This window comes from Catenovulum agarivorans DS-2 (assembly GCF_000568405.1).
Taxonomy (GTDB): domain Bacteria; phylum Pseudomonadota; class Gammaproteobacteria; order Enterobacterales; family Alteromonadaceae; genus Catenovulum; species Catenovulum agarivorans_A.
The window spans coordinates 115,343-157,600 of the sequence record NZ_ARZY01000006.1 but is presented as its reverse complement, the minus strand read 5'-3'; the positions used below and the strand labels follow the sequence as shown (position 1 = coordinate 157,600).

43 protein-coding genes and 1 pseudogene (1 of these 44 running past the window's edge) are annotated in these 42,258 nt (G+C 41.0%); 10 read left to right on the top strand and 34 right to left on the bottom strand.

Going from position 1 to position 42,258, the window contains the following annotated elements; genetic code table 11:
• From DS2_RS05355 to DS2_RS05345, 3 genes and pseudogenes are all read right to left on the bottom strand, one after another.
• Positions 1 to 602: pseudogene (locus tag DS2_RS05355) on the bottom strand (signal peptide prediction); the annotation flags it as partial.
• A gap of 143 nt (positions 603 to 745) precedes the next feature.
• Entirely contained in the window at positions 746 to 2,962 is a 2,217-nt protein-coding gene (locus DS2_RS05350) for a hypothetical protein (RefSeq protein WP_035013621.1), read from the bottom strand.
• A 19-nt stretch (positions 2,963 to 2,981) separates the two neighbouring features.
• Positions 2,982 to 3,458 carry an FxsA family protein gene (locus DS2_RS05345; protein WP_035013620.1) on the bottom strand — a complete coding sequence of 159 codons (477 nt, stop codon included), beginning with the start codon at positions 3,456 to 3,458 and terminating at the stop codon, positions 2,982 to 2,984.
• Positions 3,459 to 3,925: 467 nt separating this feature from the next.
• On the opposite strand from DS2_RS05345, the gene aroQ reads away from it, so the two are divergent.
• From aroQ to prmA, 4 genes are all read left to right on the top strand, one after another.
• Positions 3,926 to 4,387 (top strand): type II 3-dehydroquinate dehydratase, encoded by a 462-nt coding sequence (aroQ, locus tag DS2_RS05340; RefSeq protein WP_035013619.1) that lies wholly within the window; start codon positions 3,926 to 3,928, stop codon positions 4,385 to 4,387.
• Positions 4,388 to 4,411: 24 nt separating this feature from the next.
• On the top strand, positions 4,412 to 4,873 hold the full coding sequence (accB, locus tag DS2_RS05335; protein WP_035013618.1) for an acetyl-CoA carboxylase biotin carboxyl carrier protein: 462 nt from the start codon (positions 4,412 to 4,414) through the stop codon (positions 4,871 to 4,873).
• A 14-nt stretch (positions 4,874 to 4,887) separates the two neighbouring features.
• Positions 4,888 to 6,234, top strand: a complete 1,347-nt coding sequence (gene accC, locus DS2_RS05330; RefSeq protein WP_035013617.1) for an acetyl-CoA carboxylase biotin carboxylase subunit — start codon at positions 4,888 to 4,890, stop codon at positions 6,232 to 6,234.
• A gap of 401 nt (positions 6,235 to 6,635) precedes the next feature.
• The gene (prmA, locus tag DS2_RS05325) at positions 6,636 to 7,520 is read left to right on the top strand and encodes a 50S ribosomal protein L11 methyltransferase (protein WP_035013616.1); all 885 of its coding nucleotides are present in this window, start codon (positions 6,636 to 6,638) and stop codon (positions 7,518 to 7,520) included.
• Here the strand turns inward: prmA and DS2_RS05320 are convergent.
• The 7 genes from DS2_RS05320 to DS2_RS19675 form a co-directional block, all read right to left on the bottom strand.
• Entirely contained in the window at positions 7,512 to 7,847 is a 336-nt protein-coding gene (locus DS2_RS05320; protein WP_035013615.1) for a hypothetical protein, read from the bottom strand. The two genes, prmA and DS2_RS05320, sit on opposite strands and share 9 nt — an antisense overlap.
• Before the next feature lie 63 nt (positions 7,848 to 7,910).
• Positions 7,911 to 8,234, bottom strand: a complete 324-nt coding sequence (locus tag DS2_RS05315) for a hypothetical protein (RefSeq protein WP_035013614.1) — start codon at positions 8,232 to 8,234, stop codon at positions 7,911 to 7,913.
• A gap of 19 nt (positions 8,235 to 8,253) precedes the next feature.
• A complete protein-coding gene (locus tag DS2_RS05310; RefSeq protein ID WP_035013613.1) occupies positions 8,254 to 8,958 on the bottom strand; it encodes a pseudouridine synthase in 705 nt (234 codons plus the stop codon).
• A 53-nt stretch (positions 8,959 to 9,011) separates the two neighbouring features.
• Positions 9,012 to 10,292 (bottom strand): diguanylate cyclase, encoded by a 1,281-nt coding sequence (locus DS2_RS05305; RefSeq protein WP_035013612.1) that lies wholly within the window; start codon positions 10,290 to 10,292, stop codon positions 9,012 to 9,014.
• The gene (locus DS2_RS05300; RefSeq protein WP_160168540.1) at positions 10,285 to 10,701 is read right to left on the bottom strand and encodes a response regulator; all 417 of its coding nucleotides are present in this window, start codon (positions 10,699 to 10,701) and stop codon (positions 10,285 to 10,287) included. The genes DS2_RS05305 and DS2_RS05300 overlap by 8 nt, the downstream gene beginning before the upstream one ends.
• Before the next feature lie 10 nt (positions 10,702 to 10,711).
• Entirely contained in the window at positions 10,712 to 12,208 is a 1,497-nt protein-coding gene (locus DS2_RS19680) for a PAS domain-containing sensor histidine kinase (protein WP_051479640.1), read from the bottom strand.
• Between the two features lie 52 nt (positions 12,209 to 12,260).
• Positions 12,261 to 13,421 carry a PAS domain S-box protein gene (locus tag DS2_RS19675; protein ID WP_051479639.1) on the bottom strand — a complete coding sequence of 387 codons (1,161 nt, stop codon included), beginning with the start codon at positions 13,419 to 13,421 and terminating at the stop codon, positions 12,261 to 12,263.
• A gap of 163 nt (positions 13,422 to 13,584) precedes the next feature.
• On the opposite strand from DS2_RS19675, the gene DS2_RS05285 reads away from it, so the two are divergent.
• Positions 13,585 to 14,424, top strand: coding sequence for a mechanosensitive ion channel family protein (locus DS2_RS05285; RefSeq protein ID WP_035013610.1), 840 nt, complete (start codon positions 13,585 to 13,587; stop codon positions 14,422 to 14,424).
• Here the strand turns inward: DS2_RS05285 and mrcB are convergent.
• From mrcB to gspC, 16 genes are all read right to left on the bottom strand, one after another.
• Positions 14,401 to 16,695: a penicillin-binding protein 1B gene (mrcB, locus tag DS2_RS05280; RefSeq protein ID WP_035013609.1), complete on the bottom strand. Its 2,295-nt coding sequence runs from the start codon at positions 16,693 to 16,695 to the stop codon at positions 14,401 to 14,403. The two genes, DS2_RS05285 and mrcB, sit on opposite strands and share 24 nt — an antisense overlap.
• 25 nt (positions 16,696 to 16,720) lie before the next feature.
• On the bottom strand, positions 16,721 to 16,972 hold the full coding sequence (locus tag DS2_RS05275; RefSeq protein WP_035013608.1) for a VF530 family DNA-binding protein: 252 nt from the start codon (positions 16,970 to 16,972) through the stop codon (positions 16,721 to 16,723).
• A gap of 80 nt (positions 16,973 to 17,052) precedes the next feature.
• The gene (hrpB, locus tag DS2_RS05270) at positions 17,053 to 19,572 is read right to left on the bottom strand and encodes an ATP-dependent helicase HrpB (RefSeq protein WP_035013607.1); all 2,520 of its coding nucleotides are present in this window, start codon (positions 19,570 to 19,572) and stop codon (positions 17,053 to 17,055) included.
• Positions 19,573 to 20,022: 450 nt separating this feature from the next.
• Positions 20,023 to 20,253 (bottom strand): hypothetical protein, encoded by a 231-nt coding sequence (locus DS2_RS05265; protein ID WP_035013606.1) that lies wholly within the window; start codon positions 20,251 to 20,253, stop codon positions 20,023 to 20,025.
• Between the two features lie 100 nt (positions 20,254 to 20,353).
• Positions 20,354 to 21,109, bottom strand: a complete 756-nt coding sequence (locus DS2_RS05260; RefSeq protein ID WP_035013605.1) for a type II secretion system protein N — start codon at positions 21,107 to 21,109, stop codon at positions 20,354 to 20,356.
• Positions 21,109 to 21,573, bottom strand: coding sequence for a type II secretion system protein GspM (gene gspM, locus DS2_RS05255; RefSeq protein ID WP_035013604.1), 465 nt, complete (start codon positions 21,571 to 21,573; stop codon positions 21,109 to 21,111). The genes DS2_RS05260 and gspM overlap by 1 nt, the downstream gene beginning before the upstream one ends.
• Complete coding sequence (gene gspL, locus DS2_RS05250) at positions 21,570 to 22,820, bottom strand: type II secretion system protein GspL (RefSeq protein ID WP_035013603.1); 1,251 nt, start codon at positions 22,818 to 22,820, stop codon at positions 21,570 to 21,572. Before gspL ends, gspM begins: the two co-directional genes overlap by 4 nt.
• 2 nt (positions 22,821 to 22,822) lie before the next feature.
• Positions 22,823 to 23,908, bottom strand: coding sequence for a type II secretion system minor pseudopilin GspK (gene gspK, locus DS2_RS05245; protein WP_035013602.1), 1,086 nt, complete (start codon positions 23,906 to 23,908; stop codon positions 22,823 to 22,825).
• Positions 23,908 to 24,522 (bottom strand): type II secretion system minor pseudopilin GspJ, encoded by a 615-nt coding sequence (gspJ, locus tag DS2_RS05240; protein WP_035013601.1) that lies wholly within the window; start codon positions 24,520 to 24,522, stop codon positions 23,908 to 23,910. The genes gspK and gspJ overlap by 1 nt, the downstream gene beginning before the upstream one ends.
• Positions 24,522 to 24,893, bottom strand: coding sequence for a type II secretion system minor pseudopilin GspI (gspI, locus tag DS2_RS05235; protein ID WP_035013600.1), 372 nt, complete (start codon positions 24,891 to 24,893; stop codon positions 24,522 to 24,524). Before gspI ends, gspJ begins: the two co-directional genes overlap by 1 nt.
• Positions 24,893 to 25,498, bottom strand: a complete 606-nt coding sequence (gspH, locus tag DS2_RS05230; RefSeq protein WP_051479638.1) for a type II secretion system minor pseudopilin GspH — start codon at positions 25,496 to 25,498, stop codon at positions 24,893 to 24,895. Before gspH ends, gspI begins: the two co-directional genes overlap by 1 nt.
• Positions 25,499 to 25,510: 12 nt before the next feature.
• Positions 25,511 to 25,945, bottom strand: coding sequence for a type II secretion system major pseudopilin GspG (gene gspG / locus DS2_RS05225; protein ID WP_035013599.1), 435 nt, complete (start codon positions 25,943 to 25,945; stop codon positions 25,511 to 25,513).
• Between the two features lie 4 nt (positions 25,946 to 25,949).
• Positions 25,950 to 27,176 (bottom strand): type II secretion system inner membrane protein GspF, encoded by a 1,227-nt coding sequence (gene gspF / locus DS2_RS05220; RefSeq protein WP_035013598.1) that lies wholly within the window; start codon positions 27,174 to 27,176, stop codon positions 25,950 to 25,952.
• 5 nt (positions 27,177 to 27,181) lie between these two features.
• Positions 27,182 to 28,774 carry a type II secretion system ATPase GspE gene (gene gspE / locus DS2_RS05215; protein WP_035013597.1) on the bottom strand — a complete coding sequence of 531 codons (1,593 nt, stop codon included), beginning with the start codon at positions 28,772 to 28,774 and terminating at the stop codon, positions 27,182 to 27,184.
• Between the two features lie 5 nt (positions 28,775 to 28,779).
• Positions 28,780 to 30,900, bottom strand: a complete 2,121-nt coding sequence (gspD, locus tag DS2_RS05210; RefSeq protein WP_035013645.1) for a type II secretion system secretin GspD — start codon at positions 30,898 to 30,900, stop codon at positions 28,780 to 28,782.
• 34 nt (positions 30,901 to 30,934) lie between these two features.
• A complete protein-coding gene (gene gspC, locus DS2_RS05205; RefSeq protein WP_035013596.1) occupies positions 30,935 to 31,849 on the bottom strand; it encodes a type II secretion system protein GspC in 915 nt (304 codons plus the stop codon).
• 265 nt (positions 31,850 to 32,114) lie between these two features.
• Here gspC and hslR point away from each other — a divergent pair, with 265 nt between their 5' ends.
• Both hslR and hslO read left to right on the top strand, forming a co-directional pair.
• Complete coding sequence (gene hslR / locus DS2_RS05200; protein WP_035013595.1) at positions 32,115 to 32,537, top strand: ribosome-associated heat shock protein Hsp15; 423 nt, start codon at positions 32,115 to 32,117, stop codon at positions 32,535 to 32,537.
• Between the two features lie 2 nt (positions 32,538 to 32,539).
• Entirely contained in the window at positions 32,540 to 33,400 is an 861-nt protein-coding gene (hslO, locus tag DS2_RS05195; RefSeq protein WP_035013593.1) for an Hsp33 family molecular chaperone HslO, read from the top strand.
• Between the two features lie 73 nt (positions 33,401 to 33,473).
• Here hslO and DS2_RS05190 read toward each other — a convergent pair whose 3' ends face one another.
• The 8 genes from DS2_RS05190 to ectA form a co-directional block, all read right to left on the bottom strand.
• On the bottom strand, positions 33,474 to 33,677 hold the full coding sequence (locus tag DS2_RS05190) for a hypothetical protein (protein ID WP_035013592.1): 204 nt from the start codon (positions 33,675 to 33,677) through the stop codon (positions 33,474 to 33,476).
• Positions 33,678 to 33,778: 101 nt separating this feature from the next.
• Positions 33,779 to 34,672, bottom strand: a complete 894-nt coding sequence (locus DS2_RS05185; RefSeq protein ID WP_035013590.1) for a TPR end-of-group domain-containing protein — start codon at positions 34,670 to 34,672, stop codon at positions 33,779 to 33,781.
• The gene (locus DS2_RS05180) at positions 34,665 to 36,080 is read right to left on the bottom strand and encodes a sodium/proline symporter (protein WP_035013589.1); all 1,416 of its coding nucleotides are present in this window, start codon (positions 36,078 to 36,080) and stop codon (positions 34,665 to 34,667) included. Before DS2_RS05180 ends, DS2_RS05185 begins: the two co-directional genes overlap by 8 nt.
• The gene (locus tag DS2_RS05175; protein ID WP_035013587.1) at positions 36,074 to 36,751 is read right to left on the bottom strand and encodes a class I SAM-dependent methyltransferase; all 678 of its coding nucleotides are present in this window, start codon (positions 36,749 to 36,751) and stop codon (positions 36,074 to 36,076) included. The genes DS2_RS05180 and DS2_RS05175 overlap by 7 nt, the downstream gene beginning before the upstream one ends.
• Positions 36,729 to 38,156, bottom strand: a complete 1,428-nt coding sequence (locus tag DS2_RS05170; protein ID WP_035013585.1) for an aspartate kinase — start codon at positions 38,154 to 38,156, stop codon at positions 36,729 to 36,731. Before DS2_RS05170 ends, DS2_RS05175 begins: the two co-directional genes overlap by 23 nt.
• Before the next feature lie 86 nt (positions 38,157 to 38,242).
• Entirely contained in the window at positions 38,243 to 38,641 is a 399-nt protein-coding gene (locus DS2_RS05165; protein ID WP_035013584.1) for an ectoine synthase, read from the bottom strand.
• A 21-nt stretch (positions 38,642 to 38,662) separates the two neighbouring features.
• Positions 38,663 to 39,934, bottom strand: coding sequence for a diaminobutyrate--2-oxoglutarate transaminase (gene ectB / locus DS2_RS05160; protein WP_035013583.1), 1,272 nt, complete (start codon positions 39,932 to 39,934; stop codon positions 38,663 to 38,665).
• A complete protein-coding gene (gene ectA, locus DS2_RS05155; protein WP_235188546.1) occupies positions 39,931 to 40,350 on the bottom strand; it encodes a diaminobutyrate acetyltransferase in 420 nt (139 codons plus the stop codon). Before ectA ends, ectB begins: the two co-directional genes overlap by 4 nt.
• A gap of 262 nt (positions 40,351 to 40,612) precedes the next feature.
• Between ectA and DS2_RS05150 the strand changes: the two genes are divergently transcribed.
• From DS2_RS05150 to mdh, 3 genes are all read left to right on the top strand, one after another.
• A complete protein-coding gene (locus DS2_RS05150) occupies positions 40,613 to 41,041 on the top strand; it encodes a chemotaxis protein CheW (protein ID WP_035013581.1) in 429 nt (142 codons plus the stop codon).
• A gap of 19 nt (positions 41,042 to 41,060) precedes the next feature.
• Positions 41,061 to 41,597, top strand: coding sequence for a MarR family transcriptional regulator (locus tag DS2_RS05145; RefSeq protein ID WP_051479641.1), 537 nt, complete (start codon positions 41,061 to 41,063; stop codon positions 41,595 to 41,597).
• Positions 41,598 to 41,737: 140 nt separating this feature from the next.
• Positions 41,738 to 42,258: the 5' portion of a malate dehydrogenase gene (mdh, locus tag DS2_RS05140; RefSeq protein ID WP_035013579.1), read on the top strand. 418 nt of this gene lie beyond the right edge of the window; the window shows 521 of its 939 coding nt (coding positions 1–521); its start codon is at positions 41,738 to 41,740; the stop codon falls past the right edge of the window.

Below are 42,258 nucleotides of genomic sequence, written 5' to 3'. Positions count from 1 at the left end.
GCTTGCGCAGCCAAAGCCATATCAAAAAGCCCTATGGTTGGAGTATTAACAATACCAACTTTACCACGATATTTTTGCTCAAACAGCCAGCCCCAGCTTTCAGTTTGGTATGGAATACCCTTAGGTATTTCTGCTGTATTGTAGCCAAATGAATCGACGTTGTGCACATAAGGTAAGAAACTAATCTGCTCAGAAGTTTTAGACGAAAGTTCGCCATTGCGCTGGGCGTACAGCAGTTTATAGGGCGCATCTCCAGCGCCCGTTTTTGCATCTGCAACTAAACGTCCGGTTTTAGTCAGATCGTTTATCTCACCCCAATATTTGAGTCGCTGAATATCGATTGGCTGAATGGCTTTTGCGGACCATAATAGGTTGATACTGTCAGACCACTGCTCGTATAGGTCAAAACTAGCAGGTTGGGTCGAGGCTTTTTGCAACACTGTCGCACTGCCGCCTGGTTCAAAGCTCACCTCGATTCCAAGGTCTTGCATTGCTTGTTGCCTTATTGCCTCTTGTAAAGTGACATGAGTTCCTAAAACTCTTAAGCGCAAGCGCTTTTTACTCCACACATGAGGTGCAACACTGGCAACAACACCGCCCAACGATGCAGTGAGCACAGTTTTTATATAGCGACGCCGAGTTTCATCAAATTGGCTGTGCAAGGTGTTATTGACTCCAAGGTAAAATCATCTATTACAGTGTAGAACACCTCAAGTAAAACGTGGGTAAAATATTCATTTTATTACTATTGATAAAATGATTTACAGCCTCCCGCTGCTACATCTTTCGCTTTTCGCCACACATTCGACAGCGGGCTTGTTACAGCACCACTTGTCGTGCTAAACAACACCTTCTTAACTTCGGTAAACTTACCGTCCAATGTTTGCTGAACTTTGGGGCAATCCTGCTCATTCAATATGGCAAACCTAAACTTTTCGAAAGCTTGTTCATTCAAGTTAATATTGCCAACAAATCCCAACCGATTGTCGGTGGTTTTAACCTTAGCACTTTCTACTTCGATAAGATTATTCTCAACACTAGCTTTAGCTTGAATAAACTCGATATTACTAGAACCTTTAAATTGAGCCGCTCCGGCACTTAACTCAGCGAATTGCATTGCCATCATACCCACAGGGCCGGCAACCAAAAATGACCCGACATCCAGCAGTGAAGTTTCTTGGCTTGCTTTAAAACCATTAATTAACTTGTCTAATGCAATGCCATCAATGCCAAACGTACCAGTTTTCAAGTTAAAGTCGCCTTTAGACATAGTCCATTTATTGTTAGGCTCAAGCTGCAACTGCAGATCGAGATTCGCATCTAACACCCCTGTTGGCTTAAACGGTACACTTTGTAAAAAAGGTTCTAGTGCAGGCAAATCAAATTTATATATATCAGTTTGCAACAATGCTTGTGCTTGCGATTCGCCAACTCGTCGTCCATCTATCACTTTGCCTTCGATACGAACCCGACCATCTTTGTGTGTTAACCCTGTATCAGCCAATAACAACGCGTCTTCTGTTTGTGTCACATTCAAATTGATCTGGCTAAACTCACTGGAAATATATTTCAGCCTTTTTAATGAGGTCAGTAGATGAGCGCCTGCATTTAAACTGACTGTATCAACCAATTGATGCTGCTTGATAACATCTGTATCTTTTAGCTTTAAGTTAAACTCTTCAGCTTCTAACCAATTTTCTTGCTCAAACAGACGAATGTTAATGTGTTCAAGTTCAATGCTTTCAAGATATAAATTAGCAATTTGCTCGATCTTTTGATTATCTGTTGGCTTCGGAGCATCTTGTTGTGAACTATCCCCATCATCTGCTGGTTGGACGCTTTCATCTGACGCTTGAGGTTTGGCTAGATGATAGCCAATGTCCATCCCTGCAACATCTAAGTGATTTAAACGAATGTCCAGCGGTAGTTGTACATTTGATGACCCTGCCAAACTTACTTGGCCGCCGAAAGTATCAAAAGCAAGATTTTCAATATCAACATTTTGCTCAGCGAGTCGACTAGCAAAACTAAATGACTCCATTTTATAGTGCTGATTCTGCGCTTGTTGTGGAAAATAGACTTCAGCACTGTTTAGATTAATTTCCAATTCAGCAGCAGACTCAACTAATGCCTGAGCGGTCAAAGTATCAGCCGTGTCGCTAAAGCTAAATTGTCCCACAATGTCTAGACGATTCATCTCAGCAAACAAATCGTTAGATTCAACCGAAGCAGATTTCGTCGCCAAAACAAAATCTGTTATCTGTAAGTTGGGTTGCAAAACAAAATGTACATCGAGCTGGTTTATCGCTGCCGTTTGAGCTTGCTCTGGTGCATTAACACTCAGGCGCTGCACCGCCATAGTAAAATCGCCAGCAAGCTTCATAGGGCTGACGGCCTGCAACGCTTGCAAGCGCAAATCTTGAGTTGAAAAGTCAAGTCCAGCAACTTTATAAGTTTGCTGAGCCTGAGAGAATTCAAGGTCGACTTGTTGCAATGAGATCTCAGAAACTTCAAGGCGAGTTGGGATATATGCAGAGAAATCGTTATCCGCAGCACCTTGAGTATCGGAATTTTCAGGAGCTGGTTCAGCTGTTTTGGCTAGCGCTGATTGTAACGCTTCAACGCCTTGCTGATGCCCATTAATAGTTAAGCCCGTCAATTTAACATATTCAATGTCGATAACCTGAACAAGCAAAGCTTGCCAATTTAACTTTAGCTGCAACTGTTTTAGCTCGGCTGAGTTGCCAAATTGGTCATGCCATTTAATATCACTCAGTTGAAGTTGACCCAACTGAGTAAACCTATGGTTAACCTTGCCAATGGAAAGCTCCATTGGCAAATCATGGGTCGCATCTGCAATTAAGTCATTAACCAAAGATGTTCGGTCATACAAATAGTCTGCGGTCACCAATAAACAAAACAACGCCAGCAAACCAATTAGCGTAGTACGTAGCCATTTCATAAATTATCCTTAATCTGTGTTAGCGGTTATCGTCTTTACGCTGCCATTCACCTTCAATAACCGTCCCGGAAGGTTTGTCTTGCGGATATTGCTGTTGATGGGATTGATGGGTGCCATACACTTTGCTTCTAGCAACCACCTGTTGGCCAAATTCTCGGATGATCAATTTTGCTAGAGGTTTTCGAGTGAGCGGGATGGTCAAACATAAACCGATTGCGTCGGTAATAAAACCGGGCGTCACCAACAATACCCCTGCGACTAAGATCATTAGCCCTTCAGTGATAGACTCAGCAGGCAACACCCCTTGCTGAGTTTTATGTTGAATTTCCGACAGTGCAGCTAACCCCTGGGCTCTAACCAAATGCGCGCCCGCAATGGCTGTAACGATAACAATTAAAAATGTGGTCCACCCGCCAATTAATTCGCCGACATGCAGCAACAAGGCTATTTCAACGATGGGCATAACAACAAACAAAAACAATAACTTAAAAAACATGCTAAAAACTCTCTATGCACTAGTGAATTAATGAGGTGGCATCGGTTAATAAAAAAACAAGCTTGTTGACGAAATACCACCTGTGTATTCTACAATGTTGTGACCTATTAATCAGTTTATACGTTCAAAATTAATGAAATGTTCAAAGCCGCTACCAATATCAATTGCATGCAAAGGTAAAGCAACACAACACATAGCACAGCGACTGCCAAGGTCTGTTGAACTTTCGTCGACCAACTTTGTTCTAACTAAATGCTACTTAATCTAGCCGCAGCATTAAAGGCTTAATAGATTAAGTGAAAAATCGCAGCAACTTCGGCGAAAATTCGGCAAACAGGGTTGTTTTAGCATTTTTTTGAAAATTACCGTTTTCAATTGCTCAATAATCTTCTATAGTTAGGCCAATTGTAAAGTTTACTAACTTTTCACCGAACTTAGTTACTAAATTACCAACAAAGACCGCATTTATGCCAAAATCAAATTATAAAGTACTCTTGTTGAATGGACCCAACCTGAATATGTTAGGGAAACGCGAGCCTGAAATTTATGGTAGTACGACTTTGGCACAAATTGTTCAGCAGTTAACCGAAGAAGCCAGCAAGTTATCTATCGAATTAACCCATTTACAGTCCAATGCTGAATTTGAGTTGATCGATAAAATCCATAGTGGCTTTGAAAAAATCGATTTTATTATCATCAACCCTGCAGCATTCACCCATACAAGTGTTGCTTTAAGAGACGCTATTTTATCGGTTAACATCCCCTTTATTGAAGTGCATTTGTCCAATGTACATAAGCGTGAAAAGTTTAGACATCATTCTTATTTCTCTGATATTGCTCAAGCCGTCATTTGCGGTTTAGGCAGTCAGGGCTATTTTTATGCATTAGATGCGGCACACCGCATATTAACCTCAGAATCAACCAAATAAACAAAGAGAGTATCAGCCATGGCTATGGACATTCGTAAAGTTAAAAAACTGATTGAATTAGTTGAAGAATCTGGCATTTCAGAATTAGAAATCACAGAAGGTGAAGAGTCAGTTCGAATCAGCCGTGGAGCGCCAGCAGTCAACTTTGCAGCTCCTCAACCAATGTACGCTCAACCAGCAGCTCCTGCCGCTCCGGCACCAGCTGCTCCAGCAGCAGAAAGCGCTGCGCCTGCACCAGCAGCTGAACCTGCAGGTCATCAAGTTAAATCACCTATGGTTGGCACCTATTATTCTTCTCCAAAACCTGGTGCACCGACATTCGTTTCTGAAGGTGACACTGTTAATGTTGGTGATACCTTGTGTATCATTGAAGCAATGAAGATGATGAACGAAATTACCGCCGACAAAGCGGGCACTGTGAAATCAATCTTAGTTGAAAATGGTGATGCAGTTGAGTTTGAACAACCGTTATTCATCATAGGTTAAGGAGTTAATCACTTATGATTGATAAGGTTCTCATTGCTAACCGAGGCGAAATTGCACTGCGTATATTAAGAGCGTGTAAAGAACTCGGTATTAAAACTGTCGCGGTTCACTCCACGGCAGATAGAGAGTTAAAGCACGTATTGTTAGCTGACGAAACAATTTGTATTGGTAAAGCACCCGCAACCGAAAGCTACTTAAATGTTCCTCGTATTATTGCAGCAGCTGAGGTTTCAGGCGCTGTCGCCATTCATCCAGGATACGGCTTTTTGTCAGAAAATGCTGATTTTGCTGAACGTGTAGAACAAAGTGGCTTTATTTTTATTGGTCCAACCGCTGATTCTATTCGCATTATGGGTGACAAAGTTGCCGCAATTAATGCAATGAAAAAAGCAGGTGTACCTTGTGTACCAGGCTCAGATGGTCCACTAGGTGATGACGATCAAAAGAATTTACAAATCGCAAAACGTATTGGTTACCCGGTAATCATTAAAGCTGCCGGTGGTGGTGGTGGTCGTGGTATGCGTGTTGTTCGTAGCGAGAAAGAGTTAATTAAATCAATTGAATTAACTAAATCTGAAGCAGGCGCTGCATTTAACAACGACGTTGTTTACATGGAAAAATTCCTTGAAAACCCTCGTCACGTTGAAGTTCAAGTTTTATCCGATGGCCAAGGCAATGCAATTCACTTAGGTGAACGTGACTGCTCTATGCAACGTCGCCACCAAAAAGTTGTTGAAGAAGCACCTGCGCCGGGTATTACCGAAGAAATGCGTAAGTTTATTGGTGATCGTTGTCGTCGTGCTTGTATTGAAATTGGTTACCGTGGTGCCGGTACTTTCGAATTTTTATTCGAAAATGGCGAATTCTACTTTATCGAAATGAACACCCGTATTCAGGTAGAACATCCGGTAACAGAGATGATTACTGGTGTTGACTTAATTAAAGAGCAGCTAAAAATTGCTGCGGGTCAACCTTTGTCTATCACTCAAGATGAAATTAAAATTCGCGGCCATGCGGTTGAGTGCCGGATTAATGCGGAAGATCCAGATACCTTTATGCCTTGTCCGGGTAAAATAAATCGATTCCACTCACCAGGTGGTTTAGGTGTTCGTTGGGATTCGCATATTTACGCAGGCTATGCTGTACCACCTAACTATGACTCAATGATAGGTAAGTTAATTACTTATGGTGAGAATCGTGGTATTGCGATTGCACGTATGCAAAATGCATTAAGCGAACTTGTGGTTGAAGGTATTAAAACCAATGTAAGTTTGCAAAAAGCTATTATGGAAGATGAAAACTTCCAAAATGGTGGTACCAATATCCATTATTTAGAGAAAAAGTTGGGTATTGCTAAGTAATATAGATTTTGCTCTAAATTATTGCTTTGTCACCCTCAATCAAGCTCCGTGAAGCCGAATTTCGATTCGGCTTTTTTATTTCTACCAATAGTTAAGTAACCTGAACTCGGGATAACAAATTGCTTTGTTGCGGCATTTTGACTTAGCCCACTAGGCCTACAATGCCACGCCGCGATCAAATAGCTTTGGATTTGAACAAAATTTATACCACAAAGATCAACACGCTCTAGTAATAGCGAGCTATTACGTACGCAAATTCGCCTTGTCCTAAGAAAAAATATCACACTAGAACTGGAATAATTCTATTGTTTAATAAAACCAATGCATTAGCTAACTTGTTATCCCGAGTTCAGGTTAGGTAGAATACCCCAAACTAATCCGAATTATTTATTGAGACCTTTATGCCTTGGTTGCAGCTTAGATATACCACTGATAAACAAAGTGCCGATTTAATTTCTGATGAAATGATGGAATGCGGTGCATTTTCCGTTACTTTTTTGGATGCGCAAGATACCCCTATATATGAGCCTAAACCAGGTGATTTTTTATTGTGGGAACAAACTATAGCAATTGGTTTATATGATGCTGAAGCCGATATGGATGCGATTGTTGCACATCTACAACAATTCCCATTTGGGCAAAAAGGTTCGTATAAAATTGAACAGTTAGAAGATAAAGATTGGATCCGTGAGTGGATGGATAGCTTTAAGCCCATTCAATTTGGCGATAGATTATGGGTGTGCCCGAGTTGGTGTGAAATACCTGATCCTGCAGCTGTGAACATTATTCTCGATCCAGGTTTAGCTTTTGGCACTGGTACACACCCAACGACTTCATTGTGCCTACAATGGTTAGAAACGCATATTCAACCACAAGATACCTTAGTCGATTTTGGTTGTGGTTCAGGTATATTAGCGGTTGCGGCGTTAAAACTCGGCGCCCAAAAAGCCATAGGTATTGATATTGATCCACAAGCTATTGAAGCTTCAACTGCCAATGCAGAGCGCAACCAAGTATTAAACAAGCTTGAGCTCTACCTACCGGATGCACAGCCAGAGTTACAAGCAGATGTTGTAGTGGCAAATATACTTGCAGGGCCATTAAGAGAGCTTGCACAAGTTATCAGTAACTACGTTAAACCAGGCGGAAAACTTGCACTTTCGGGCATTTTAGACAGTCAAGCCGAAGAAATTTGTCAAATATATAGCCAGTGGTTTGATTTAGAGCCTGTTGCCCAGCAGGAAGATTGGTGCCGAGTGTCTGGAACCAAGAAGCAATTAAATTAAGTCTTTAATTGCTTCGTATAGCTTTATCGCTTCTTGCTCAGTTAGCCCAACTGAGCTTGCAGCTTTCCCCAAGCTGCTACTTACGCGAACTGAGTCTTGCGCTGTCTCTTGTGAAGCTTGCACTGGTCTGGAGTTTTGCTGGCTTGTTGATAACTCGCCAGTTTTTTGAATAAGCTGAGCTTGTGTAGAGATAGAAACTGTCGAGCTGCCGTTTTCACTGCGAGTATCACTCGCATTGTTATTGGCCGCAGGATTAGGCTGCACCAACTGACCATTTTGATGTAACTGGTTTTGCAGCCCAGAATTTATAAATCCAACCTCAGCCATAATCTACCCCCTACGTTGCCCTAGGTTAATTATAGCTCATTTGTTTATTTTTTAAACAAACTATTATTCTGCTTCACTTACTGATTGCTGAAATTTGGCTTGAGTGGAAAATACCTTTTCGAGTTTGACGACAATCGCAGCTAATACCTGCGGCTCGATTTGTTGCTGTTGCGCTTCAGACAATTGAGTGTAAGGATAAAAGTCTTGAGCAATCTCCTCAACATATGGCTTAAACCGAGTTGCCTGAGTGACAAAACCATCGGTAAAAATTGCACTAAACTTTCCTTGGCCATTTTGCTGTAACTGGTCAAGTATTTGATCACACTCTTGCGCTTTTTCATACGCCAACGCCAAATTTTGGCGAATATTTTCTAATATATTCAACATAACGGACTACTTCTAATATTTAAAACAATGCAACTTCTTCGTCGGTCAAATAGCGCCATTCTCCTGGCTCTAACGACTCATCAAGCTCAAGATCTCCAATCTGGCACCTATGTAAAAAAGTAACTTTATTGCCAATGGCCGCAAACATGCGTTTAACTTGATGATAGCGGCCCTCGGTTATGGCTAACTCTGCATAATCATTGGCTAGAAAGTTCAGTTTTGCCGCTTGAGTAGGTTTTTCTTCGCCATTAAGCATTATCCCATCAGCAAACTGGCTAATAGCTTGCTGCTGTTGTTGCTCTGACATTTCGTTAACAAGCTCAGCTAGGTATACTTTTTCGCAAACGTGTTTTGGGCTGGCAATTCTATGCGACCATTGGCCGTCATCTGTGATTAAAATTAAACCTGTTGTGTCTGCATCTAGCCTACCTGCAATATGCAGACGTTCAACTTTTTCAACATCCAGAAACGACAACACTGAAGGATACAACTCATTGCTGGCATTACTACAAATTGTATCTTCGGGTTTATTCATCATAATGTAACGTGTACCAATTAACGACAGTGTCTGCTCTTTGTATTGTACAACAGCTGTATCAGGTACATGCATCGCGGGATTCTTGCATGGCGTTCCATCAATTAACACATCACCACTTTTAACAACTTTTTTTGCCCACGCACGTGTGATGTCTAATGCTTCACATAAATATTTATCTAGTCTCATTCACGACTCTAATCACAATTAAAATTACTCAGATCTATTGTACTAGGGATAGATTAAGAAACATATTCCTCATAAGTTATTCGTGCTTGGTTTTTGCCATGTTCCTTTGCGTAATAGAGGTTGTTGTCGGCAATCTTAAATTGCTGCTCATAAGCCAATTTAACTGATTTAGCATATATACAGACCCCACCAACACTAGCTGTTGTCTGATACGCCAAGTTTTCGGGGCACACCTTAATCACTTTATCAATTAACTGTTGAATGCTCTTCGCACTTTCATCTGACAATATTACGACAAACTCTTCACCACCAGCCCTGGCAATGTAATCTAACGGCCGCTGAAAGTTTGCTTTTAGCAACTCGGCAAACTGAACCAACACAGTGTCTCCAACATCGTGTCCGTGGCTATCATTTATTTGCTTAAAGTTATCTAAATCAAATATCGCAATACACAAATACTGACTATTTCTGCGTGCAGTTTTATAGAGTCGCGCATATTCTTCAGATAAACCACGTCGATTGCGTAACTGAGTTAATGGATCTTTGGTCGCCAGTTCAATCAACTCTTGCTGGACATTTTTTAGCCTTGAAATATCCATACCACTAAACAGCAGATAGTGTTTTTCACCAACTTGGGCATAACAACAGTCAAATTCAAACGGTATAGCTTGCCCATCTGCGTTAACTAACTCTGTTTCAAACTTTAAATGTCCTGCCGCTTTAACCTGTTCAACAAATTGAAACCAATCGTCTGTCGTGTCAAATTGATTCGAAATATGGAAATACGATTTGCTTTTTATATGCTCTGTTGGCAATTTTAAAAAACGGTTTAACGCAAGGTTAAAGGTTATAAATAAACTGGTTTCTGGATCGCAAACCATGTTTAAGTTAGGTGTATTGTCCATCACAGACCTAAGCAAAGTAAGCTCAGCATTCGCATTGTGGTGCTCTTTTTCAATGCGTTTTTTTGCAATCACATTGCTAACCACTGCCGATAAACGACTTTGGCTAATATCATTTTTTGATAAATAGTCATCAACACCTGACTTAAATGCTGTCGCTGCAATCTTTTCATCACCAACACCAGTTATCATGATAATACCTGTGTAGGGAGATATTTTGTGTATGGTGGCTATATGTTGAATGCTGGTTTCACCAGCCAAATTAAAGTCAAGAATAACACAGTCAACCTGCACCATTTTTAAAATGCTGGTTAAGGTAGCGGGATCTGCATACGAGATCACTTCATAATTTTGATGCGCTTGGGTTAAATAACGCTCAAATATCAACCTATCTGTTTCGGAATCATCTACGACCAGCACAGTACTACGCATAAAGGGCGACCTCCATCCAAAACTTTGTTGTGGTTAACAAAGCTTCTGCAAACTCATCATACTTCTCATGTTTAACAATATAAGCATTGGCTCCAGCTTGGTAAGACTTCTCGATGTCAGTATTGTGAGTTGATGAAGATAAAGCAACCAAAATGGTCGATGCATTACCAATCTTGCGAAGACGTTCAATTAATTTATGCCCCGACATGCTGGGCAAATTAAGGTCGATAAAAAATAACTCTTTACCAATAGGCGTGTTTACCGACAGATTCTCCATATACTCTATGCATTCTTCGGCAGAGGTAAAGCGATAAATATTATACTTTTTCGCCATCCCTGATTTATTGTAAATCCGCTCGACAGACCAAAAATCAATATCGTTATCTTCAACAAAAATTATCTTGTTCACAACAACTCCGTTATTCTTGAACATTCAAAGTAAAATAGACCTGAGTGCCTAGACCTTCTTCAGACTCAATCCACACACGTCCTTCATGCAGCTCCACTAAGCGCTTGACTATGTTGAGTCCTATACCTTCTCCTTCACCAACTTTGTTTAACCTTTTGAATATCACAAAAGCTAAATCACAACTTTCTTTCGACATGCCAATGCCATTGTCTTTAACCCACAAAGTGCCGCCGCTTTGGCCAATTTCGACTTCGACAGTTTCAGTACGGCTATACTTCATTGCATTTGAAAGCAAGTTTTGCAGTATTTCGAACACTGACAGTCTATCAGCAAAAACGGTTGCGCTGTCAAAGTTACGCTTAATTTGCAATTTTTTATGGCTGCTAGTTTGTTGTAACAACTCATCTACCAACGAATTCAGCTCAATATGTTCGCGATTAATTTCTCGCCGACCTGTTCTAGAAAATTTCAATAAACTTTCAATAAGCCCAAACATACGCTCTGCCGCCGAACGAATATGTACAATATATTTTTGTCCACCTTCGTCCAATTTGGTCGCATAATCTTCATATAAAAACTGCGCAATATGCATAATACCTCTGCTTGGCTCTTTCAAATCATGTGAGGCAGCGTATACAAATTGGTCTAGTTCTTCATTTTTCCGTTTTAGCTCAGCTAGTGCATCGTGAATTGTCTGTTCAGCTTGTTTTCGTGCCGAGATATCTCGAATCAAACACATAATGCCTGATACTTCTCCTGCATTATCTTTGACCGCCCAAGCACAAACAGAAACGGGTACCTTTTGCCCTTGGTTAGTTAAAAAGCTTTTTTCATACTCTTGGCAAAAGCCTTCAGGCAAAATTTGTTCAGCTAAGATTTTTTTATCAAATCCATGCTGATTAACAGGGGTCAATTCAAACAAGCTCTTCGTTAATAGCTGTGCCGTATCTTCGTAACCCAACATGTTAGAAAAGGTCTTGTTTGCTTCAAGTATAGTCAAATCGACATCTGTGTAGACCAATGCATCCACAGCCGACGCTTGTAGCGCACTTAACTTCTGCCCAACTAACCACAGTTCTTCTTCTATTTGTTTGCGGTTGGTGATATCTGTCTCTATCCCAACTAGGCGAATAGGTTTGCCAAAATCATCCCATTCCACCACTCGCCCTCTCGTCAACATCCAACGTTTTTTCCCAACAACATCAATTGGATACTCTGCATAAAAGAATGCTACCTCGCCATTCAAATGCTGCTGTAATGCTTGTTCAATTTTGGCCAAGTGCTCAGGCTCAACTCTTTGCGCCCAGCTTTGATAATCCCATTGTTGCTGATCAGGTAAACCATGCATTTGTTTCATTTTGCCACTAACGCTAATTTCGTCAGAGGTGAGATCCCAGTCGTATACCCCATCATTTATCGCATTTATTGCCAATTCATATTTCTTCTGAACTTCTTCTAACTCAACCGAATCTGTGACATCAACAGCCATACCTACAACAAATGCCAAGTCGCCAACTTCATTATGTACTGGCTTGCCTTGCTCTCGAATATAATAAATTTCACCTGACGGCTTGCGCAGCCGGCCCCCCCAGCCGGTAACGAATATCCCAACCTTGTTTTTGTGATGCTCGTTGTTTCAGCTTAGCTCTATCTTCAGGATGGACTCGAGAAATATACGAGGTCGGATTTTCATATAAACTTTCGCAACTAGTTTGCCATAGTTTTTCGTATGCTGGATTTACATATAAGATTTTGTTTAATTTAGGCGTAGCTAACCATAAAACAGCGTCGACTGAGTCTGCTATAGTTTTAAATTTCAATTCTGATTGATTGAGCTTGGTTAATAAATCATTGGTCACAGTGACATCCATGATTGTAGCCAAACAATAATTTTTACCACTATGCGTATAGGGCTGCAGCTCTATATTTAACGTTTTAGCAATGCGAGTTGGCGTGCGGTAGCGAACCATTCGGCCACTTGCCATAGCTTTTACATTGGGTGACTCAAAAAATGTTTTAACCCAATTGTGGTGATGGGCTTTAACTTCACCTTCAACAAAGTCAGAGACATTTTTGCCAAGTAACTCATCTTTGAGTTCAAATATCCCGACGGCTTTTTCGTTGTTACGGACGATTTTTCCGCTTTCATCGACCAATAACAAGCCATATGCAGCCGAGTCTAAAATACGATTAAGGTTTTGTTCTGCTTCTTCTCTGCGGGCAATTTCATTATTCAGTTCCTGCGTGCGCTCATTGATTTTTTCTTCTAAATATTCGCGAATTTCTAGCAGTTCATAATCACTGAATTGGAAGCCATCAGCCTCAACTCGGCGTTTCAATGTATTCAGCTCTAATAAGCTCGGCGCATTTAACCACTCAGGAAGCAAACGCCATATCATCACCGCTGTGGTAAAAGACACGATGGCCGTCATTACTTTGATCACGCCGTGTAAATAATAATAACCATTCCAAACATTGACCACCGCCATAATATGCGTAATACCACAGGCAAAAATAAACATTGAGAATAAAATCAAAGTATTGCGGTAAGGCATCGGCTTTTTACGGCCGTATACTACTAATGCAGCTGGAATAGCAAAGTAAGACAAAGCAATCAGCAAATCAGAAGCAACATTCATGATTAACAAGTCAGGCTTCCAAAGTAAACAGTGACCATGAGGCATATAGTCACCATTCATTAATTGGCGGAAAAATTCCATAGTCCCTCACACAAAAGGTTATAATTGAGCAATCAATTGCTGGGAAGCAACATCTTAGTATAATGTTTAGCTATACCATAGAGCCTAGCACAATCCCGACAGGTTGATCTGTCTGTTGATAACAAAATATCAACTGCAAAACCACAAGGTAAAATAAATTAATATGCTTGAATACCTTAGCCAGCTTAGCCAATCCAAATTGATTCTGTCTGCCGGCGTATTATTGCTGCTATTGATAGTTCGTCGTTCATTAACAGCCAGCGCCCACAGACGATTTAAGAACGATAATGAACGTAAACGTCGTTGGAGCAGTGGTATTAAAAATATCTCGAGTTTACTAATGATGGTTGGCTTAGCTTCGGTATGGTTTGATGAAATCCAAAATTTTGCAATTTCAATTGCGGCATTTGTTGTTGCCATTGTGCTGGCCACTCGTGAATATATTCAATGTTTATTGGCTTCTTTGTACCAAGCCACAGCACGCCAGTATCGAGTAGGTGACTGGGTTGAAGTGGATGGGGTGGCAGGTGAAGTCGCCAATACCGATTGGATCACCACATCGCTGTACGAGCTGAGCATCAACTGTGGCAAATATCAGTTTACTGGCCGAACGCTAATTATCCCCAATAACTTATTTATAACTCGTTCATTTACCAACCTTAATTATATGCGCAGATACGTAAACCATAGTTTTTACCTTGTCAGTGACAAAAACGAAGATGCGCTGTCAATGCAAGCTCATTTACAGAATAAGTTGGACGAAAGCTGTGCTGATTTTCGTGAAACAGCTGATCGCTATCGCAGCATGATTGAACGAAAATTAGAAATAACCATTCCTGGTGAAAAAAACAAGGTGCAAATCACCACTACAGATTTAGGCCACATTAAGTATAGCTTTAGCTTTTTCTGCCCAACCGAACAGGCAAAAGAAATCGAGCAATTGGTCACACTGGCATTTTTTACCTACAGAGCCAATTTGTTACCAGTCGAACAATCGTTCTAGCCAAGTTGATTTAGGTTTAACCCACTCTTTTGAGCCATCACATGCTTTAGCTGGCGGTAAATGCTCGACAATTGCTGGCAGCAACAATAAATTTTCACAGCCAGGTAAACTATGCAAACCTGTTTGTTTATCGAAGTATTTAAGTTCAACCCCTGCTGGTAAATTCAAAATTAAGTTTTCACCATTATGTGATTGTTGATATTGAATAAAGGTTTTTAATGCACCTGCAGAGCCAGTCAGCGAGATAGCTTGATTATCATCTCGGCCTAACCACACCAGTGCAAGTTCGTTATGATCATAGCCAACAAACCAACTGTCACGTCCATCGTTGGTTGTACCTGTTTTTCCAGCAAATTTTCGATTAGGCAGAGATTTAGCTATGGCTTTAGCTGTGCCTTCTCGGGTGACTTTGTGCAAAGCATAGTTAATCAAATAGCTATAACTTGCATCGACAACTTGATAGCTCTTTTCAGCAGGCTGCCAAACCTGTTGATTGTCATTCGAATAAATAGAACGAATCGCATGTAATTGTATATATGTGCCTTTGTTCGCCAACACTTGGTAAATTTGCGCGACTTCAAAAGGCGACAAAGTCACAGAGCCTAACAAGAGTGATGGGTAAACAGGGATCTCTCGCTGAATGCCAAAGTCTTGTATTCTATCCGCAATCTCTCTTAGGCCAGTTTGCATGCCCAAGTTTACAGCAGGAACATTTCGTGAACGCACAAGCGCATCCAATAAGCGAATGTCACCTTCATATTTTTTATCATAATTTTTTGGTGACCACTGATTACCCAGTGAACTGGTTAGCGTAATGGCTTGGTCTTTCACAATGCTCGCCAAGTTTAATGCTGGGTCTTGTTCAAATGCACTGATGTAGACAAATGGTTTGACTAAAGAGCCAATATTCCGCTGCGCATTTAAAGCTCGATTAAAACCCGCATAGTGTGGTTTTTTATCACCCACTAATGCTTTAATACCACCTTGCTGGCTATCAACCACAACGATGGCGCCTTGCAAATCATCGATATTTCGACGATTTTCGATTAATTCAACACTAGTCGATAAGCTAGTTTGTGCTCTATGCTGAGCTAATGGATCAAAATGTGTGTAAATTTTTAGCCCACTAAATAGTTGGCTATCATGAGTTACCACATTTTTTAGCTCTTCTCGCACCTGATCAACATATGCAGGAAATTTGCGACGCGCTATGGCATTTAAGTCCTGGACGGTCAGTTTACGACTTACCTCCACTTGATAGTCGTCGGGCGTTAACAAGCCATGTGCTGTCATTAAGCGTAAAATAAGATCACGTCTTTCTTTGGCTCTTTGCGGGTATTTACGTGGATTGTAATACGATGGTCCTTTAATCATGCCAACTAGTAGGGCAATTTCATTAGCAGACAATTCATTCAGCGGTTTGGCAAAATAAAATTGACTGGCTAACCCTAACCCATGCACTGCACGTTGATGATTCTGCCCAACATAAACTTCGTTGATATAAGCTTGGAGTATTTCATGTTTGTCGTATCTTGCATCCAACAATAAGGCTAGATACGCTTCTTTAAGTTTACGTACCAAACTTCGTTCGTTAGTTAAAAACATATTTTTGACTAACTGCTGAGTTAAGGTACTGCCTCCTTGCACTGTGCGCCCTGCTTGAATATTCACCCACAGCGCTCTTAATATCGCTAGTGGCGAAACACCATGATGCTCGTAAAAGCTGCGGTCTTCAACCAATAATAAAGTTTGAATGACGATATCTGGGACATTTTCCAGCGATACCAGTATACGGTCTTCTAAATTATTGGCTTGCAACCTTGCGAGTAAATAAGGTTCTAAGGTGAATGCGGATACGCTTTGTTGTGCGCCAAAATCCCAAATACTTTTAATTCGTCGACCCTGAAAAGAAATTTTTAACCGTTTTGCTCGATAGTGGTTTTCTGCCAAGCTATATTCACGCCGCACCAGTTCCACCGCATTGGCATGCACTTTATACTCGCCAGGCAAACTGACCGCACGAACTTTACGGTAATCAAGCAAATTTAAATGGCGAATTAAATCATCTTTGTACAAAGCATCGGTTTGAAAATACTCGTGCTCCATTCCATACACTAGCGCCGGAAGTTGCCATTTATTGCCACTAAATTTTTGTTTAATTTGCGCATCTAAATAAACACCATATGCAACAAATAAAACCACAGCCACCAGAATCAGCTTAACTGCTAGCTTAATACCTCGCGCCAACCAAGATGCTTTTTTTTCTGCCATTTAGCTACAACCTATATCAACTAAACTAAGTTAAAGAATTTGCATATGGGCTATTTTTCTTGCGCTGAAGCATTTCTATATATAGGGCTTCAACTTTGTCACGCGCCCATTGTGTTTTGCGCAGAAACTTTAAACTCGATTTAACCGAAGGATCTTTAGTAAAACAATTGATACGAACCATTTCGCCTAATGTCTGCCAACCATAATAATCAACAAGTTCAGTGACGATAGTTTCAAGTTTTACCCCGTGTAACGGGTTGTTGGGTTGATGCTGCATGTATTAATTTGTCTATTAGCGCAAATGTTGTTAAAGGATACCGAGAAATAGAGGGAATGGCTAGATTTGGCAATGGATAGTTAGTGACTACGAAGTTTGATTGACCTTCCCGGTTTTTCTTCCAAGGGTTTCTCTGGCCATCTATGCTTTGGATACCGACCTCGCATTTCTTTAGCGACATCAAAATATGAGCTGCGCCAAAAATTAGCCAGATCACTGGTGGTCTGAATTGGTCTGCGCGCGGGCGACAATAACTCAAAACGCAGTGGCACTTGTTCGTTGGCAAGTTTAGGCGATGCCAGCTGACCAAACATTTCTTGCAAAATAACAGATACGGTTGGTCCCTGCGCTTCATCGTAATTGATAACAACACTTTTGCCACTCGGAGTTTGATAATTTTCTGGGGCATATTGCTGCAACAACTGCTGTTGTTCCCAAGTTAAATTTGCTACCAGCAAATCGTAAATATCCAGCTGCTTGAGCTGTTTAATACTGGTTATTGAATTTATATAAGGTAACAACCAAGTATCTATTTGCGCGAGCAAATATTCAGCAGATATTTTTGGAAAATCGTCAAGGTAATTTGCTAGCCATTGCGCACGTTGTAACCAAGCCTGACAGCGCTTTGTCCAATTTAGAAAAGACAGTCCTTGTGATTTGACTATGTCTTTTACGCAGGCGCTAAACTCTGCAGTTGGTATCTGGCTTAAATTTTCTTCCGATAAAACAATTGCTCCATAACAGCGCCGGCGGCGACCAATAATAGATTGGTTTTTATCATCCAAACGATAGTGGGTTTGTTCAATTAATTTACCTGCTAGTGCGGTTTCTACTTGCGCTTGAGCTATTTGTCCGGCTATAAAAATGACACCATCTTTGTTTCTACCGTCACAATCGCACACAACCAACCAAGTTTGCCCCAACATAGCGTCGCTATCACGCAAGCTGACCCCACGGCCATTTGCCAATAAATAATTATTTGATGCTGCAGCATTCGGACCACGTGCTTTTGCCAACCGATCTGGGTAAGCATGCAACAATAAAACACCTGTATACTGTTGGATATCTGCCAATGTCAGCACGGAAAAATCAATTGTAAATGACAATTTCTGCGCAAATGAGCGTGCCAATATTAAAACTTGCTTGACCGTATATTGCTTAAACTTAACCGCAGCACGAGTCGATTGTTTATTTTGCACATAGTCAATTAGCAACAGTAATCTTTGACTAATATCTACAGTATCTGCATTGACTAGAATATCACGCTCAGATAGCAATGCAGCCAATAAACACCCAAGCGCTTTCTCAACGGGCGATTGGCAGTGTAAAAGCATGCTTGCAAGCCTTGGTGAGACCGCAAACCCCAAAGCCTGCTGGCCGTGAGCGGTAATTTTATTGTTTGTATCCAGCAGGTTTAATTGCTGGTTTAGTTGACAAGCTAGTTGATAGTGTAATAGCGGAGGCGGCGTTAACCAATTGGCATCAGCATAATCGGTAATGCCCCACGCGGCTAACTCCAATACTAGACTAGACAAATCTGTGCAGCTAATTTGTTCAGTTTGAAAATCTGCCAACGCTTGTTGCTCAGTCTGATTCCATAATCGAACACACTTACCAGCTTGCATGCGTCCTGCTCGCCCAGCCCTTTGCGTGGCTGAAGCCTTGGAAATATAATTTGTATCTAACCGCGACAAGCCACTTTTAACATCATAAGTTAATACTTTTTCTAAGCCAGAATCGATAACACATGTTATGCCATCTATGGTTAAGCTGGTTTCGGCGATATTTGTTGCAAAAATTACCCGTCTAGCCTGTTCTTTAACACGCTTGTGTAATACCAATTCTTGTTGCGCCAGCGGCAATGCGCCGTACAAAGGCAACAACTTAACTGTATTTTCTAACCTTTGTTCAGCCAGAGCTATACAACGATTAATATCGGCTTGGCCGGGTAAAAAAACCAGCACATCACCACTATCATCTGCTAACACAAGCTGCAGTTGTTTAATCACAGACTCGGCTAAATACCCACTAGGTTTCCCCGCATAACGCACTTCAACCGGAAAAGTACGACCAGCCACCTGCATTACTGGCGCATCATTTAAATAACTGGATACTTGGTTAGTATCAATGGTTGCCGACATAACCAGCATCTTTAAATCATCTCGATACGCCTCTTGAACTTCTAGCGCCAACATCAAAGCCAAATCAGCATGGATAGATCGTTCATGGAATTCATCAAAAATAATTAGACCGACATCCGATAGCTCGGGATCATTCTGCAACCTGCGGGTTAACACCCCTTCCGTCACTATTTCTAAACGAGTTTGCTTGGAGATTTTGTGTTCATTTCTAACTTGGTAACCAACCGTTTGCCCAACTTGTTCACCTAACTGATTTGCCAAAAAATGTGCAATTGATTTAGCAGCAACTCGCCGTGGCTCTAGCATCACAATTTTTTTTCCGCGCAACCAAGGCGCTTGCAACAAAAAAAGCGGCACAGCTGTTGATTTACCCGCGCCAGGCTCTGCTTGCAGCACCACATTCTGCTGACGAGTTAATAACCTTTGTAGTTCAGCTAAGTGCTGTTGAATAGGTAACAAGTTAAAGCTTTCTCAAAATTGGCTAATTTGTCGAGCGAGTCTACCGAATACACTAAAAAAGTCTAAATAAACTTGTAAGAGATCGCCCAATTTTCCGTAAGAAAAACGTCAAAATAAGTCTACTAATTTTTACACCAAATATGAAATAATCTATAGATAACATATAGATAAAGCCTATTTAATGCAAAATAAAAACACCCAATAAACTAACGATAAGTTTAATAATTTATACAAACCACTGGCATTAGAATTAAAGTGAACTAGACTGAAAGGCATCAACAACAGCAAAGTGTGAGGCTGTTATTGGTAAATCCTATGTATGTTTGTAGTGCAAAATGTGTGTTAGTGCGCCTACCTCGAATGAAGCTATACGGACTTGGCCTGTATACATTCTAAAAGGACGATCCCAAAAGCAGCGTTAATGTGTGTGATAACGCTGCTTTTCTTTTTTTACTGCTCTCTCTGCATGACCGCTTGGCGTTGTTTTTTGTAGGTTTTATAATCTTTATCAAATTGTTTTTCACATTTAGCGCGTTCAGCTTCATCAATAATATCGCGACAATTCTGCTGCTTACCAGCTTGTTGCATTCCTTGATATGCCTGCTGATAACTGCATGCCGTCGCCGACAGGCTCAACAAAACAGGCCATAACCATTTGCACTTAAATTTCATTTTCAGCATCGCAATACTCCGTATCTAATCGTTATTACAAAGTGAACTGGCCACTCTTTTAGCTGATTAACCTCTGCATTTAAGGCTACGACCTGGCTTTAAAGTTCAACTACTGACTAAACTTTATTTGGTAACGTCCATCTGCATCAGGATTGCCTAAAAAGCGAATCGCACCTTGCAAAGCTTTGTCTGCTTTGGGCCCTAACGCGATATAACCACCGAGCGCATAGTTTTTCATTGTGTTTAAGCGGCCTTTTAAGTCTATTTCAAGAATGTCTTGATTGCCAGATACTAATGCTTGTGCGGCTCCTTTATCACAACTTAACTTGGCTGAAATATCGCCATAGTTAAAACGATTATTCATGGCTTCTACCGATGCCATACGCCAGTTTATTGTGCCATCTAATTGGGCACATACCGGTTTACCCGCTTCAACAACGGGTAAGTTTGCTTCCACTAAGCCACTTGCAACAACAGGAAAAGGAATATTCACTTGCTGTGCAATTAAATCAGCTGGTAATTTAATCTTAATATCTTTAACAACAGTACTAGAAAGACCAGCTTGAACAACTAAACTACCCTGAGGTTCCAGGAGTTTTCGAGGGTGACCAAATTCAATATCTGCCGCAACCTTACCGGTAAATAGCGACATAAAGTTAACTTGCCATTTAACGTCTTTAAGTAAAACTTTATCGTATTGCAGCATATCCATCTGACCTTGCCAGATAGTCCCCGATACATTGCCTAACTGTAATTTATTAATTTTTGGCAGCTGGGCTGTCACTAAGTGCGCTGGAATGGTTGCTATTAAAAATACTAAGTAAGCTAACAATGCCCATGTAATTCGCCCTATCCATTGTTTCATTATTTAGTCACCTGCAATCTTCTTACCCTTACAGCACCCGTTCTGTCTGTTTCTGTAATATCTAAGCTTTCTATTGTTAGGCCTTTATTTTGTACTAATGTCGCTAACCAACGAACAAAGGCGTTAAATTCAACTTGATCGATTTGCACTTGCAGCGAATCTCCTTGAGGTTGCATACGTGCAATCGATATTCCTGCTTGTCGTGCTGCGCTGTTAACGATTTGATTTAATGAGCCTGAAGCGCTTGCTTTACTATTACCTTTTAATTGTTGGTACTCGGCAGTTTTTTCGCTAACCCATAGAAGCAATGCTTGCTTATTTTTAACGTTTTGTTCTGCCTTTTCTAACGCATTGTTTAAAGGTCCCCAAATCAATTGGAAAAATAAACCGATTACAAAAACAACCGCGGCGCCAATCACTAAACGTTTTTCACGTTCAGCTAAACTTTCAAACCACTGTTTCATGACACCCCCTTTATACTTATTGTGCCAACCACTTGATTACCTTGGTTATTTAATGAGCCTTGTTCTATTACCAGAGCATTTTTCTCTGCTGCGGCTTTAAATTTTTCAAAACTTTGGAAATTACTCCCGCTCGCATTTAAACGAATTTCGCCCCTTTTAGCATCAAATCGTATGTTGTCTGGTTTTAAATCAGGCACTTCGGCAAAAGCAGCCGCACTGGCTTCAATCAAAGGCAAAAAAGCAACCTGTTGTTGTGTGCCACCCAATTGTTTTAGCTTTCGCTTCAACTCTTTTTGAATAATGGTAACGGACAAGTTCTTGCCTGATGGAAAAGTTGCCACATAGGTTTGTTTTATTTTTTGTTCTAATATCTCAGCTCTTTGCTCAAGCTGGTGAACCGTTAATCCTTTATCGACCAAATTAATTGTCAGGGCAACGCCGGCTACAATGGCCGCACTACGCCATATTTTAAAGTGTTTGCTGGTGTCTTTTTTAAATTGATAGCGCCCTTGGCGTAAATTTAATGGCACATTGACAGCGTTTAGTGCCAACAACTGCATAGCGGGCAAATAGTCTTGTTCAACAATCTGATAAGTATGTTCTGAGATAATCCCTTCAGGTAAAGGTGAATAACAATGAATACTAACCGTTTCACCTTCAGTTGCTGCCTGCATACTCGCTGCGAACAATTCTATCCACATAGCTAACTCTTGCGGTTCACAGGTCAACCCAGAAAACTCACCGCTACGCACCAACCATTGTTCTCCCAACTGTAATACGGATAACGCATCAGAGTGACTTGGCAATGCTAGAATGTCGGGAAAAATTTGCTGGCAACGGATACCAGACTCATTCAACCAAGCCAACCAGTTTTGCATTTTTTTATCTTGTACAATAGCCACTTGCATATAATGGCAGTCATCTGCTGGGTCGAAACGTTTAGTGCCGATGGCAAAAAAACATTCATCAACATCTGCCGCGATATCTTCTTCCAACATATATGGGATGGCTTGCAAAAACTGTCGATTGGTTTTTGCCGGCACTTCAACTTCAACCAGCTTTACATCACTGCTGGGTACAAACACAGTTGCATTTCGTCCACCAGCACGTTGCTGCAAACTCAATAGCTCTTCTTTATCGGCAAGTTCACCTGAGGCGATAATCTCTTGCTCTTGCTCTGACCAAACCATCCAATGTATGGTCGATTCTGCTTGTGTCCCAAGTCGAATAAATAATTGTTCAGACACTTCTAAACTCCAATTTTTCGGGCAATTACCGTAAATTTGCCCTGTTTATCTAGTGCAATGACCGAGCTTAAATTAAAAAAACTCTCGTTATATTCTGTTTTTGTCTGTAGTTGAAAATACTCACTGGTCACAACAAACTGTTGTTTCAAGTTGGCTGATATAGTGCCAATTGCTTTGATTTCGGGTTGTTGCCAAAAATCATTAATATCTCGAAAACCATCGTCTGGCCTATTTTCTATCACTTGCTTGGCAGCTTCTTGGGTTAACTTATTGTCAAACAGTGCTGCCAGCACCACAGCATCTTCTGCTTTAATCGTATTCACATTGAGACGCATCTGGTTTACTTTTGGCACAATGCAAATGTGTTCTATGACTTTATCTAAACGTTGAGTGCCTTCAGGCATTGTATCAAATCCTTGAATGAGCCTGAGTTCAGATTTATCAACAAACCAACTATTGGCGGGTAAATACGGGCTCACTTTGGCTTCATACATATAATCTTCTGCACCATACCCTCGAGTATTGCTGTCTGCATCCAACCAATCGGACACACTATCCCGAATGGTTTCAGCATCATAACTATCTATCCCTGCAAGTTCTAAAAACGCTTTAAATTGTTGCTCAGGTGTGGGATCTAGCGCCTGTTTGTTTGTAGTATTGCCGGTATTATTTTGTTGATTGCGGCTCTGCTGTTGCTGCTGTTGTTGTACTGCCTGTTGGTTTTGTAAGGTTGCTGTTACTTGCGTTACCGCATTAATGTTAAAACAGCTGTTCAGGTCTTTAATTGATCCGGTAATTGTTGCGCCACCTTCGAGTGGATAGGTCATTTCTTCCACAGCCCAAGGTTGCCCTAGGTGTAACCGACCATTGTCCTCTTTATACGCTTCGTTGAGTACCAGTTTTGCCAAAGACTCTCCACCCAACGCATACCAATAAGCTTGCTGGTTATTGCCAATATTGCTGACTCGTTTTATCTGCATTTGCAACCGAACCGCCATTTCAGCAGCAATAATGGTGATCAAAGCAATAATCAATAAAACTGTAATCAGTGCGATACCACGTTGTTTCAGCGCCGAAATCATTGACATTATGATTCTCCTCCGGCGATTGCGAACACACGCTTAATCTCACCAAAATCTAATGTTTTAAGGCTAATACTAATGCCTGCGGGTAAATCTGGCTGCTGCCATTTATTTACCCAAGATTTGGTTTTGCGGTCGTAAAATTCAAATTCAATTGCTTCAACACCTTCCAATAGCACCCGTTCTTTCGGGTCTTCACCTTTGACAGGGTCAGGATGGAGGAAATGCATTCGTTCAAGATTTTCTTCGACAATACGGTAGGCAACCGACTGAATTTCACTGCGTGGTAACAAGTTATTTGGGTTTGTCCAACCGTTGCGCCTAAATGCCAAAACTTGAGAGTCACTGTCTAAAATTAACTCACCATGCGACAAATAAGAATGCTGCGGTGCTTCTCCCATAATGCGAACACTGCGTCGGCTTAACTGGCTAAAATCACGTTCAATAATCAACATAGCTCGTTGTAACTGTGCAAGCTTTTCACCATGTTGCATCGAAATATCGTTCGCTGTAGTGGTGCTAGACAAAATATTAAACCCAGCAACACCTAACAAGGCAAAAATTGTAATCGCCAGCAACATTTCAATTAGGGTAAAACCTTGTGCAATTCGTGCATGCATTATTGTGGTTTCCCTATGTAAGTCATGAGTTCGGTGACATATTCTTGGTAGCCAGCGTCTCGATAAACCTCAACTCTAACTGCAATCATTTCTTCACCAAAAGCTGTTTTGACGACTTTCTGTTGCCAGTACCATGTATGTCCAGCTAGTTCAACATCGCCTTTGTGTCCAGCTTTAACCGGCCAGACATTTTCAAGCTGTATTTCATTTAATCGATTAGATGCGACCCAAGTAGCAAATATATGATTTTTTAATCTATCTTGGCTATTGATATGAACTGCTGAAGACTGTACAACCGCAACGCCTGCTGTCGCCAATAATGCCAACGCAACTATGACCTCTAAGATTGTAAAACCACGTTGCTGTTGCATTAACTTGCCTCTTTGGGATCTATCAGCTTGCTTGGCAAATAGTCTTGCGCTTCAACATTTAAAATAATTTGCTCAGCAAAACTTGCATATGGCGGCGTGTAGCTAAACTGCAGAGTGAAAGGGGTGATTTCGCCACTAGAAAACAAATAAATCTGCGGGATAAGCTTCTTCTTATCGTCTTCGTCATCTTCATCATCGGTGGATGCAAACAAACCTTCTTCTGCATCATAGTCTTCCATCCAACTTAATTCGCCTAACGTGAGCTCGAGTTCAAATCCTTCTTCTAGGTCATATGGCGCAAAAGTTTTATCTTCACTAATAGTTTGCCAATCATCACCATTGTGAATTAAAAACTGATATTGGTTTTTTTTAACTATTACCCCCAACTGCAAATTATTTAATAATCCATAATCGGCAGCGAGCTGCAAAGCAGCTTGGAAACGTCGCGCTTCTTCTTTAACCTTGTCGTAGTCACTTCTAATATCAAATGACAAGCTGACGCTACTGAGAATGACCGCCATTAATACCATAACAAGCATAACTTCAAGCAGGGTAAAACCAGCTTGAAATCTTGCTTTGTTTGTCTGTCTATGGCGTCGAATCATTCAATTTATATCTTATAAAAAGTCGTTAACGTTCCAATTACCAATATCGTCTTCTGTATCTGCTTGGCCGTCAGGCCCCACAGAAAAGATATCAATTTTGCCGTACTCACCTGGGCTTAATAGTTGGTATTCATTCCCCCAAGGATCTTCCGGTAAACGTTTGATATAACCACCATCCGGAAAGTTTCGCGGCACAGGATCAATTGTTGGTTGATTCACTAATGCATCTAAACCTTGCTCTGTTGATGGATAAACATTGTTGTTGAGTTTATACATATCTAAAGCTTGTTCTAAGGTTACGATGTCAGTCGCGGCTTTTTTAACTTTTGCTTTGTCGCTCTCACCAATAAAGTTTGGCGCTATCATGCCCGCCAAAATACCAATGATAACCAACACCACCATAATTTCTAATATGGTAAAACCTTGTTGTTTTTTGTTTACTCTCATTCTTCTAACCTACCATTGAATTAAGCGCCATTATTGGCTGTAAAATTGAAATAACGATAAAAAAGACCACACCAGCCATAGACAAAACCATAGCTGGACCAATTACACTGAGCGTCATATTGACTAATGCTTCAAACTCTCTGTCTTGGTTATCCGCCGCCCGCGACAACATTCCTTCTAACTCACCACTTTTTTCACCACTGGCTATCATATGCAGCATCATAGGTGGAAAAAGTTTGGTTTGTTCTAATGACGCCCGCAAACTACTCCCTTCGCGTACGCGTAAACGAGCTTCTTGTATAGACTCTCGAATATAGTCATTAGTTAATACATCTGAAGCAATTTTCATACTTTCGAGTAAGGGGACCGCACTCGCAGTTAAAATACTTAGCGTTCGTGCGAATCGAGCCGTGTTTAACCCACGTGCGACTTTGCCAATCAATGGCATATTCAATAAAGTCTTGTGGTATTGGTACCTGAATTTCTCTTTTTTGACTAAGCGCTGAAACACGACCCCAGATAACATGATCAACAGCAGCATTGGCAAACCAAAATCAGATAAAAAATCACTGACTGCAATCATAAATTGGGTCGATGCTGGCAAGTCACCACCTAAACGATCAAACTGGGCAACAATTTTTGGTACCACTGACGTTAATAAGAAATACACCACAGTAAAAGCAACAACCATCAACATCACTGGATAGACGGAAGCTTGCTGTATTTTTGACTTTGTCTGCTGACGCTGCTCGGTATAATCTGCTAAACGCTCAAGTACAGTGTCTAAATGGCCTGACTTTTCACCTGCGGCAACCATTGCACAAAAAAGCTCGTCAAAAATGTGTGGGTACTCAGCCATACTATCCGCCAAGTTGTACCCCTCAGTAACCTTAGACCGCACCGCCATAATCATGCGCTCAACTCGAGGCGTTTCAGTTTGCTGTGCAACCGCTAACAAAGCTTCTTCGATTGGTAAACCAGAGGCAACTAACGTTGAAAGTTGTCGAGTTAATAAAGCAAGCTCTGCTGCTGATATTTTGCGCTCTATGCTAAACAAGCTTTGACCGCTGCCAGCGGATTTTTTCTCTTGTTCTGAGGCGGTGGTAACTTCAACGGGGATCAAGCCTTTTTCACGCAAAGCACTGCGCGCAGCCTTAGCGGTATCAGCTTCTATCACCCCTTTTTTATTGCGCCCTTTATTGTCCAGCGCTTTATATTCAAATGCTGGCACTGTAATTAATCCTCACGTGTTACACGAATAACTTCTTCCAATGAAGTTACCCCTTCTAAAACTTTGCTACATCCATCTTGGCGAATACTCGCGGTTGACTGACGAACTAATTTTTCAATGGCCTGCTCACCAGCTCCATTGTGGATCATTTCGCGAATTTCTTCGTTGACCACTAACAATTCATGTATACCCGAACGGCCACGATATCCTGTACCATTACATTCGGCACAACCTTTTGCGCTATAAATTGTTGTATTTGCCATCTCGTCTGCTGACAATGCTAAAATTTCAGCTTCACGAGCGTCGGGTTGATGAGGTTGTTTACAGTCAGGGCATAATGTACGAACAAGTCGTTGCGCAAGCACACCTAACAACGAAGACGACAATAAGAAAGGTTCAACGCCCATGTCTTCTAAGCGCGTAATTGCCCCTGCTGCGGTATTGGTATGCAGCGTCGACATAACTAAGTGACCCGTTAAACTGGCTTGCACTGCAATTTGTGCGGTCTCTAAATCACGGATCTCACCAACCATCACCACGTCTGGATCTTGACGTAAAATCGCACGCAAGCCTCGAGCAAAAGTCATATCCACTTTGGTATTTACTTGGGTTTGGCCTATGCCTTCTAATGCATATTCGATTGGATCTTCAACTGTTAGGATATTTCTATCATCTGAATTGAGTTCAGATAGACCCGCGTACAAGGTTGTTGATTTACCTGAACCTGTTGGACCCGTTACCAATATAATACCGTGCGGTTTATGGATAAGTCCGCTGAATAAATCGCGATTTGCTTGAGTCATGCCTAAATCTTTTAGATCTAAGCGTGCATTGTTTTTATCTAATAAACGCAACACCGCACGTTCACCATGACTTGACGGCATGGTACTCACACGCACATCCACCGCGCGACCAGCAATTCTCAAACTGATACGACCATCTTGCGGTACACGCTTTTCTGCTATGTCGAGTTTAGCCATAACTTTAATACGTGAGATCAATACTGACGCCAGTTTGCGATTGGGCTTTAATACTTCACGGAGAATACCGTCTACCCGAAAGCGTACTTTCAACTCTTTCTCAAAAGTTTCTATATGGATATCCGATGCACCCTCTTTAATAGCTTCACTTAACATGGCGTTAATCAGCTTGATAATCGGCGCATCATCTTCATTTTCGAGTAAGTCTTCGGTTTCAGGTAATTCATCTACCAGCGAGAATAAATCAGCTTCATTGCCTATATCTTCCATTAATTGGCGAGCTTCAGAAGAATCTCGCTGATAAGCAGTGGTTAATTTAAGCTCAAACTCATCTTTTGCAACTTTCTCTAGTCCAAAAGGTTGGGCTAAAAATCGACGGATCTCAATCAACGAACTGGTTGTAACGTCAGGCCGACAAATAGCTAACCATGACGCATCATCTTGCTTTTCCAACAATACGCCATGACGATTGGCAAAACTAAAAGGCACTCGAGATGCGCCTATTGGCAATGCATCTTCTAGCACGTCTTCAGCATCAGCAACCGACTCGCCTTGGGTAAAAGGCGCTTGCTCTAGTGTTTCTTCTGCTAGTTCATCTGCAAACTTAGAATCAGTCATTCGCTTTAATCTCGCTGCGCTTCATCTTTTTTCAGATACTCGTCTAGTGCACCTTTTTTTATCAGGTAATCTTCGAATGACGGTGGCAGTGCCATTGAATCATCCCAATCCGGTAAAACTGAAATATCATCGCTGTAAGATAAGAAGTTGCCGTTTGCACGACGATCTAACTGTTGAGCTCGCATAAAGTTATATTTTCGATGACTGATTTTATTTTGACTCAAGCCATCTCGAATAATGGTTGGGCGAATAAACACCATTAAGTTACGTTTGCGTTTGGTATTGCTGGTTGACTTAAATAAGTTGCCTATAATTGGGATATCACCTAACAAAGGTACTTTAGAGACACTTTCTTGAATATCTTCATCAATTAAGCCACCCAATACAATAGTGCCACCATCTTCAGCCATCACGGTCGTTTTAATTTCACGCTTGTTAAAACTAACATCGATACCTGTTGCGCCGGCAACACTTGAGACTTCTTGCTCAATGGTGAGCATAACTGCATCCCCTTCATTTATTTGAGGGGTAACTTTTAATTTGATCCCGACTTCTTTGCGCTCTACCGTTTGGAAAGGATTCGTGTTTGAGCTAGACGCGGTTGCGCCTGTAATCGTCGGCACTTCTTGACCGACAATAAACGAAGCTTCTTGATTGTCTAAGGTGGTTAAACTAGGTGTTGCAAGAATATTTGAGTTGGTTGCTGTGGTAACCGCTTGTAAAACCGCACCCCAGCCATCTTTAATCACACCAACCATAGTGCCGTTAATGCCGCCCAATAGAGAAGCTAAGGTACCAAAGTCACCTTGAATTTCTTTACCTTCGGTAATACTAGCAATAACTCGGTTGCCGTCATCATCATAAATAGGTTGACCTGCAGCATCTGTACGGTAAGTGATATCATCTGGTTCTTTACGTGTTCTAGCTTGTTCAGCACCAACAGCCAAAGCACCAATTGGTGTTGAGTTGGTAAACTGTACCATACCGCCTTCTTCACTTATCCATTGCACACCTAAGTTAAAGCCGTCACCTTCAAAGACTTCGACAATAATCGCTTCAACCTGTACTTGCGCGCGACGAATATCAAGTTGACGAATAACTGCTTCTAGTGAACGCATCATATCGGGTTCAGCTGTGATAACCAAAGCATTGCTATCTGGGTGTGCGTCGATACTGACATCACGCGCACTACTGCTGCTACTGCGCTTATTGCTACCACCTGCTTTATCTTCAGCAATACTGCTACTAACACCCTGTAAAACTTTTACTAAATCTTCAGCTTTAGCGTATTTCAAATAATAAACTTTAGTATTGCCGTTGGTTTCTAATTCGCTGTCCAAGCGCATAATCATGTCTATTGTACGTTGGCGCGCTTTACCTTCACCACTAACAATAACACTATTGGTTCTATCATCGGCAACTACTTTGGGGATCAGGTTGTCCGGTGTGCGGTCTTTGGCTGAATTTTTGGTTAATGTATCGATAATACGCACCATTTCACTGGCTGACGCATATTTAAGCTTGACGATTTCAACCTCTTGGTCACCTGCCTGGTCGACACGGCGAATAATTTCCGCAAGGCGATTAACGACCGCAGCTCGGCCAGTTAACATAATGACGTTAGAAGGGTCGTAGTGCACTACATTACCACCACCCGCTTGGTCATTTAGCTGACGTAATAATGGAGAAAGCTCTTTAACCGATACGTTGTACACTTGCACAACACGCGTAACCATGGCATCGCCATCACCACCTTCGTCTGATTCAACAACCGGAATAGCTGAAGTTTTAGCGTCTTTGTCACGAATTACCTTTAATACACCGTTGGACATTTCAACAACTGCGTAATCGTAAACTTCCAATACATTGAGGAAAAACTGAAAATACTGCTCTTCGTTTAATAAATCGTAACTACGAACATTGATTTTGCCACGTACATTAGGGTCAACAATAATAGTTCGCTTCAAATTTTTACCAACAATGTTGATAAATTCATTGATGTCTGTGCCTTTAAAGTTTGGTGAATATTCTGCTGCAATTACATTAGGTGCAGAGAAGGCCAAAAAAGCCGATAAAGTTAGCGCAGATAATTTATTAGTTAGTGCTGGGCGCTTATTAATACTCATGCCCTTTTGCTCCGTAATCATTTTTAAATTCATTTTAATACAACGAGATAAATATTTGACGGACTGAGCCATCTCGTTCGACCATAATGCTTGCTTCTTGCGCGTCCTTTAATTGCGCCATAGCTTGCATTGCTTGTGACAGGTTAGTCAGATCATAGCCATTTATTTCAATAGCGATATCACCTGCATTTAATCCAACAGATTGGAATAATTTGGGATCTTTTCCCGGATATAGCCTATATCCAACCAGCTCTCCTTGACGGCGAACCGGTGAAACTTTGATATAGTCAACTAATTTACCTGGGTCGGCAAATGCATCTTCGCGTAAATTTTCCAATGCTTCTTTGTCTTCACCAGAAATATTCGCTTGATCAGTTGTATCTGGTTGTACTGCAACTTCAACCGTTTGATTATTTTCTTGGGCTGATTCAGCGGCCAACGCACTATACTCTTGACCCTCAAGCATCAGGGTCTCACGGCGACTAGACTGCTCAATGATAATGCGGTCTGGGTAAATCTCACGCACGACAGCCCGAGTACCATCAATTTTTTCATCTAACCCATAAACATCTTGCGAGCCACTTTTTTCAATGATTGCGGCTGCTAATTCTGGATCAGAACTTGGTACAACACCCGTTAACTTCAAGTTGAGCGTGGTAACAGGCGCATCTTCGACCGGCCTAGTTTGCACAACAGGTGCCGCAGAATAATCACCAAACAAGTTCAAGTTAGTAATTCGGTTAATATCTGCAACCACGGTATTAGCCGCAGCTGTACTAGCTGAGCGCAAGTTAATCGCTGCCGCATTCGGCTGCGGGAACAGCTTCCAAGTAATATTAGCAAGCAGCCAAGCAATATAAATTAGCAATAATAGGCTAACGGCTAAGCTGAATTTTTGTTGTGGTAGTTTTTTGGCTAACTCTAAACCCTGATGAATTTTGTCTTGCAAAGTATTTAAACCAAATTTGTTAATGCCTTAAATGGGCTAACGTAGTGAAAAATATGCGGTAGCCCGTTATTGTCGCAACAGAATGTTACGTTTTTAATAAATTTGCAACCTGAATTCCGTGTTAAACCAATATTCATCGCTGCTTATATCTTTTGTGGACGCAGTTTAACAGATACAATATAGCCAATCTACTCGAAGCACGTTGTTTCACGGGTAGTTTAGGTATAACTGTTTTCAATGCTAAATTCTGGTAGTTAGTAAGTAGATGGGCAATAAAAGTTCAAAACAAAATCCAACAAGCCAAGCAATGCGCTTGGATAAATGGCTATGGGCAGCACGTTTTTTTAAAACTCGCTCTTTGGCTAGAAGTATGATCGAAAATGGCAAAATTAAATATAATGGTCAGCGATGCAAAGCTAGTAGAACTGTGGAAGTCGGCGCACTATTGACCATACAACAAGGTTTTGATGAGAAACAAATCAGTGTTTTAGGGTTATCTGACAACCGTTTAAGTGCTCCATTAGCTCAAGAACTTTATCAGGAAAGCGCAGAAAGCATTAAAAAACGTAGCGAACAAGCTGAGTTACGTAAACTGCAGCATTCAGTCAATCCTCGACCTGACAGTAAACCGGACAAAAAACAACGTCGCCAACTTATTGAAGCTAAACAGCACAAACTTGGACAATAAAGATGAATACGCCAGATCAATTAAACCGCTATATATTTGAAGAGATGAATGTACGCGGCGAGCTTGTACAGCTTGCCGAAAGCTATCAGCAAATGCTGAAAAATCACCACTATCCAGACAGTATTAAGCACATCATTGGAGAGCTGTTCGCAGCAACCAGTTTATTGACCGCCACCTTAAAGTTTACGGGCGATATTGCTGTGCAAATCCAAGGTAATGGACCTGTATCGTACGTTGCAATTAACGGTACAGACAAACAAGCTTTACGTGGTGTTGCACGCTTTAGTGAAGCACCAAAAGATCTGAACTTGTCTAGCGCATTCGGTGATAAAGGTTTTATGGTAATCACCATTACGCCTGAAAAGGGCGAACGTTATCAAGGAATTGTTGCACTTGAACAAGAAACCATTGCTGGATGTTTGCAAGATTACTTCCGCCAGTCTGAACAATTGGACACCCATATTTGGTTATATACTGATACCAAACAAGCACTTGCTGCAGGCATGTTACTACAACGACTACCAGGTGAAGAAAAAGAGCAAGATGATGCAAATATGGAACACCTAGCCCAGTTAACCTCAACAGTAAAACATGACGAAATATTCAGTTTAGCAGCTCAAGATTTGCTTTATCGTTTATATCACCAAGAACGGGTTAAAGTTTTTGAGCCACAGTCAGTTACTTTTCACTGCGGATGTTCGAAAGACAAAACTTACAATGCATTAGCCAGTATTCAACCAAACGAACTGACTGCTATTTTGCAAGAAGAAGGTAAAATAGAAGTTAAATGTGAATACTGTTTAACCAAGTATAGTTTTGTTGAAAACGATTTGGCCGACTTGCTAAACAAGCCTCAACATTAGCCTGCCGCACAAATAACAAGGGCGCTTAGTGCGCCCTTGAATTATAAAACACGTCAAACAATCCTGTACTATATTATTCCATTTGATGTTGAGAGGTCGGTCGTGGGTGCTTTACACATCGCTTTATCAAACATATAACTGCCATAGATAACCCCGCAGCCACAGGTGCTGCAAGCCAATCAAAGTAGGCAGCTTTAACAAACACAAGTTGATATAACAAAACTAGAACAAAGACAACAAAACCCGTTCTAAAAATATCTTGCCAAGTAATTTGCATATCAAACTCCTTCTAATCCATCGCCAAAACTGTCACCTGCCCTGAACATTTTTTAAGCAGGTTAATAATAAAGACTAGACTCAATGGAGTATTTTCGCAAACTAATTTAACAAACTTTTAAAACTCTCTTCCTCGTGTAATGTTTCAAACATTGTTTCTTGGGTTAGCTCAGCGGATAAGGCTGGTGATTTTTCCAAAGCGGTACGAATATCTTCAACTGCCACATCCACCTGGCCTAAGGCAGCATAAGCACAAGCACGCTGCCAATACGCCAGTGCATAATCTTCATCTAATTCAATCGCTTTAGTCGACAAGTTCAATGCCCATTCGCACTCGCCTAGCTCTAACACAGCATCCGCTTTATAAGTAATCGCCTCAACATCATCGTTATTGAGCTCTAAAATTTCATCGTATAGTTTAACTTTTTGCTGCGGATTATTTTCTAAACCGGAACGCATCCACAATGCGTGTAGTTGATTTGCACGGGCTATTTCTTCTTGGGTTGAGATAATCTGTTCAGAACGCCGTTTCAACTTTTCTTCTACATCAGCCAAGCGTTTTTCGTATTCTAAACTGACTGAGCTGACCTTACTGGCAACATGCTCTTCGATTTGTGTTTTAATGTCTCGCAATGAACGCCACCCCATCAAAACCAAAACCGACGCCGCTGCAGTAATGATAAAAAACACATTATTCACAGTGTCTGCGGTATAACGCAATGCACGGTCAGATGACTCAAGTTTGGCATTCGCAAGCTTTTCGGTAAATTGCGCTTCTAACGCGATTTGCTGTTGGCGAATTGTTTTAACCTCATCCAACAAATAGCGTTCGATAAACGGGGTGTAGAGTGGCTGCTGTAGGTTATCAATTTTTTCTTCAAGTCTCTCAACCTGTTCGGCTTTAGACTCAGAGGCTTGCTCAGCTGCGTGCGCTTGTGCCAGTATACTGGCACAACACAGGATCAATAGACCCACAAGCTGATTAATTTTACGCATAGTCAGCCTCTTTTGTTTGAGAACCCGTCGCTTTACAAAAATAAAATACCGCTAACCCCACTAAAATACCGGCTAACCCTTCATATACTTGATTATGCCAATCGAGTTGTCGCCAAGCTAGTGCAACGGCCACAGAACTAAACACAACGGCTAATGCTTGCATTTGGTTAACTCGCCAACCAAGAATTAAACCGATCAACATAGGCGCTAGTGCACAACCAAGTGCCGACCAAGCAAAAACAACTAGAGTAAAGACACTTTGTTTAGCAAACATAGCGACTAACAAGGTGATCAATGTAATTGAGAGGGTAATGAGCTTAATTACTTTAGTATTGGTGACAGGTTTATTTAAACAGTCTTGCGAAAATGCTGCTGAACAGCTCAATACAAGTGAATCAGCGGTGGATAAAGTCGCGGCAAATATGCCCGCTAGGATCAACCCAACCAGCCATCCAGGAAGGAGTTCGACCGCCATCATAGGTAAAGCTAATTCAGCATCAAATGTCGCTTGGTTATCCAATAAAATTCGGCTCAGCAAACCAACACAAGTAGCCATTGCGTAAAAAACACTAAACCAGAGGTAGTACCACATCCGCATAGTGCGTATGTTTTGTTTAGTATCTAGTGCAATAAAACGAACCATTATATGTGGTTGACCAACGACAGAAAAACCAGCAAACATCCAACCTATCGCAAAGGCAACAACACCCAGTTGATTATCAAAAATCAGTCCATCTGGTGTGAGGTCAAAAAAGCCATCAACTTGTTGCAACTCGTCAACCACTTGGCTTATGCCACCAATATGCGTCACTGCAACAAATAACAAAATACTCATGGCTGCTACCATGACGAAAGACTGTGCAGCATCTGTCCAAATCGATGCTCTTATACCACCTGCAAAACAATATGCTGCGACCATAACCGCAACTAAAATCGCCCCCATCCAGATTGGCCAATCAAGCAACACATGCAAAGCTTTACTACCTGCAATAAACTGTGCCGCGGCATAAGCTGTCATTAGAATTAACGCTGTCCACGACAAAATACGCCGCAATAGTTGAAAATGCTCACCTTGCCATAAACTAACCAGAGACATAACTGACACGGCCCCAGTAGCTTTAGCGTGCTGCTGAACTTTTTGATGAATATAAAAAGAGGCAATTAAATCACCAGCAATCCAGCCAACCATCAACCAAATCGCTGACAAACCGGCATAATAGGTGTAACCAATAACACCAATAAACATATAACCACTGTTATTGGTTGCAACTGCAGATAAACCTGTTAACCAGGCAGAAACACCTCTTCCGGCTAAATAATAATCATCTTTACTTTTGCTGGAAAACTTGGCTGAGCTTAAACCAATAAGCGCAAAACAAGTTAAAAAAACAATAAAACTAACTAACATAATACGCCCTCAAGCGAATTGACACTTAATACGTAACCATCCATTTCTATAGGCTGCTCAATTCGGTGATTTTGCAGCTCCACATCTAGAAAAATTTTATTGTCATCACTCAACTGCATAAAAGCTTTTCGGCCTATATCAGCCAGCAACATTACCACATCACTCCGACAAGCCACAGATTCAACCAGCAGTTGCAATGCTTGCTTAGTGTCTTTGTTGTAGCAAATATCAGACGCGACAATTAAGTCGGTGTCATCAAGAATCGCTTCACTGATATCCTCAATGGCGATTGTTTGACTATCCACTTCGGTATCATTGTGCCCGGCTAAAGATTGCTGATAAGGTTTTAAGTTTTCATCTAAATCACTGGCTATCACTTCTGCGTTGTAATGCTTATTCATAAAAACGCTTAGCGCTCCCCAGCCAGCACCTATTTCAAGTACTTTTAGTTGGCGTTTAAATGGCACGTCTTTAAGAATATTCATCAGTAGGAAGTTTGATTGCCAAACTTTAGATGCGTAGTGTTGAGGGACAAAACCATCCTCCACGAGTGCTTGCACGTCAGGATGGTTTGGTTTAAAAATATTGACGCCAAACGCCCAAAAATTATTTGAGCGTCCGCGTACTTGGGTTGTGCGGTATTTAATATTAAACCTCTGGCGCTGTTTCAACTAAGTGTTGATGCAGAGCAATGACCGCTTGGTCAAAGTGCTTTTCGTCTAACACAAATTGAATATCAACTTGTCGCATTGATTGGTGTAGCGCCTGAATACTAATACCCTGTTCAGCGATTGCTTTAACTGCTTTAGCCAACATACCCGCTTCTTGCATATCACTACCGATAGCTGAAACGATGCACACTTTGCGTAAGTTGATTTCAGCTTCAGGGAAGTATTTCTCAAGCAACACTAATAAACGCTTAGCTTTTTTCAAGTTACAGCTTAAATAATGGGTGATGCTATTGGCGGTCACATCTTTACTGACCATTTCGATTTTAAGCTCGTTAATAATAGATAAAATCTTAACATCGAATTTATTAACCTGCCCCATCATATCCTGATCAAACAATTCAAACGCATAAACTTGCTGACGACCAGCAACAATTTCCACTTTAGGTTTGTCACTCACGTAAGTTGAGGTAATCAGTGTACCTTTGTGCTGAGGTTCAAAGGTATTTTTAACCCGTAAGGATATTTCTGATTGACGTAACCCTTTAGCTGCACGCGGGTGAATAGCTTCCATCCCTAAGTTCGCAAGTTGGTCTGCTACATCATAGTTAGTCATACCAATCGGAACCACTTTGTCTTCACCAACTAACTTAGGATCGGCACTACTTAAGTGGTACTCTTTGTGAATAATCGCTTCGTTCGCCTGAGTTAATACTGCAATTCGGCTGAAGGTCATTTCACTGTAACCACGATCAAAGGTTGCCATTAAACCTTTTTCACTATGGCAATAACCCGTAGCAATTGGCAAACATTCACGTAAATCAAGCGAAAAGAACGCATCTTTAATCAACTCATCCATATCAACAGCTTTATCGATATTCCAACCCGTTAGGTCAACAAATACCGCATTCACGCCTTCTTTTTGTAATAAGTGCGCCATATTCCATGCACTATGAGCTTCACCGATACTCGCCAACATTTCTCTTACTTTGGCTAAATGGTCATCCAACTCAAAATGGCCATGCTGACACAGGCTGTTTAAATCTGCTAAAGCGCGTTCAGCATCATCTAAACGACGTAAAATAAATTTGTCCGCTTTATTTTTTAATTGACCATCACCAAACAGTTCTTGGTTGATATCCAACATTTTTTGTCTAACCAAAGCAAAAGCTTCTATCCAGCTTTGATCTTCCTCGGCTTGAGCAAAACGGCCATAAACACCTGGCTCAGCGGTTTTTTTATGCTCTAACAATAAGTTGGTGATACCCGCATATGCTGATACAACAAAAACTCTTTGATAAGGATTTTTCAGCGCTGGATTAAAAATAATATTGTCACGCACCGCTTCATATTGGCTCATCGAAGTGCCGCCAATTTTTTCAACAGTATGGTTGTTCGAAACCTGCATTGTTCGTTCTCTATAAAATTTATTTAATTAGTCGAAAGGATAACGTAGCGACTGCTCTGAAGGCAGTCGCTATCTAGACAGGGGAATTAATCGCTTACTGTTTCTGCTTCTAACGGGTAAGCGCCCGTTTCATCATGTACTTCTTTGCCGTTTAATGGTGGATTAAACACACAAGCCATTTTCATTTCAGTAGTGGCTCTGAGTATATGCTTGTCATGTTTATCTAAGATATAAATCACACCAGGCTTAATTTGATGAACTTCGCCAGTTGCTAAATCTTCAACCGAACCCGTACCTGAGACACAATACACTGATTCCAGGTGATTTTGGTAGTGTAAATGCAACTCAGCATCTTTGAAGATGGTCGTAATATGGAATGAGAATCCCATATTGTCATCTTTCAAAATTAAACGTGTACTGTCCCATCCTTCGCTTACAATTTTACGCTCAGACTGTTCAGCTTTAGCTAAATCTCTAACTATCATTTTTAACTCCTAAACCTTAGCCTAGCTAGCCATTTTCAAGCTAGTATTAAACTCTTCAGCAATTGCTTCAACAACAATTTTTAAGCCTTTTTCTAGGTCTTGCGTTTCAATAGTTAATGGACAGAAACACTTAACCACTTGGCCTTGATTACCAGCAGTTTCAATAATCAGACCTTTCTCAAATGCACGAGAGGTAATGCTATCGGCAATATCACCAGTTCTAAATTCAATGCCTTGCATTAAACCGCGGCCTTTTAAACGAGCATGGGTTACACCCAATTCATCGACAACTGATTGGAAATAGCTGTGGACTAATTCAGCTTTTTGCTGAATTTCTTTTTCAAATTCTTGGTCTGCCCAATACGTTTCTAATGCAGTTTTAGCAGTAATAAAAGCATGGTTATTACCACGGAAGGTACCATTATGCTCACCTGGTGCCCACTCATCTAATTCTGGTTTGAATAAAACGATTGCCAATGGCAAACCAAAACCACTTAACGACTTAGACAAAGTCACAATATCTGGTTTTAAACCTGCTTCTTCAAAACTGAAGAATTTACCCGTACGGCCACAACCGGCTTGAATGTCATCAACAATCAATAGTGCGCCGTGTTTCTTAGCTAAATTCTGTAGACCTAACAACCACTCAGGAGTTGCTACGTTTAAGCCACCTTCGCCTTGTACTGTTTCAACAATAAAAGCTGCCGGCGCATCAATACCACTTGAAGGGTCTGACAATTGTTTGTCGAGCATTTTCAAGGTGTCAGCGTTATAACCGTAATAACCACAGTATGGCATACGAGTCACACCCGATAATGGAATAGACGCACCACCTCGGTGATGTTGGTTACCAGTTGCACTAACAGCACCAAGTGTAACCCCATGGAAACCATTGGTAAAACTAATCACATTAGTACGGCCAGTTACTTTACGTGCTAACTTAAGTGCGGCTTCTACAGCATTTGCACCAGTTGGGCCAGTAAATTGAACTTTATAGTCTAAGCCACGCGGCTTCAAAATTACGTCTTGCAAAGTTTGCATAAATGCTGCTTTTGCATCTGTGTGCATATCTAAACCATGCGCAACACCGTCTTGCATAATATAGTCGACTAACGCTTGCTTTAATTCATCCTGATTATGACCGTAGTTTAATGAGCCAGCACCAGCAAGAAAGTCTAAGTAAGCATTGCCTTCGTTGTCATATAAATACGCGCCTTTTGCTCGGTTAAAAGTAACCGGGAAAGAGTTAGCATAACACTGTACGTTAGATTCCATCTGTTTAAAGATACTCATAAGGTTTCCTCTTTAATTTTGATCATGCGTTTAGCATTGGTAGAAATTGGACCGATCTTAAATAAATACTCGTCGGCATGTTTACCGCCAAAATGAATGTCACGCACGAAATAACTCGACTCAGCGCAAGCGGTATTTAACTGACTAGCCAATTTACGAAAAACAGAGCGTGAAGCTTGATTGTCTTTAGTAATTGTTGTCTCAAGGTGAGTTACCTCACTACAAACAGCTCGAGACAATAAATGATTTAACATTTTGAATGCTAAAGATTGGCCTCTGGCTTTTTCAGATACAGCCATTTGCCAAATAAAAATCGTGTTTACTTGCTGCGGGTTGATATAGGCAGATACCCAACCAACAACCTCACCTTCAAGCTCAGCTATCACACAAGTTTCAGAAAAGTGAGCACATTGCAATAAATTGCAATATACAGAATTTGTGTCTAATGGCGGGCAAGGGCGGGCAAGCCGCAATTAGTTGATTTACTTCATAGCCATCTTCGGCTGTTGGACAACGAAAGCTTAGTTGTCCTTTTTCATTTTGATTTCGACTCATATCGAACAATTAATATCTCAATTTATTTTCAATAAAAATATTTAGATGTCTAAATATTGTTTTATATAGTACACTAAACATTATTAATAAATCCAGCGTTAATTTTTCATTTGGAGGTTTCAGTTGAATAAATGGGTAGCATTTCTAATAAACGATACGAGATACTGCTGTAACATCCAACAAATAAAGGAGGTTATACCCTACTCAGCGTGCAACCCCTTTCCAGGCTCGAATGAATATGCAGAAGGCATACTCAATATTAGAGGTGAAATAATTACGATCATTAGTGGTGAAAAATTACTTTGTGATAAAAATATTACACAACAAAATAATATTTTAATCATAGAGAACGACCGTCAGGAAAGAATTGGCTTAACCGTCGACAAAGTGGATCGAATTGTTGAATTTGATCCAGCTGAAATTGACACAGGTGTAGACACCACATCTCCCAACACAACCTGGGTAATAGGCACAATTAACGATGCAAACGACTTAACCGTAGTAGTCGACTTTGCAGATCTTGCCGCCCAACAATCTTCGGAAGTCGAATAAGCTATAGTTTATGTTTATAATGCAGAATAATTTACAATCACGAGTGGAAGACATTTTGGCTCAAGTAGAACCCATTGAAGAAGTATTGGTCACATTGCGTCGACTTATCCGTGCAACTGATTTGCACTCAAAACAATTGGTAAAAACTTCTGGTATTACCGCACCACAGCTGTTGTTATTGCGAGCAGTGCAAGAAAAAGGTGAAGTAACCATAGGTGAAATTGCCAACGAAGTAAGTCTTTCGCAAGCAACAGTTACAAGTATTTTGGATAGGCTCGAAAAACGCGAGCTAGTTTATCGAGTGCGTTCAAACCAAGATAAACGCAAAGTACATGCCTACTTAACAGATGCAGGCCAAGAATTATTAAGCGAAGCTCCGCTGCCTTTACAAGAGCATTTTGTTCGTCAATTTAAAGACTTAAAAGAATGGGAACAGTTAATGATACTGTCTTCATTACAGCGTGTCGTACAAATGATGGACGCACAACATTTAGATGCAGCACCTATGCTTGAAGTTGGCGATTTAACCGCTTATCTAAATCAAAACAAACAGTAACTCGATTCGGTTAATAGCTGCTATAGTCACTATACAACGGATTGATAGATTTAATGCCTACGAGTAATTGTCATTTGCCTATCAATCTTTTATCTTTGTTAGCAAATTTTTACACGTCCCCAAAATAAATGGAGAACAAAATGAAAGTTGCAGTTATTGGTGCGGCTGGTGGTATCGGCCAAGCATTAGGTCTATTGTTAAAGTTAAACTTACCTGCAGGCTCTGCATTAAGTTTGTATGATATTGCCCCTGTAACTCCGGGTGTTGCAAAAGATTTAAGCCACATCCCAACTGATGTTGAGGTAACTGGTTTTGCAGGCGAAGATTGCACACCAGCATTAGAAGGTGCTGATGTTGTATTGATTTCGGCAGGTGTTGCACGTAAGCCTGGTATGGACCGTGCTGACTTATTCAACATCAACGCTGGTATTATTAAATCGTTAGCTCAAAAAGTTGCGGATGTATGCCCTAAAGCATTATTAGGCATTATCACTAACCCTGTAAACACAACTGTACCAATTGCAGCAGAAGTTTTGAAAAAAGCAGGTGTTTACGACCCTAAACGTTTATTCGGTGTAACAACTCTTGACGTTATCCGCGCTGAAACTTTCATCGCAGAAGCAAAAGGTAAATCAACTCAAGATATTAAAGTTGACGTAAT

Excerpts from the sequence above, each read along its gene's own strand:
- DS2_RS05265 (WP_035013606.1), bottom strand. The coding sequence starts at position 20,253 with ATGCTGAAAATGAAATTTAAGTGCAAATGGTTATGGCCTGTTTTGTTG.
- aroQ (WP_035013619.1), top strand. The coding sequence starts at position 3,926 with ATGCCAAAATCAAATTATAAAGTACTCTTGTTGAATGGACCCAACCTG.
- DS2_RS05310 (WP_035013613.1), bottom strand. The coding sequence starts at position 8,958 with ATGAGACTAGATAAATATTTATGTGAAGCATTAGACATCACACGTGCG.
- accC (WP_035013617.1), top strand. The coding sequence starts at position 4,888 with ATGATTGATAAGGTTCTCATTGCTAACCGAGGCGAAATTGCACTGCGT.
- DS2_RS05315 (WP_035013614.1), bottom strand. The coding sequence starts at position 8,234 with ATGTTGAATATATTAGAAAATATTCGCCAAAATTTGGCGTTGGCGTAT.
- accB (WP_035013618.1), top strand. The coding sequence starts at position 4,412 with ATGGACATTCGTAAAGTTAAAAAACTGATTGAATTAGTTGAAGAATCT.
- DS2_RS05165 (WP_035013584.1), bottom strand. The coding sequence starts at position 38,641 with ATGATAGTTAGAGATTTAGCTAAAGCTGAACAGTCTGAGCGTAAAATT.
- DS2_RS05185 (WP_035013590.1), bottom strand. The coding sequence starts at position 34,672 with ATGCGTAAAATTAATCAGCTTGTGGGTCTATTGATCCTGTGTTGTGCC.
- DS2_RS05275 (WP_035013608.1), bottom strand. The coding sequence starts at position 16,972 with ATGCAGCATCAACCCAACAACCCGTTACACGGGGTAAAACTTGAAACT.
- gspE (WP_035013597.1), bottom strand. The coding sequence starts at position 28,774 with ATGACTGATTCTAAGTTTGCAGATGAACTAGCAGAAGAAACACTAGAG.
- DS2_RS05190 (WP_035013592.1), bottom strand. The coding sequence starts at position 33,677 with ATGCAAATTACTTGGCAAGATATTTTTAGAACGGGTTTTGTTGTCTTT.
- gspD (WP_035013645.1), bottom strand. The coding sequence starts at position 30,900 with ATGAGTATTAATAAGCGCCCAGCACTAACTAATAAATTATCTGCGCTA.
- DS2_RS05320 (WP_035013615.1), bottom strand. The coding sequence starts at position 7,847 with ATGGCTGAGGTTGGATTTATAAATTCTGGGCTGCAAAACCAGTTACAT.
- mrcB (WP_035013609.1), bottom strand. The coding sequence starts at position 16,695 with ATGGCAGAAAAAAAAGCATCTTGGTTGGCGCGAGGTATTAAGCTAGCA.
- gspG (WP_035013599.1), bottom strand. The coding sequence starts at position 25,945 with ATGAGAGTAAACAAAAAACAACAAGGTTTTACCATATTAGAAATTATG.
- gspI (WP_035013600.1), bottom strand. The coding sequence starts at position 24,893 with ATGCAACAGCAACGTGGTTTTACAATCTTAGAGGTCATAGTTGCGTTG.
- DS2_RS05170 (WP_035013585.1), bottom strand. The coding sequence starts at position 38,156 with ATGCAGGTTTCGAACAACCATACTGTTGAAAAAATTGGCGGCACTTCG.
- gspK (WP_035013602.1), bottom strand. The coding sequence starts at position 23,908 with ATGTCAATGATTTCGGCGCTGAAACAACGTGGTATCGCACTGATTACA.
- gspM (WP_035013604.1), bottom strand. The coding sequence starts at position 21,573 with ATGAAACAGTGGTTTGAAAGTTTAGCTGAACGTGAAAAACGTTTAGTG.
- hslR (WP_035013595.1), top strand. The coding sequence starts at position 32,115 with ATGGGCAATAAAAGTTCAAAACAAAATCCAACAAGCCAAGCAATGCGC.
- gspJ (WP_035013601.1), bottom strand. The coding sequence starts at position 24,522 with ATGCATGCACGAATTGCACAAGGTTTTACCCTAATTGAAATGTTGCTG.
- ectB (WP_035013583.1), bottom strand. The coding sequence starts at position 39,934 with ATGAGTATCTTTAAACAGATGGAATCTAACGTACAGTGTTATGCTAAC.
- prmA (WP_035013616.1), top strand. The coding sequence starts at position 6,636 with ATGCCTTGGTTGCAGCTTAGATATACCACTGATAAACAAAGTGCCGAT.
- hslO (WP_035013593.1), top strand. The coding sequence starts at position 32,540 with ATGAATACGCCAGATCAATTAAACCGCTATATATTTGAAGAGATGAAT.
- DS2_RS05145 (WP_051479641.1), top strand. The coding sequence starts at position 41,061 with ATGCAGAATAATTTACAATCACGAGTGGAAGACATTTTGGCTCAAGTA.
- DS2_RS05345 (WP_035013620.1), bottom strand. The coding sequence starts at position 3,458 with ATGTTTTTTAAGTTATTGTTTTTGTTTGTTGTTATGCCCATCGTTGAA.
- DS2_RS05350 (WP_035013621.1), bottom strand. The coding sequence starts at position 2,962 with ATGAAATGGCTACGTACTACGCTAATTGGTTTGCTGGCGTTGTTTTGT.
- DS2_RS05260 (WP_035013605.1), bottom strand. The coding sequence starts at position 21,109 with ATGAAACAATGGATAGGGCGAATTACATGGGCATTGTTAGCTTACTTA.
- gspH (WP_051479638.1), bottom strand. The coding sequence starts at position 25,498 with ATGATTCGACGCCATAGACAGACAAACAAAGCAAGATTTCAAGCTGGT.
- DS2_RS19675 (WP_051479639.1), bottom strand. The coding sequence starts at position 13,421 with ATGGAATTTTTCCGCCAATTAATGAATGGTGACTATATGCCTCATGGT.
- DS2_RS05180 (WP_035013589.1), bottom strand. The coding sequence starts at position 36,080 with ATGTTAGTTAGTTTTATTGTTTTTTTAACTTGTTTTGCGCTTATTGGT.
- DS2_RS05285 (WP_035013610.1), top strand. The coding sequence starts at position 13,585 with ATGCTTGAATACCTTAGCCAGCTTAGCCAATCCAAATTGATTCTGTCT.
- DS2_RS05305 (WP_035013612.1), bottom strand. The coding sequence starts at position 10,292 with ATGCGTAGTACTGTGCTGGTCGTAGATGATTCCGAAACAGATAGGTTG.